Annotated in this window: 51 protein-coding genes and 4 tRNA genes (2 of these 55 only partly in view); 16 read left to right on the forward strand and 39 right to left on the reverse strand. The window is 39.9% G+C overall.

What is annotated here, in order from left to right; all coding sequences use genetic code 11:
• Both K2F45_RS03330 and K2F45_RS03335 read right to left on the reverse strand, forming a co-directional pair.
• Positions 1–39 carry the 5' end (the start) of a S1 family peptidase gene (locus K2F45_RS03330; protein WP_075990960.1) on the reverse strand. Its footprint begins 1,077 nt before the window's first position, so only the first 39 of its 1,116 coding nucleotides appear in the window; the start codon lies at positions 37–39; the stop codon falls past the left edge of the window.
• 15 nt (positions 40–54) lie between these two features.
• Positions 55–627: an RNA polymerase sigma factor gene (locus tag K2F45_RS03335; protein WP_075990961.1), complete on the reverse strand. Its 573-nt coding sequence runs from the start codon at positions 625–627 to the stop codon at positions 55–57.
• Positions 628–1,006: 379 nt separating this feature from the next.
• Between K2F45_RS03335 and K2F45_RS03340 the strand changes: the two genes are divergently transcribed.
• Positions 1,007–5,053 (forward strand): glycoside hydrolase family 2 TIM barrel-domain containing protein, encoded by a 4,047-nt coding sequence (locus K2F45_RS03340; protein ID WP_248933001.1) that lies wholly within the window; start codon positions 1,007–1,009, stop codon positions 5,051–5,053.
• Here the strand turns inward: K2F45_RS03340 and K2F45_RS03345 are convergent.
• On the reverse strand, positions 5,040–5,414 hold the full coding sequence (locus K2F45_RS03345) for a hypothetical protein (protein WP_248933002.1): 375 nt from the start codon (positions 5,412–5,414) through the stop codon (positions 5,040–5,042). The two genes, K2F45_RS03340 and K2F45_RS03345, sit on opposite strands and share 14 nt — an antisense overlap.
• A gap of 70 nt (positions 5,415–5,484) precedes the next feature.
• Here K2F45_RS03345 and K2F45_RS03350 point away from each other — a divergent pair, with 70 nt between their 5' ends.
• Positions 5,485–6,726 carry an MFS transporter gene (locus tag K2F45_RS03350; protein WP_075990962.1) on the forward strand — a complete coding sequence of 414 codons (1,242 nt, stop codon included), beginning with the start codon at positions 5,485–5,487 and terminating at the stop codon, positions 6,724–6,726.
• A gap of 62 nt (positions 6,727–6,788) precedes the next feature.
• Positions 6,789–7,010: a (4Fe-4S)-binding protein gene (locus K2F45_RS03355; protein ID WP_088160155.1), complete on the forward strand. Its 222-nt coding sequence runs from the start codon at positions 6,789–6,791 to the stop codon at positions 7,008–7,010.
• Between the two features lie 66 nt (positions 7,011–7,076).
• Here K2F45_RS03355 and K2F45_RS03360 read toward each other — a convergent pair.
• From K2F45_RS03360 to K2F45_RS03400, 9 genes are all read right to left on the reverse strand, one after another.
• Positions 7,077–7,150: transfer RNA gene (locus K2F45_RS03360), tRNA-Asp, on the reverse strand.
• Positions 7,151–7,175: 25 nt separating this feature from the next.
• Positions 7,176–7,249, reverse strand: a tRNA-Asp gene (locus tag K2F45_RS03365).
• Between the two features lie 31 nt (positions 7,250–7,280).
• A tRNA-Asp gene (locus K2F45_RS03370) sits at positions 7,281–7,357 on the reverse strand.
• 59 nt (positions 7,358–7,416) lie between these two features.
• A tRNA-Asp gene (locus K2F45_RS03375) sits at positions 7,417–7,490 on the reverse strand.
• A gap of 73 nt (positions 7,491–7,563) precedes the next feature.
• Positions 7,564–8,637: a peptide chain release factor 1 gene (gene prfA, locus K2F45_RS03380; RefSeq protein ID WP_046672315.1), complete on the reverse strand. Its 1,074-nt coding sequence runs from the start codon at positions 8,635–8,637 to the stop codon at positions 7,564–7,566.
• Positions 8,638–8,735: 98 nt separating this feature from the next.
• A complete protein-coding gene (locus K2F45_RS03385; protein WP_075990964.1) occupies positions 8,736–9,065 on the reverse strand; it encodes a DMT family transporter in 330 nt (109 codons plus the stop codon).
• Between the two features lie 66 nt (positions 9,066–9,131).
• Positions 9,132–9,722 carry a Crp/Fnr family transcriptional regulator gene (locus K2F45_RS03390; RefSeq protein WP_083663477.1) on the reverse strand — a complete coding sequence of 197 codons (591 nt, stop codon included), beginning with the start codon at positions 9,720–9,722 and terminating at the stop codon, positions 9,132–9,134.
• A complete protein-coding gene (locus tag K2F45_RS03395) occupies positions 9,704–10,459 on the reverse strand; it encodes a UDP-2,3-diacylglucosamine diphosphatase (RefSeq protein WP_248933003.1) in 756 nt (251 codons plus the stop codon). The genes K2F45_RS03390 and K2F45_RS03395 overlap by 19 nt, the downstream gene beginning before the upstream one ends.
• Positions 10,460–10,518: 59 nt before the next feature.
• Positions 10,519–12,687 (reverse strand): M1 family aminopeptidase, encoded by a 2,169-nt coding sequence (locus tag K2F45_RS03400; protein ID WP_248933005.1) that lies wholly within the window; start codon positions 12,685–12,687, stop codon positions 10,519–10,521.
• 238 nt (positions 12,688–12,925) lie between these two features.
• Between K2F45_RS03400 and K2F45_RS03405 the strand changes: the two genes are divergently transcribed.
• Positions 12,926–15,049, forward strand: coding sequence for a prolyl oligopeptidase family serine peptidase (locus K2F45_RS03405; protein WP_248933006.1), 2,124 nt, complete (start codon positions 12,926–12,928; stop codon positions 15,047–15,049).
• 130 nt (positions 15,050–15,179) lie between these two features.
• Here K2F45_RS03405 and K2F45_RS03410 read toward each other — a convergent pair whose 3' ends face one another.
• The 19 genes from K2F45_RS03410 to K2F45_RS03500 form a co-directional block, all read right to left on the reverse strand.
• On the reverse strand, positions 15,180–16,418 hold the full coding sequence (locus K2F45_RS03410; RefSeq protein WP_248933007.1) for a thioredoxin family protein: 1,239 nt from the start codon (positions 16,416–16,418) through the stop codon (positions 15,180–15,182).
• 53 nt (positions 16,419–16,471) lie between these two features.
• Positions 16,472–17,710, reverse strand: coding sequence for a thioredoxin family protein (locus K2F45_RS03415; RefSeq protein ID WP_248933008.1), 1,239 nt, complete (start codon positions 17,708–17,710; stop codon positions 16,472–16,474).
• Between the two features lie 111 nt (positions 17,711–17,821).
• The gene (locus tag K2F45_RS03420; protein ID WP_120333595.1) at positions 17,822–19,009 is read right to left on the reverse strand and encodes a C1 family peptidase; all 1,188 of its coding nucleotides are present in this window, start codon (positions 19,007–19,009) and stop codon (positions 17,822–17,824) included.
• A 269-nt stretch (positions 19,010–19,278) separates the two neighbouring features.
• A complete protein-coding gene (locus K2F45_RS03425) occupies positions 19,279–20,331 on the reverse strand; it encodes a TerC family protein (protein WP_075990971.1) in 1,053 nt (350 codons plus the stop codon).
• A gap of 1 nt (position 20,332) precedes the next feature.
• Positions 20,333–21,304 (reverse strand): polyprenyl synthetase family protein, encoded by a 972-nt coding sequence (locus tag K2F45_RS03430; RefSeq protein ID WP_075990972.1) that lies wholly within the window; start codon positions 21,302–21,304, stop codon positions 20,333–20,335.
• A 50-nt stretch (positions 21,305–21,354) separates the two neighbouring features.
• On the reverse strand, positions 21,355–21,918 hold the full coding sequence (locus tag K2F45_RS03435; RefSeq protein WP_046672325.1) for a DUF3109 family protein: 564 nt from the start codon (positions 21,916–21,918) through the stop codon (positions 21,355–21,357).
• 5 nt (positions 21,919–21,923) lie between these two features.
• Positions 21,924–22,709: a DUF3108 domain-containing protein gene (locus K2F45_RS03440; protein WP_070563318.1), complete on the reverse strand. Its 786-nt coding sequence runs from the start codon at positions 22,707–22,709 to the stop codon at positions 21,924–21,926.
• A gap of 118 nt (positions 22,710–22,827) precedes the next feature.
• Positions 22,828–23,349, reverse strand: coding sequence for a DUF2480 family protein (locus K2F45_RS03445; RefSeq protein WP_075990973.1), 522 nt, complete (start codon positions 23,347–23,349; stop codon positions 22,828–22,830).
• A gap of 61 nt (positions 23,350–23,410) precedes the next feature.
• On the reverse strand, positions 23,411–25,516 hold the full coding sequence (locus K2F45_RS03450; protein ID WP_075990974.1) for a peptidylprolyl isomerase: 2,106 nt from the start codon (positions 25,514–25,516) through the stop codon (positions 23,411–23,413).
• Positions 25,517–25,809: 293 nt separating this feature from the next.
• A complete protein-coding gene (gene lptC, locus K2F45_RS03455; protein ID WP_248933009.1) occupies positions 25,810–26,439 on the reverse strand; it encodes an LPS export ABC transporter periplasmic protein LptC in 630 nt (209 codons plus the stop codon).
• 8 nt (positions 26,440–26,447) lie between these two features.
• Positions 26,448–27,773, reverse strand: coding sequence for a BamG family beta-barrel-assembly machinery protein (gene bamG / locus K2F45_RS03460; RefSeq protein ID WP_248933010.1), 1,326 nt, complete (start codon positions 27,771–27,773; stop codon positions 26,448–26,450).
• Positions 27,774–27,948: 175 nt separating this feature from the next.
• Complete coding sequence (locus K2F45_RS03465; RefSeq protein WP_088160167.1) at positions 27,949–28,932, reverse strand: DUF6427 family protein; 984 nt, start codon at positions 28,930–28,932, stop codon at positions 27,949–27,951.
• Positions 28,933–28,952: 20 nt separating this feature from the next.
• Positions 28,953–29,162: a CcmD family protein gene (locus K2F45_RS03470; RefSeq protein WP_046672332.1), complete on the reverse strand. Its 210-nt coding sequence runs from the start codon at positions 29,160–29,162 to the stop codon at positions 28,953–28,955.
• Positions 29,163–29,309: 147 nt separating this feature from the next.
• Positions 29,310–29,972 (reverse strand): cytochrome c biogenesis protein, encoded by a 663-nt coding sequence (gene ccsA / locus K2F45_RS03475; RefSeq protein ID WP_046672333.1) that lies wholly within the window; start codon positions 29,970–29,972, stop codon positions 29,310–29,312.
• A gap of 37 nt (positions 29,973–30,009) precedes the next feature.
• Entirely contained in the window at positions 30,010–30,669 is a 660-nt protein-coding gene (locus K2F45_RS03480; protein ID WP_075990979.1) for a heme exporter protein CcmB, read from the reverse strand.
• A gap of 77 nt (positions 30,670–30,746) precedes the next feature.
• Positions 30,747–31,145 carry a hypothetical protein gene (locus K2F45_RS03485; protein WP_075990980.1) on the reverse strand — a complete coding sequence of 133 codons (399 nt, stop codon included), beginning with the start codon at positions 31,143–31,145 and terminating at the stop codon, positions 30,747–30,749.
• Positions 31,146–31,248: 103 nt separating this feature from the next.
• Positions 31,249–33,084: an ABC transporter ATP-binding protein gene (locus tag K2F45_RS03490; RefSeq protein ID WP_075990981.1), complete on the reverse strand. Its 1,836-nt coding sequence runs from the start codon at positions 33,082–33,084 to the stop codon at positions 31,249–31,251.
• A 160-nt stretch (positions 33,085–33,244) separates the two neighbouring features.
• On the reverse strand, positions 33,245–33,799 hold the full coding sequence (locus K2F45_RS03495; RefSeq protein ID WP_248933011.1) for a hypothetical protein: 555 nt from the start codon (positions 33,797–33,799) through the stop codon (positions 33,245–33,247).
• Between the two features lie 156 nt (positions 33,800–33,955).
• Positions 33,956–34,744, reverse strand: coding sequence for an SAM hydrolase/SAM-dependent halogenase family protein (locus tag K2F45_RS03500; protein ID WP_120333588.1), 789 nt, complete (start codon positions 34,742–34,744; stop codon positions 33,956–33,958).
• A 351-nt stretch (positions 34,745–35,095) separates the two neighbouring features.
• Between K2F45_RS03500 and K2F45_RS03505 the strand changes: the two genes are divergently transcribed.
• The 11 genes from K2F45_RS03505 (at position 35,096) to K2F45_RS03555 (ending at position 44,907) form a co-directional block, all read left to right on the forward strand.
• Positions 35,096–36,061, forward strand: coding sequence for a PhoH family protein (locus tag K2F45_RS03505; RefSeq protein ID WP_046672338.1), 966 nt, complete (start codon positions 35,096–35,098; stop codon positions 36,059–36,061).
• A 114-nt stretch (positions 36,062–36,175) separates the two neighbouring features.
• Entirely contained in the window at positions 36,176–37,126 is a 951-nt protein-coding gene (locus K2F45_RS03510; protein WP_075994626.1) for a phosphoribosylaminoimidazolesuccinocarboxamide synthase, read from the forward strand.
• A 33-nt stretch (positions 37,127–37,159) separates the two neighbouring features.
• Positions 37,160–37,540 carry an STAS domain-containing protein gene (locus K2F45_RS03515; RefSeq protein ID WP_075990983.1) on the forward strand — a complete coding sequence of 127 codons (381 nt, stop codon included), beginning with the start codon at positions 37,160–37,162 and terminating at the stop codon, positions 37,538–37,540.
• A 1-nt stretch (position 37,541) separates the two neighbouring features.
• The gene (locus tag K2F45_RS03520) at positions 37,542–38,453 is read left to right on the forward strand and encodes a ribonuclease Z (protein ID WP_075990984.1); all 912 of its coding nucleotides are present in this window, start codon (positions 37,542–37,544) and stop codon (positions 38,451–38,453) included.
• Between the two features lie 226 nt (positions 38,454–38,679).
• On the forward strand, positions 38,680–39,738 hold the full coding sequence (hisC, locus tag K2F45_RS03525) for a histidinol-phosphate transaminase (protein WP_248933012.1): 1,059 nt from the start codon (positions 38,680–38,682) through the stop codon (positions 39,736–39,738).
• A 4-nt stretch (positions 39,739–39,742) separates the two neighbouring features.
• Positions 39,743–40,882, forward strand: coding sequence for a bifunctional histidinol-phosphatase/imidazoleglycerol-phosphate dehydratase HisB (gene hisB / locus K2F45_RS03530; RefSeq protein ID WP_075990986.1), 1,140 nt, complete (start codon positions 39,743–39,745; stop codon positions 40,880–40,882).
• A 1-nt stretch (position 40,883) separates the two neighbouring features.
• On the forward strand, positions 40,884–41,483 hold the full coding sequence (gene hisH / locus K2F45_RS03535; protein WP_046672343.1) for an imidazole glycerol phosphate synthase subunit HisH: 600 nt from the start codon (positions 40,884–40,886) through the stop codon (positions 41,481–41,483).
• 12 nt (positions 41,484–41,495) lie between these two features.
• The gene (locus K2F45_RS03540) at positions 41,496–42,248 is read left to right on the forward strand and encodes a 1-(5-phosphoribosyl)-5-[(5-phosphoribosylamino)methylideneamino]imidazole-4-carboxamide isomerase (RefSeq protein ID WP_075990987.1); all 753 of its coding nucleotides are present in this window, start codon (positions 41,496–41,498) and stop codon (positions 42,246–42,248) included.
• Between the two features lies 1 nt (position 42,249).
• Positions 42,250–43,002, forward strand: a complete 753-nt coding sequence (gene hisF / locus K2F45_RS03545; RefSeq protein WP_075990988.1) for an imidazole glycerol phosphate synthase subunit HisF — start codon at positions 42,250–42,252, stop codon at positions 43,000–43,002.
• Positions 43,003–43,116: 114 nt separating this feature from the next.
• Positions 43,117–43,701, forward strand: coding sequence for a bifunctional phosphoribosyl-AMP cyclohydrolase/phosphoribosyl-ATP diphosphatase HisIE (hisIE, locus tag K2F45_RS03550; RefSeq protein WP_075990989.1), 585 nt, complete (start codon positions 43,117–43,119; stop codon positions 43,699–43,701).
• A gap of 300 nt (positions 43,702–44,001) precedes the next feature.
• A complete protein-coding gene (locus K2F45_RS03555) occupies positions 44,002–44,907 on the forward strand; it encodes a WD40 repeat domain-containing protein (protein ID WP_248933013.1) in 906 nt (301 codons plus the stop codon).
• Positions 44,908–44,932: 25 nt separating this feature from the next.
• Here the strand turns inward: K2F45_RS03555 and K2F45_RS03560 are convergent, their stop codons facing one another.
• From K2F45_RS03560 to dacB, 5 genes are all read right to left on the reverse strand, one after another.
• Positions 44,933–45,409 carry a GAF domain-containing protein gene (locus tag K2F45_RS03560; RefSeq protein ID WP_248933015.1) on the reverse strand — a complete coding sequence of 159 codons (477 nt, stop codon included), beginning with the start codon at positions 45,407–45,409 and terminating at the stop codon, positions 44,933–44,935.
• 180 nt (positions 45,410–45,589) lie between these two features.
• A complete protein-coding gene (locus K2F45_RS03565) occupies positions 45,590–47,446 on the reverse strand; it encodes a beta-N-acetylhexosaminidase (RefSeq protein WP_075990992.1) in 1,857 nt (618 codons plus the stop codon).
• A 746-nt stretch (positions 47,447–48,192) separates the two neighbouring features.
• Complete coding sequence (gene ruvA / locus K2F45_RS03570; RefSeq protein ID WP_075990993.1) at positions 48,193–48,774, reverse strand: Holliday junction branch migration protein RuvA; 582 nt, start codon at positions 48,772–48,774, stop codon at positions 48,193–48,195.
• Between the two features lie 32 nt (positions 48,775–48,806).
• Positions 48,807–51,089, reverse strand: a complete 2,283-nt coding sequence (locus tag K2F45_RS03575) for an NADP-dependent malic enzyme (RefSeq protein ID WP_075990994.1) — start codon at positions 51,087–51,089, stop codon at positions 48,807–48,809.
• Between the two features lie 93 nt (positions 51,090–51,182).
• Positions 51,183–52,607: a D-alanyl-D-alanine carboxypeptidase/D-alanyl-D-alanine endopeptidase gene (gene dacB / locus K2F45_RS03580; protein WP_120333575.1), complete on the reverse strand. Its 1,425-nt coding sequence runs from the start codon at positions 52,605–52,607 to the stop codon at positions 51,183–51,185.
• 238 nt (positions 52,608–52,845) lie between these two features.
• Between dacB and K2F45_RS03585 the strand changes: the two genes are divergently transcribed.
• Positions 52,846–54,621, forward strand: a complete 1,776-nt coding sequence (locus tag K2F45_RS03585; protein ID WP_075990995.1) for an aminopeptidase P family protein — start codon at positions 52,846–52,848, stop codon at positions 54,619–54,621.
• 107 nt (positions 54,622–54,728) lie between these two features.
• Here K2F45_RS03585 and K2F45_RS03590 read toward each other — a convergent pair whose 3' ends face one another.
• The 3 genes from K2F45_RS03590 to K2F45_RS03600 all read right to left on the reverse strand — a co-directional run.
• On the reverse strand, positions 54,729–55,136 hold the full coding sequence (locus K2F45_RS03590; RefSeq protein ID WP_075990996.1) for a response regulator: 408 nt from the start codon (positions 55,134–55,136) through the stop codon (positions 54,729–54,731).
• Positions 55,137–55,291: 155 nt separating this feature from the next.
• Positions 55,292–57,187 carry a PAS domain-containing sensor histidine kinase gene (locus K2F45_RS03595; protein WP_083663479.1) on the reverse strand — a complete coding sequence of 632 codons (1,896 nt, stop codon included), beginning with the start codon at positions 57,185–57,187 and terminating at the stop codon, positions 55,292–55,294.
• A 211-nt stretch (positions 57,188–57,398) separates the two neighbouring features.
• Positions 57,399–57,671: the final stretch of an alpha-L-fucosidase gene (locus tag K2F45_RS03600; protein ID WP_237241958.1), read on the reverse strand. It continues 1,521 nt past the right edge of the window; only the last 273 of its 1,794 coding nucleotides appear in the window; its start codon lies beyond the right edge, outside the window; the stop codon is at positions 57,399–57,401.

Below are 57,671 nucleotides of genomic sequence, written 5' to 3' on the forward strand. Positions count from 1 at the left end.
TGCTAATTCGAAAAATTCTTTTTGATTCATTGTTCCCATGGTGTTACACTAGTTTTAATCTGTTGAAAAAAATATTTTTTTCAGCCGTTGTAGGCATTTATACTTCTGAGTCTTGGCATTATCTGTATTGGTATAACCAAATTTTTCACAGATGTCCTGCATCGAATGGTTTAAGATGTAGAAATCATGTAAGATTGTCTTACAAGGTTCTCCCATTTTCTCTAAGGCAAGCTCCATTTGATCGAACTTTTTTTCAAGTTCTTGATGCTGTTGAAGATCTTCTTCCTCAAATAAGGAATCTTCATAACCTCGAATGTCACTATTGCCAAAACCAGCACGATTGAGTTGCTTAAGCCAAAGCCTTCTGCAAATCGAGTAAAGATATGTTTTTAGTTTGCTGCTGAGCTCAAAGTTCCCTTTGGAAACTTTATCGTAGAGCACAATGACAGCTTCTTGAAAAATATCTTTCGCTTCGTCCTCACTTCCATTGTTTTGCAAGATCATATGGCTTATAGACGGATAGTACCGCTTATAGATAGCATCTATCGCCAAGCTGTTGCCGTCTTTGATGCCTTCAATGATTTGCTCATCATTTTCTAGCAGGACTGATTTACTGAATTTACTCACCTATTAATACCTTAATGCTTAAATTGTAACCCTTTGAAAAATAAAATTCTTCGAAATATTTTCAAACGTAAACTTTTATTTGTTTAAAGCGAAATCTATCCCCAAAAATAAGGCTTATTCCTTGAAACCGAAAGCATTTGTTTTTTATTGAAATCTGCTGCTTTTGGGAGGACATCGTGATTTTTCGCCATCTCTATTTTTTATGTTTTTGCTTTATGTACAATTCTCGAAGGAAGCTCTTATGAAACGATTTTAACGTGCTATATGGCCTTTTTTTGTATCGAAAAAGTTTCGCAATCGAGTGCTTTAATAATCTGCTTGTTATTACTGCAAAATGAAGTTACATTTGGTTTCCTGGACTAAATTGCTTAATTACATTATGTTAAGAAACTCTGTTATTTTTTCAACGATTCTAGCCTCATTGCTGTCGCTGGACACTACTGTTGCGATAGGGCAAACGATTACGCCATCTATCGACGGTTTCCAGTATGGAGCTGCAATGGCTCCAAAAGGGAATGAATGGGAATCGCCTCAATTATTATCACTTAATAAGGAGTTGCCACATGCTTCGTTCTTCTCCTTTCAGAACGTAGAAAGTGCGAGAAAAGTACTTCCCGAGCACAGTAACTATTGGCTTTCGCTCAATGGATCCTGGAAGTTTAACTGGGTAAAGACTCCGGAAGAGCGACCAAAGGACTTTTATGATCCTAGTTATAATGTTGGAGCCTGGGAATCTGTTCCAGTCCCGATGAGCTGGAATATTTATGGTATACAGAAGGATGGAAGCCTAAAATATGGTGTACCTATTTATACCAACCAACGTGTGATCTTTCATCATCAAGTAAAGGTGGATGATTGGCGCGGTGGAGTCATGCGAACACCGGCCCAAGATTGGACAACTTATGTTTATCGTAATGAAGTGGGATCGTACCGACGCAACTTTACCGTACCTACTGATTGGGACGGTCGTGAGGTATTTATCAATTTTGATGGTGTAGACTCCTTTTTCTACCTGTGGATAAATGGCAAATATGTCGGATTTTCAAAAAATTCAAGGAACGTCGCATCTTTCAATATCTCACCTTACTTAAAAAAGGGTGCTGAAAATGTGTTGGCAGTTGAAGTTTACCGCAGTTCAGATGCTTCCTTTTTGGAAGATCAGGATATGTTTAGATTGCCCGGGATATTTCGGGATGTTTCCCTGACTTCAACGCCAAAAGTTCAGATTCGCGATCTAGCGGCTATTCCAGACTTGGACAGCAAGTACGAAAATGGTTCGTTGAAAATTACAAGTACTGTACGCAATCTAAGAAATAAGAAGGCTGAAGGGTATAAAGTTGTTTATTCACTTTATAAAAATAAGCTATACAGTGACGAGAATACCCTTGTTGACCAGACAGAAGCTTCATCGGCTGTGCCAACCCTGGATGGTCAGGTTTCCAATAGCATCGCAGCAACGTTGAACGTTAAAAATCCAGATAAATGGTCTGCCGAATTACCATATCGGTATACTTTGGTCGCTGAATTGAAGGATAAAAAGAACAAAACGATAGAGACTATTTCTACCTACGTTGGATTTAGAAAGGTTGAGATTAAAGACACCAAGGCTGATGATGATGAATTTGGCTTGGCCGGACGTTATTATTATGTCAATGGCAAGACGGTGAAACTGAAAGGTGTCAACCGTCATGAGACCAATCCTGAGCATGGTAAAGTAGTAACCAGAGAACAGATGGAAGCTGAGGTGAAATTGATGAAACGGGCGAATATCAACCATGTCCGGAATTCGCACTATCCAGAACCTGCTTATTGGTATTATTTATGCGATAAATATGGAATTTATCTCGAAGATGAAGCCAATATCGAAAGTCATGAGTATTATTATGGCAAAGAGTCTCTTTCTCATGTTCCTGAATGGAAAAATGCCCATGTAGCCCGTAATATCGAGATGGTGCATTCGACCATCAATCATCCGGCAGTGGTTATTTGGTCTCTAGGAAACGAAGCCGGTCCGGGTGATAATTTCGTGGCCGCCTATCAGGCTATTAAAAAAATTGATACATCACGACCTGTTCAATACGAGCGTAACAATACAATCGTTGATATGGGGTCCAACCAATATCCTTCGATAGACTGGGTAAGAGGAGCTGTAAAAGGTACCTACAAATTGAAATATCCATTTCATATTTCGGAATATTCACATTCCATGGGGAATGCTGTTGGTAACCTAATAGATTATTGGGAAGCCATCGAATCGACCAACTTTTTTATGGGCGGTGCCATCTGGGATTGGATTGATCAGGCCATGTATTATTATGATAAAAAGACCGGCGAACGCTTTCTTGCCTATGGTGGCGACTTTGGAGACAAACCCAATGATGGAACCTTTGTCAATAACGGGTTGATCTTTGCCGATATGAAACCTAAGCCACAGTATTATGAGGTAAAGAAAGTGTACCAAAATGCGGGCGTAAAAGCTGTTGATATTCAACAGGGGAAAATTGAGCTTTTCAATAAAAATTATTTTAAAGATCTATCCGATTATCAGGTTCAATGGTCGCTATATAAAAATGGGGTAGAGGTGAAAAATAGCAGGGGTACAATCAGTGCGACAGATCTGCCCGAGGCGCGCCAACGCAAGCAACTTGTATTGCCGATAAAATATGCGCAGTTGGATGCGGGATCGGAGTATTTTGTAAAAGTACAGTTTATTCTCAATACGGATCGACCTTGGGCAGCCAAAGGTTTTGTACAAATGGAGGAACAACTGTTTGTCAAAGCGGCCGAAAATAAACCGTTGATTTCATCTGTTGCACAAGGGGCGGCTCCGTTGCTTTCCAAAGAAGGTGATTTGCAGGTGGTCAAGGGAGATCAGTTTATCGTTAAGTTTGACAATAGAACTGGCTCGATATATAATCTAAACTATGCCGGTAAACAAGTTATCCGCGATGGTGAAGGTCCTAAATTGGATGCACTACGTGCTCCGGTGGACAATGACAACTGGGCTTACCAACAATGGTTTGAAAAAGGATTGCATAACCTGAAACATAAGGTTTTGTCTTCAAATAGCTATACCAAGAAGGATGGAACAGTTGTATTGGCGTTTACGATTGAATCGCAAGCACCTTATGGCGCATCACTGTTAGGTGGAACTTCTGGAACGTATACCCTTAAAGAACATACGGATAAGCCTTTTGGTAAGGATGATTTTAAATTTACAAGCAATCAGATCTGGACAATCTATAAGGACGGCTCTATTGAATTGTCGTCAAGTATTACATCCAATAATGCGAGTGTGGTCTTAGCTCGATTGGGCTATTCTTTGCAATTACCGACCGAGTTTGGCAATTATAGTTACTATGGACGTGGACCGATCAACAATTATGCTGACCGGAAGACTGCTCAATTTATTGAATTGCACAAAACTGCTGTAAAAGACCAGTTTGTGCCATGGCCTAATCCGCAAAATATGAGCAACAATGAAGAGGTGCGTTGGACAGCATTAACCAACAATAATGGTCAAGGAGCTATCTTTGTTGCAAAAAATCATTTGGCAACTTCCGCTTTGGAATATAGTGAGCTCGAACTGACATTTGCGCCACACCCTTATCAATTGCCAAAAAGTTCAGGTATACATCTACATCTAGATGCTGCGGTAACAGGATTGGGCGGTAATAGCTGTGGACAAGGGCCACCGTTGGAAAAAGACCGTGTGAAAGCAGTGCCAACGTCTATGGGCTTTATTATCCGACCGATTCAGAATAATGATATGATGGAGAAGGCTCAGGTAGCGGCTGCAGGCGATGCGCCAATTTCTTTAGCAAGAAGTTCTAACGGTGAAGTTTCTATTTTATCAGGTAATAAGAATGAACCTGTTGTATACAGTTTGAATAATGCGAAAGCAAGCGTCTACAATGCGCCTTTTGATTTACGTACTGGTGGTACCGTGACTGCTTGGTATCAGCATAATGAGAAATTAAAGGTAACACAGCAATACTCAAAAATCGAAACTATTCCAATGGAAGTTGTGTTTGCCTCAAGCCAAGAGACTGGCGAAGGGGATGCTAAGAACCTACTGGATGGAGATCCTTCCTCGATTTGGCATACGATGTATTCGGTTACCGTAGCACAGTACCCACATTGGGTTGATTTTGATGCTGGAAGTAGCAAAACAATTAAAGGCTTCACTTTTCTACCAAGACAGGATGGACCGAATGGTGATATCAAGGATTATAAGATTCAGGTGAGTAAAGATGGGAAGAACTGGGAAGATGTGATGTCCGGATCTTTTGAACGGAATAAAAAATTAAAAACTGTTCGATTCGAAAAGCCTGTGAAAGGACGTTATATCCGCTTTACTGGACTTAATTCCCAACGTGGTGACGATTATGCGTCGGGAGCTGAATTCGCTGTTATAGCTGAATAATTTGCTTTATATCGCATATTGAGCCAGCACCTGTCACAGGTGCTGGCTTTTTTGTTAGCGACCCTATGCTATGTTTAAATAGTGGTTGAAAAGGGTGATTGACCGTCTTACCCAAACTGGTAAGGTAAGGTAAGGTAAGGTAAGGTAAGGTAAGGTAAGGTAAGGTAAGGTAAGGTAAGGTAAGGTAAGGTAAGGTAAGGTAAGGTAAGGTAAGGTAAGGTAAGGTAAGGTAAGGTAAGGTAAGGTAAGGTAAGGTAAGGTAAGGTAAGGTAAGGTAAGGTAAGGTAAGGTAAGGTAAGGTAAGGTAAGGTAAGGTAAGGTAAGGTAAGGTAAGGTAGAATCTTGCGCGATAATTTTGCAAACTTATTACAAAGAATGTTCGCGCACTTCTGTATTTTTAGGCCAGTTTAAACTGTGGCAATCTGAACAGTATGGAAATAAATAAACTTGATAACGCGCCCTTTACGGCATATCAAAAACTTGTGGTGTTTTTATTGGCCATGACGCAATTTACGGTTGTGCTTGATTTTATGGTGATGTCACCGATGGGGGATATCCTGATGAAAGCCATAGATCTCAAACCGGCTCAATTTGGTATTGCGGTTTCGGCCTATGCCTTTAGTGCCGGTGCTTCGGGGCTGCTGACCGCGGGCTTTGCCGATCGTTTTGATCGGAAGAAACTGCTGTTATTTTTCTATTCTGGCTTTATTATCGGAACCTTCTGCTGCAGTTTTGCCAACGATTACTGGACGTTGGTTGCTGCACGAATCGTCACCGGGCTGTTTGGCGGCGTTATCGGCTCGATTTCTATGGCTATTATCACCGATATCTTTACGCTCCAACAGCGCGGACGTGTGATGGGCTTTGTGCAGATGGGCTTCGGTGCAAGTCAGGTCCTGGGGATTCCCATAGGATTATATATTGCAAATAATTGGGGTTGGCATAGTGCCTTCTTGTGGATTGCAGTGATGGCTTTGATTATTGTCGTTATTATAGCGGTCAAACTCATTCCTATTACGGCGCATATAGGTCTTCAGAAACATCAATCTGCGTTAAAGCACCTTTGGTTGACTTTTTCACAGCGAGAATACCGCGTCGGCTTTATGGCAACAGCTTTGCTATCCATTGGAGGTTATATGATGATGCCTTTTGGAAGTGCTTTTGCAGTCAATAATCTAAAGGTAAGCCACGAGCAGCTGCCGATGTTGTTTATGATTTCGGGTATTGCTTCATTGATTATTATGCCTATTGTAGGGAAATTGAGTGACCGTTACGATAAGTTTAAGATTTTTGCTTTCGCTTCCCTTTGGCTTATGATTGTCGTATTTATCTACACGAACCTAGGTGTTACGCCATTTTATATCGTTGTTATCTTAAACATTTTAATGATGGCCGGCATTTTAAGTCGGATGACGCCATCTTCGGCTTTGATCACTGCTGTTCCCGAGATGAAAGATCGGGGCGCATTTATGAGTATCAGTTCTTCGTTGCAACAGCTGGCAGGTGGTGTTGCTGCTTCATTAGCAGGTGTAATCATTGTCCAAGAAACAAAAGAAAGCCCCTTGGAACATTACCCGACATTGGGGATGATTGTTATTCTACTTTCCATTGTCGGTATTTTTATGATCTATCGGGTAAGTAGTATGATCAAAAAACGGCGCGCTGTTTCTTAAAACAAAATTGCCTTTATCGTTATTAGTTCTTAAAATATGAATTGTTAAAGAGAGATGGAATTATGGAAAAAATAGTTAGATATCCACATCCAAATGGAGAGATAACCGTCCTTTGGATACCGGAACGCTGTGTACATGCTGCAGTTTGTGTAAAGAGTCTGCCGAATGTGTATCATCCGAAAGATAAGCCCTGGGTTACGGCCCAAAATGCGAGTACGGCCGAATTGATTGAACAGATCAAGCACTGTCCTTCGGGAGCTCTTCAGTACGAATTAAAAAAATAATAGCTGTTGTATTGTTAAGGCAAAAAAAAAGCATCATTTATAATTAAATGATGCTTTTTTTGTTAGCGGTCTGGACGGGACTCGAACCCGCGACCCCATGCGTGACAGGCATGTATTCTAACCAGCTGAACTACCAGACCAACAATTGTGTTTTTAAAATTTTAGCGGTCTGGACGGGACTCGAACCCGCGACCCCATGCGTGACAGGCATGTATTCTAACCAGCTGAACTACCAGACCTAAAATCTTAAGGATTGTTTTTAATAATTTTTGGCGGTCTGGACGGGACTCGAACCCGCGACCCCATGCGTGACAGGCATGTATTCTAACCAGCTGAACTACCAGACCTAAAAATCTTAAAAACTTATTTTGTTAAAGAACGTATGAGATTTCTCTCTCTTTTGAAGCGGTCTGGACGGGACTCGAACCCGCGACCCCATGCGTGACAGGCATGTATTCTAACCAGCTGAACTACCAGACCTCAACCCTTCTCCTCAGAAGGTGTGCAAATATAGCGTTTGTTTACGTATCTGCAAAGATTTTTTGAAAAAAAACTAATCTACTTGGCCATCTTTCATCTTCTCTGCATTCTCAGCAAACTGCAATGCATCGATAATTCCTTGAATATCACCGTCCATAATTGCCGGTAAGTTGTACATCGTCATTCCAATACGGTGCTCCGTTACGCGACCTTGAGGGTAGTTATATGTGCGAATTTTTGCCGAACGGTCTCCTGTAGAAACCAAAGTTTTTCTTTTTGCAGCGATGTCGCCGTTCTTTTTGTTCAACTCGAGCTCATAAAGTTTGTTCCGCAACATCTCCATCGCTAACTCACGGTTGGCTAATTGGGAACGTTCTACCTGACAAACAACAACGATACCCGTCGGTTTATGCGTCAATTGTACCTTTGTTTCTACCTTGTTGACGTTCTGTCCACCAGCACCACCTGAACGGGATGTCTGTAATTCAATATCACCCGGATTGATCTCAACATCGACATCTTCAGCTTCTGGTAACACAGCTACTGAAGCTGCAGAGGTATGTACACGGCCTTGAGTTTCGGTATCCGGAACGCGTTGTACACGATGTACTCCTGATTCGTATTTCAATTGTCCGTAAACGTCTTCACCGATAACTTTTAAAATCACCTCCTTGTAACCGCCAGAGGTTCCTTCGGTAACGTCCATTACTTCGTTGCGCCAGCCTTTGGTTTCGAAATAACGTGTGTACATACGGTAAAGGTCACCCGCAAATAAGGCTGCTTCATCACCACCTGATCCACCACGAATTTCGATAATGGCATTTTTCGCATCTTCAGGATCCTTCGGAATAAGCATTAGGCGAATTTCTTCTTCTTTTTCTTCTTTTGCTACGTATAAAAGATCCAATTCCTCTTTGGCCATCTCACGAAGTTCTTGATCCTTCTCGTTCATGATGATGTCCTTATTGGTATCAATATTACTCACCATATTTTTGTAAATATGGTATTGGTCCACAATTTTGCCCAAATCTTTGTACTCTTTATTCAATTTGGCAAAACGTTTCATATCTTGCATGGTATCAGGGTTGCTCAATTCAGCTTCCACTTCTTCCCATCTTTCTTTTATCGCTTGTAATTTGTCTAACATATATCAAAAATGCTTCTTCTAGGAATGTATGACCTAGATTACTATTGAGTGTACAAAAGTAAGGAAATTTTGTTGCTTTTAAACAACCTAGCCTGCTATTAATGAGAGGAAACTGCTTTTAGTCCTACGATGGAAGCAATCAGCGTGAAAATAAAGAATATGCGCCAGAAATCTGCTGGCTCCTTAAAGAAGAAGATCCCCATTAAAACAGTACCTACCGCACCTATTCCGGTCCAAACAGCATAAGCGGTGCCCAAGGGAAGTGTCTGTGTGGCTTTGATCAATAAGCCCATACTTGCAAATAGGAATACAACAAAGGCACCATACCAGAACCATTGCCCATTCCCGGTTGCATCCTTGGCTTTACCCAAACACGTGGTGAAACCAATTTCACATAATCCGCCCAATATTAAAAATATCCAGTTCATATCGTTTTCTATTTTTTATTTTGGTACAAAGTTCCAGCTTTTGGCCGATAATAATTTTTACAAATGTTAAAAATTTGTGTGAATAGTTGCGCGAATCCGACTTAAGGTTACCTGACTGACGCCGAGATAGGAGGCGATGTAACCAAGTTTGATCCGCTGGATATATTGGGGGTATTTTTGAAGTAACTCGGCATAGCGCTCTTGGGCAGTATTAAAGAGCTTGGACATGGTTCGTTGTTCGGCCTTGATGAATTCAAGTTCAGCCATCTTTCTTCCCCAGTTTGCAATGGCAATATCACTTTCGTAGAGGTCAAAAAGTTGCTTTTGGTCTATCTGATAAACAACACTATCCTCCAAAAGGTCTATGTTTTCATAACCTGGGGTATCATGGACATAACTATTCATGGATATGAGTGTTCCACCAGGTGAAACAAAATCAAGGGTAATCTGGCGGTTGGCCGTCTCGTAGTAAACGCGGGCTAATCCTGAAGCCAAAAAATAGATGTCTTTTTGAATTTTGTCCTGTTCGATCAACAGGCTATTTCTTTTCGCCGTAATTTTCTTACTGACCCGCTCCAATTTTGCAGCACTTTCAGGCGTTAGAAAGTGATAACCATTCAGGCAATCGGATAAAGAAATTAGGATTTGCTCGCCCATTTTTCCAAACGTAAAGTTGCACCATCCCAAACTGCATAGGTATGGTAATTGATCCATTCCCCTAAATTTAGAATACGACTATTGGCGTTCAGCTCAACATCATAGGGAAGATGTCTATGGCCAAAGATATAGTAGTCGTGATGTTGGGTTGACTCCAGTTCCTTTGCATAACCGATCAACCATTCTTTGTCTTCGCCCAGAAACTTTTCGTCCTCATTATTCGAAAGTCTGCTATGTTTGGACCAACGTGTCGCGATTCCGATTCCGAGATTTGGGTGCAACCGTGCAAATAGCCATTGACAGAGACGGCTCCGAAATACTTTCTTGAGTATCTTGTATTTGTAATCTCCCGAACCTAAACCATCGCCGTGGTGAATGTAAAAATGTTTTCCGTTGAGTTGTAACTCCAGCTCATTGTCGATGATGCGTACATTTAATTCCTTTTTGAGGTAATCAAACATCCACATATCGTGGTTGCCTTTAAATAAAGTAATGGGAATGCCGAGATCTGCAATTTCGGCTAATTTACCCAAAAAGCGGATATAGCCTTTTGGGACAACAGTCGCATATTCAAACCAGAAATCAAAAATATCACCAACAAGATAGAGCTGTGCAGCATCTGTTTTGATCTGGTCCAGCCACTGTATAATTTGCAGCTCCCTTTCCCGTGAACGTTCCAAGGGGTAAGATCCAAGATGAAAGTCGGAGGCAAAATAAATTTTTGTTCTTGTTGACATGTGGCCAAAACTAAAAAAAATGGAGGCGAATACAAAATTCGCCTCCACAATATATTTTGCTATGATTTAGATAATTCGGTGATCAGCGCTTTTAGATATTCCGTAGCATCGGGATCAATGCGCTTCAAGGACTGCTGAAGTTGATCTGGATAAGCACTTTTTATTGCCATGATTGAACTTGCAATAACCATATAGGATTTGTCAGCTACAGCATTCAGAATTAGATTTTTGTATTTTTTATCTTTTGTCTGTGCAAGCTTTTGAATCGCAGAGGCACGTATAACAGAGGCTTCGGACTTCTCTGCAAGTGCCAAGATGGTTTTTTCGGCTGACTTGCGCATCGCGGGATTGCTTAGATCGAGACCTTGAATCGCTGTTGCGGCAAGATCCGCATCGGTATCCGCCAATGCTTTTGTTAAGATTTGCTGGCTGATGGTATTTGTCGGATTTTTTGAGGCATAGGCAATCGCACCGACGCGGTTGGCAAATGAAGGTGCATGCTCATATTGATATAGATAGTCGGCATCTGATTTATCGATTTGAATTTGACCCACGAGTGTTTTTTCGGGATCAATATCAATAAATTCAACAGCAGCAGGTAGCGGGATCATAAATTGGGCATTCCGCCTGTTGAGTTGAAATGTCTGTCTGATCTTCCCATTTTTGGTGTAGATATCGACGGCCAAGGGAAGCTGGAAAGTCTGTACCGTAGAATCTTGAATTTGGGCTACATTCAGTATGACACTGTTCTCTCCGTTTCTTGTTGTGATCTTCAAAATTGGATGTCCGCCTTGGTAATACCATTGATTGAAGTACGGAGCCCAGTCTTTGCCGGTCACTTCTTCCATTGCTAGACGGAGCTGTTGCGGCTCGCCGGTTTTAAAGGAATTGTCTGTCAAGTATTTTTTCAACGATTGATAGAACGCTTCATCACCCATTTGCTCTTTTAGGGCATAGAGAATCAATGAGCCTTTCGCATAGCTGATATTATCAAACATATCTTCTTTATCATGATAATAATAACGGGCTAAAGTCGGGCTTTTCCCATTTTTAGTCGATTTGAGATAGGACTGGAGTTTTTCAAATCTAGATTTATCTCCACGATCTTTACCGCCATCGTGCTCACGCCAGATAACTTCGCCGAAAGTGGCAAAAGATTCGTTCATGGTTAAATTGGACCAAGATTCTGCTGTGACCAAATCACCAAACCACTGGTGAAATAGTTCATGCGCAATCGTTCCTTCCTGATTATCGTCCAACAATTCGCGTTTCGTCTTTTGTACATGTTCGCCATGTAGTGTTGCACTTGTATTTTCCATGGCACCTGAGACATAATCGCGACAGACGATCTGTGCATATTTATTCCAAGGGTAAGGAACACCCAAAGTCTTGCTGTAGAAGTCCATCATCGCTGGTGTCTTACCGAAGATATCTTTGGCATAGGGCGCATATTTCGGTTCAAGGTAATAGTCAACGGGGATATTGTTGTATTTGTCCTGATAGATTTTAAAATCACCAACGGCCATCATAAATAGATATGGGGCATGTGGTAAATCCATTGTCCAGGTATCTGTACGGGTACCGTCATTATTTTTCTGTTGCTTGCTCAATACACCATTCGATAGGCTGACATAGTTGTCAAGAACGGTCATGGAGATTTCTGCTGTCGTCTTTTGGTTGGGGCGATCAATCGTCGGGAACCAGGCTGATGATGCTTCAGTCTCACCTTGTGTCCATATTTGACGAGGTTTGTTCGGCATGCGTTCATCAGGGTTGATAAAATATAGTCCCTTAGCATCGTTAATCGCTGCGCTGCCCTGAACTTTTAATAAGTTGGGTTTTGCTGTGTAATCGAGGTATACTGTATATTGTTCCTTGGCAACGTAATTACGGTCAAGCTTAATCAGTATCGAATGATCATCATAGGTATATTTTAAGGGAATCAATTGTGAACCATTGACCAAAGAAACCTGTTTGATATCCATGCCTTTTGCATCGAGGCGAAGAGAGTCCGTTGGGTAGAAATGAGGTTTTAATGTAACCCACTCTTTTCCATTGAGGAATTGATTGGTATAGTCAAAACGAACATCCAGCTTGGTGTGGACAAGATTGTTGATCTTCGTAGGAGTGGCTCGATATTGTTGATCTATGGGAAGTTGTTGTGCTTCGCTTATTCCAATTTGAAGAATGGAAATTGACAAAGAGAGATATATGACTTTTTTAAACATTGTTGTGATATTTTCAAGATTTAAATAAATCTAAAGAAATTTCGGTTGCTATGAAAATATACCGCAAAGAAATATGTGTATAATGTTGCTGGATAGGTTGTTGTGCGTTAAAAAATGCAGGTGTATCGTATATTTTAAGATAAGAGATCGATAAATTTATTTATATTCAACTCAAATTGAATTTTCAGGTGCTAAGTGAATAAAACTTAGGTTGGTTGAAACAAGTAGACGATTTTTTATGATAAACAAAAATTTTGGCCTTATTCTAATGATGATAGGTATGGCAGGTACGGCGACGACCGGTTATGGACAACAGTTAACATATCCGAAGACAAATAAAGGAACCGTCGTGGATGAATTTTGGGGTGAAAAGGTTGCAGATCCTTACCGCTGGTTGGAGGATGATCGTTCAGCCGAGACAAAAAACTGGGTACAGGCAGAGAATAAAGTGACTTTTGACTATTTAAATGCAATTCCATTCCGTACAAAATTAAAAGATCAATTAACCGAAATATGGAACTATGAAAAAATAGGGACTCCGTTTAAGGAAGGTGCATATACTTATTTTTTTAAGAATAACGGCTTACAGCAACATGCTGTGCTTTATCGTAAACTAGGGGAGACGGGAGGAGAAGAAGTTTTCTTGGATCCAAATACATTCTCGAAAGATGGATCAACTTCATTGGCCGATGTTTCGTTTTCAAAGGATGGCAGCTTAGTCGCCTATTCTATTTCTGAAGGAGGATCAGACTGGCGGAAAGTCATTGTACTGAATGCCAAGGATAAGTCGCCTGTAGGTGAAACGCTAGTGGATGTCAAATTCTCCGGTATTGCATGGAAAGGAAATGATGGTTTTTATTACTCGAGTTACGATAAACCAAAAGGATCTGAACTTTCTGAAAAAACAGACCAACATAAATTATACTACCATAAACTAAAAACAGCCCAATCTACAGATAAATTGATTTTTGGTGGCCCTGCAACACCGAGACGTTATGTAGGAGCTTCATTAACAGACGATCAACGTTACCTGATTATTTCCGCTGCAAATACGACAACAGGAAATGAACTTTATTATCAAGATCTCAATCAACCGAATGGCAAGATTGTCTGCCTACAAGATCATTTTGACGCAAATACAGGTGTCGTTGACAATATTGGGGATAGTTTCTTATTGGAGACGAACTACAAGGCTGCCAACAACCGTTTGGTAAAAGTTGATTTGAAGAATCCTTCCAAGGAGAACTGGAAAGATGTTATTCCAGAGACTGAAAATGTACTTTCGATCAGTACAGGTGGAGGCTATCTTTTTGCAAACTATTTGAAAGATGCCGTTTCGGTTGTGATTCAATACGATTATACGGGTAAAAAGATTCGGCAAATAGAATTGCCTGGTGTGGGTACGGCGAGTGGCTTTTCGGGTAAGAAAAAGGAAAAAGAAATCTATTTTGGTTTTTCAAATTACATTACACCTTCTTCAAGTTATAAGTTTGACGTAAATTCTGGGCAGTCTACACTTTATATCAAACCTAAGGTGAAATTTGATTCCGATCAGTATGAATCGAAACAGGTTTTCTACACATCCAAAGATGGTACTAAGGTTCCGATGATTATTACGTACAAAAAGGGGATTGTCTTAAATGGGAAAAACCCAACGATTGTGTATGGCTATGGCGGCTTTAATATCAGCTTGACACCTGCCTTTAGTACTTCCGTTGCGGTTTGGTTGGCAAATGGTGGTGTTTATGCTGTTCCGAATCTGCGCGGAGGCGGTGAATATGGTCAGAAATGGCATGATGGCGGTAGACAGTTCAATAAATTGAATGTATTTAACGATTTTATTGCCGCGGCACATTATCTTCAGGAGAATGGTTATACATCACCCGAGTATACTGCTTTATCGGGGGGCTCCAATGGTGGCTTGCTTGTTGGGGCAACAATGACAATAGATCCCAAAGTAGCCAAGGTCGCACTGCCTGAGGTTGGTGTTTTGGACATGTTGCGTTATCATACCTTCACAGCTGGTGCAGGTTGGTCCTATGATTATGGTACGGTCAGTGATAGCAAAGAAATGTTTGATTATCTGAAAGCATATTCTCCGGTGCATAATGTGAAATCTGGGGTTTGTTACCCTGCGACGATGGTCTTTACCGGAGATCATGATGATCGGGTGGTACCGGCGCACTCCTATAAGTTTGCTTCCGAACTGCAGGCAAAGCAAGCTTGTGATAACCCCGTATTGATTCGTATTGAGACAAAAGCTGGCCACGGTGCGGGACGGTCAACAGAAGTTCTGATCAATAGTACAGTTGATAAATATGCTTTCGCGCTCTGGAATATGGGTATTAAAGAGTTAAAGTAAGTAGACAGTTTTCCAATGCTCAATGCATTATCTGTTGGTTCAAAGCACTGTCTGTAGAGCAATAAATAAAAAAGCCGCGATCAAGTTATTGACCGCGGCTTTTTTATTCATCGACGATTAGAATATCTTCTTATTGCCAAGTCTTTTCACCTTTTTTCATTTTTTGTAAGGTCGCTACATATTCTTCTTTTTGGGTAGCATCTGTGATAAGTGAAATTGCTTTTTCTTGCGTTTTAATTGCTTTTTCTTTTTCTCCAAGGCGATACAATATGTTTGCAAAAGTGTCTAGATACATCGGCGCATCCTTTTCTTTCTCATTGGACAATTTACTCCATTCCGCTGCTGCTTTTAAACAGGCAGGATCATTGCAGTTTTCAAAAATAGACCAAGCCATGTTGTTCAATTCCGCTGCTGTGATGGTCGCCCCGTATTTTGCAATATATTTATTGAAGCTATCTCTTAAGCCCGGGTAATTTTTGGTATAACCGTAATAACGTGGTTGCATTTCGAGACTTGCTTTTTCTGTATTGACAGTTGGATATTTTTGCGCCAATTCTTTTTCTATGCTTGTGAAATCAACCGTTTCCTTTGCACGGATTTTGGTATTTACGGCGTTACTAACCAACAGCTGGGACAAGAAGTCATTTGCTTTTACTTTTTCACTAACGGCGTCAAATTTAGCAGGGTTATCTTTGATTAAATTAAAAGCCTTAGAATCGACAACATTCGCCGCCGAAAGTAATAAACTGATATTCTCCTTTGTAAAGATTTGATCTGTAGTCAAGGACGCTAATACGACTCCTTCCGCTTTTGCCTGTGTCTCTTGATCATAAGCTTCTTTGGCTGCCATAGCCATACTTTTGGCAATGTTTACATTAGTTGGGTCGGCATTAAATTTTGCTAATAGCGTTTCATATTGTGTATTTGGATCAAGTGATTTTTGTGCTTTCGCTATAAAATCGTCCGCTTCACCGCCACCAACGATACGATGCACAAGGGTACCTTTTGAATCAAAGATCAGAAAAGTTGGGTATGCCCTAACTTTATAATCTTTGGCAAAACGGTCAGCCTCTTCGTACCATGATTTTACATCTTCATTATCATTCTTGGTTTTATCCATCTGAATTTTTGCATTGATAAACTTTGCATTGAAGAAATCACCTACTTTAGCTTGTGGGAAGATAGTACTCGACATATATTTACAAGGGCCACACCAGGTTGTAAAACAGTCTACAAAAATGAATTTGTTTTCTTTAGCCGCTTTTTCTTTAATCTGACTCCAGTTGAGCCCATGCTCAAATTTGACTCCCTCGCTTTGCGCAAACAGTAGGGTCGGAATTAGAAATAGCATTAAAATCAATTTTTTCATAATGTTGGTATTTTAGATTTTTAATTTAATCGTTCGCATTGGTCGGGATAAGGTTAGTTCTCCCAAGTTTTTATTCCTTTCATCATTTTGTCCAGTGTTTCTTGATAGATAGGACGATCGTCCTCACTGGCCATTTCAATAGCTTTGTTTTGCCACTTTATGGCTTTTTCTTTTTCTCCTTTCTTATAGAGTAGGTTTGCATAGGTATCCAAGAATGCACTGCTTGGATCTTCAATGATGGATTTCTTGCTCCAGCTTAACGCGGATTCAATACATGCAGCATCGCTACTATTGTTAAAAATAGTCCAGGCAAAGGTATTTAATTGGTGTGGAGTAAAATCTTCTGACGAAAGGTAATCATTGATCGTATTCTTCATGGCGACATAATTCTTCACCTGAAGGTAGTAGTGTGCTTTTATCTTCTTGAACATCGGAACGAAATCGACGTCTGGATATTTTGCAGCAAGTTCATTTTGATAACTATCCCAGTTGGGTTCATGTTTGGCATCTATTTTAATCTGAAATAATTCGTTGACGACAACATTTGCCAGGGTGCGGTTGGCAATACCCGGTGACTCTAATAGAATATCAATTTTCTCTTTATTGTTGCGAATAAGATTGAAAGCTTTTGAATTGGTGAATTTGGCAGCCGCCAATAAAATATGGACATTTTCTTTTTTGAATAGTTCATCCGTGCCCAATGAATTTGCTAGGGTATTTTCTGCCTTTCGTGCTGTATTTTCATCGTAAGCGATATTTGCTGCTTTCAGCATCTGCTTGGCTGTGTAAATATCTTGAGGTCTTTTCTCGAATTTTTTTAACAGCGTGTAATACTGTGTTTCGGGATAAAGGCCATCCATCACATGACCGACAAATTCGGGAGCGTCACTTGCACCGACAATCCGGTGTACCGCTTGCCCATTGGGATTAAAGATAAGAAATGTGGGAAAGGATTGAATATTGTATTCATTGGAAATAGCACGCGCATCGGCATACCATTTTTTGACATTGGCATTGTCGGACTCTGTGGAATCCATTTGTACCCTAACACTAATGAAGTTCTGATTAATTGGCTGCCCCACCTGCTCTAAGGGAAAGATCTCATTGCTCATATATTGGCATGGGCCACACCAGGTTGCAAATAGCTCTACGAAGATAAACTTGTTCTCAGCTTGTGCCCGCTCCTTTATTTGTTTCCAACTCAACCCTTCTACAAATTTCACCCCCTTGGTCTGGGCCTGAGCCAAATTCCCGAATAAAATTGTAAGGCATAATGCGATTATACTTCTCATACTCACTCAACAAAAGATTCATAATTATGTTTAAGTTATTAAATTAATCTGAAAACAAAAACACCTCTGAAGTATTAATTTCAGAGGTGTTTTCGTGGACTGATAAATCGCTTATTTGATATTTATCTTCGATTTTAAATCTTTTGTTAGACCGTCTTTATGTAACATCAAAGAAGTTGTTTTATAACGTACAAATTCTTTTGACGCATATAAATAACCATGATAGTCATTTGTTGTGCCCCAAGAGTTTTTAACGATGTAATACTCTTTTCCGTTTTGATCTTTTACAAGACCTACGATATGCATGCCGTGGTCATCTGTAGTTTGCCAGTTGTCGAAAGCTTTTTGTCTTTCTTCCGCTGTTACTTTTAACTCTGGTTTAGGACCAACGAACATCGTTGACTTTTCCTGATCTGTCATTTCCTCGAAAGGTTTTTCTGGCACATAAGCTACACCGTTTTTCCAAGAAAAACCTTTTTCTGATACGTCAGTTGCCCAAGCTACAGTATAGCCCTTTTGTAACGCATTGTCAATGATGTCCGTTAAATCGTTCATCTTAACATTATAGAAACGGTCGAATGACCAGTTGTCAGGAATCAACAATACGAATTGGCTATAGTATGGATGGTCAGTTACCGAAGCAATACCAACGTAATCATCCGGATTGATACCGATTACCTGATCTGCAAAAGTGCGTGGTGTATAAGATTTACCGTTGTAATCAAATTTCTCAGGTACTTCTCCAAGATAAGAATCCATCGCTGCGGTATATGCTTTCTCCCAGTTTGGCGTTAATGTTTTGCCTTTTACTACTGCTCCTAACATCGCATCCAACATATTTGTCATTTCACCAAAGTTGTTACGTGTAGTGCCGTAGTGAAGACCTGTGTAAGCAGATTGCGGCATTGTACCGTATTTACGGAATGAGTTCAAAACATCATGGAATTGACCACCTTCACCCAATGATAATCCACCATGAAGGCGTACATAAGTACGAGCTTTGTCTAAGTACGTATTGCGCGCAGTATAAATTTGGGAGATCTCAACTGGTTTTTTACCCATACGGATCATCTCTGACTCCAGGAAAGAATTACCTGAATAAGACCAACAAGTACCTGATGAACCTTGGTTTTTGATGGATGTATTACCTAGATTGATAACTTCAGTAAATGTAAATCCAGATTTGCTATTGTCATTTTGATTTGCTTTTAGTGCATTGATCAAATTGTCCTGTGCTTGTACTTGGAACGAAGCTGCGAAAAGTGAAGCAGCTAGTACAATCGTTTTATTCCAATTCATTGTTAGTATTTTGTTAATTTAGTGTGGTGCTAAATTAAATAAATTAAATTTAGTAAGGTAAATTCCTATGTAAAATAATTGTTCTTAAAAATCTACTATTTTTTTGCTAATCTTTTGTTGGAGAATAGGATATATAAGAAATGTTAACATCAAATAGAAATGGTCAGAAATTTCTTTCTGACCATGGTGTTTTGTATCGTTTATAATTTAGCGCTGATTACCGGTGTTTTTTGTCGAACGATGACCACCGGTAGCTTTTCAATAATCGCTTAATCGGCCGGTGAAGGCTTTTTTGGAAAAAGCAGTGAAGCAATAATACTCAATGCAAGTATGCTGACAATAACAATCAATGAATGTGTTGTTGTAAAACCTACTTCGGCCAACCAGTGATGCAGCAGCATCTTTAGACCAATGAAGACCAGCAAAAATGCTAAACCTACTTTGAGGTATTGGAATTTGTGGATAATATTGACCAAAAGGAAAAACATAGACCGCAATCCAAGTATGGCAAAAATATTGGAGAAAAATACAACATAGGCATCTTTGGTAACCGAGAAAATTGCAGGGATAGAATCCACAGCAAAAATCAAATCCGTAAATTCTATGACCAGTAATACAAGAAATAGTGGCGTCATATATTTCACTCCGTTCTCTACATGGAAGAAGTGCCCGCCATCTAATTTTGGTGTTACCTTAAAGTATCGGGAAGCGAATTTAACAACTGGGTGGTTCTGTGGATCTACTTCTTCTTCCTGGTTACGGTTGATAAACATTTTTACCCCTGTAAAGACCAGAAAAGCACCAAAAACATATAGAATCCAGCCGAATTTAGCAATCAGGGTAGCGCCAAGGAAAATAAATAAAAAACGCATAATGATTGCGCCCAAAATCCCCCATACCAAAACTTTATGGTAATAGCGCTCCGGAATACCAAAAGAAGTGAATAATAATACCATCACAAAGATATTATCTACGGATAAGGCATATTCCACAACATAACCGGTGAGATATTCCAGGCCAAGATTTTTGTTGTAGAGCTCGAGACTCGCCGCTAAATCACCCGGAATGATTTTAATATCGTGGTGGTGTTTGGTAATGATTTCCTGAAGGTGGTCTAAGTCATGGATGTTGTGTAGTTCAAATCCATAGTGACGAAGAAGCCAATAGAAACCCAATGAGAATAAGACCCAGATGGCGCTCATGATGCTAGCCATCTTTAGGCTAACAGGTTTGTCGCCTTTGGAGAATAAGCCTAGATCTATTGCTAGCATAAGTGCAATAAAGATGAGGAATCCGCCAAAAAACATTAATTCGTGACTCATTTTATTTTTTTCTTTCTGTTGTATATTTTACCAGCTGCTCCAACCCCGCTTTGTATTCACTGTCGGGAAAGTCTTCCAAAATCCGGAAAGCGTCTTGTTGGTATTCCAGCATCTTATTTGTAGCGTATTCGAGCCCTCCGCTCTGGCGGACAAAGGCAATGACTTCGGCCACTTTGTGTGCATCCTCATTATGGTTTTTAATCAAATTAATGATCCTACGCTTTTCACTTGAAGTTACTTGATTCAAGGCATAGATTAGCGGTAAGGTCATTTTCTTCTCTTTGATGTCATTGCCGAGCGGTTTGCCGACATCATCTAACCCAAAGTCGAACAAATCGTCCTTAATTTGAAATGCAATTCCGATTTTTTCACCAAATTGATGGAGCTTATCTATTGTTTCCTGATCTGCATTGGAAGAAGCCGATCCACAGGCACAGCAAGACGCAATCAGCGACGCTGTTTTCTTCCGTATGACCTCAAAATAAATAGATTCTTCAATATCCAGTTTACGGGCCTTTTCGATTTGAAGCAATTCACCTTCGCTCATCTGATCCACAGCTTCCGATACAATTTTTAACAAGTGATAATCCTGATGTTTTACAGAAAGGAGCAGGCCTCTAGACAGGAGAAAATCACCCACCAAAACAGCTATTTTATTTTTCCATAATGCATTGATGGAGAAAAAACCTCTGCGTTCATAGGAATTGTCCACCACATCATCATGTACGAGTGAGGCGGTATGCAACAATTCTACGAGAGCAGCTCCTCGGTAAGTGGACTCATTAATTCCGTTGCATATACCAGCAGAAAAGAACACAAACATAGGCCGCATTTGTTTGCCTTTACGTTTGATCAGGTATTGTGTAATACGATCCAACAAGGGGACGGAGCTTTTCATTGAAGCTTTGAATTTTTTTTCAAAAGCCTCAAGTTCGTGGGCAATAGGGCGTTGGATCTCTCTTAATTTTGACATGAATTGGGGTGAAATACCAAAATAGTTAAAGCTTAAAGATAGTGATTTTGTTACAACTCTTCGACTGCTTTCTCAAGATTTTTGTACCATTCTTCACCATAGGTGCGGATGAGAGGATCCTTTAAAAATTTAAATACAGGTACCTGTAATTCTTTGCCAAATGAGCATGCATCTTTACAGATATGCCAACGGTCATAGTGAAGTACGTCGAATTCGGGATAATGTGTTGTCCTGATAGGATAGAGGTGACACGACACGGGTTTGCGCCAATGGACTTCGCCAAGTTCGTACGCCTTTTCGATAGCGCATTTTGTAATGCCATTTTCCCAGGTCACATAGGCACATTCTTTATTCCCATCGACACAGGTGGTCGTTAGATCGCCATCAACATCGACAACATACTTCCCTTGCTCTTCAATCGCTTCAATACCTTTCTCGGTCATATAGGGTTTTACTTTGGGATAAATCTCCTCTAATATAGCCTTTTCACTCTCCAATAAAGGGGCGCCTGAATCGCCTTCAATACAACAGATTCCTTTACATTTTGATAAATTACACACAAAGTCATTGTTGATTAGATCTTCGTGCACCAGTACATTTCCTACTTCAATCATTCTAATTATTTTGAGTAGCTTGCTTTTTGTCCCAATTTGTATTTTAATCCACTGGCTTCGAGTAATTCTAATGTTACCGAGCCGATGAGAATATCTACATTGGCTTTGACCGGAATACGGTTGCCATCATTGGTTACCCACAGATAAAGCTTGCTATTTTTTTTAAAGATACGTCCCGGTTTAATCTCAGGACTGAATTTGAGACATTCTAAAGTGCCTAATTCTGTTTTTATTTTTTCTATTCCAATATATTGTATGCCTAAGGTGGCAATCTCATCATTCAAAAAATAAGTCAGCTTAAAAGATTCTCCTGGTTTAACAGTCGACAGATCTAGATTACGGGCAAAATAATAGGAAGAAAGCAAGTCGAAAGTCTGATCTACCTTCGAGTTGAAAGTCCCTTTATTACCTACAACACTATTTGTCTCCTGGTTGAAGCGTACCTTATCATTCCGTCTATATCCTCCTTCACGAATGTTCTCTGTATAATAATACGGTAAAAATGTTTTGCTGTTGATATACGAATTGTATTCATTTCTTACGGTATATATCGCAAAGGCGCCAGCTGTTTTGCCGGCAGCATATAGATGAAAGGAAGGGTTTCCAGCTCCGTCCTTGGTATCCTCAACGGTTAATGTCCCTGTTGCGGCTGAAATAAAGCCATAACGGAGTTTATATTTTAATTTCTCACCACCTTTAAATGCCGATTCTTTTAAATGCGGTAAATCTTGAGCGAAAGCAGTACTTACGATAACGGATAAGTAAAGGAGCAAAGTCGATATAAGTTTCATGTACGTAAGTTTACGAAATTTGTTTGAAAAAGAAATGTTAATTTCATTCAAATAAATTTAACTTTTGGAGTTAATGAGACGTTCATGGACGATGACTTATACTTAATTCTGAGCTGATTTATTTAGGCTGTGTCCGCTTAAATACGGGGACCGTAGAACAGGGTTCACCGTACATAATACTTTTTGCAACCTTACTTAGTTTTACTGTAAACTGTACAAATGTAGACTCTGGAATAAAAGTATCGCCACAACCTTTCACAACGACACGTTGATCCCGAAATTGTTCCATGTCGATCTGTTCAATTGCCGCAGCATACTGAATGCGTAATAACTCTTCTGAATCCCCAAAAATAACTGTCGTTGCATAGGGCTCCAATTTGTTGGCCAATAACATATAAGCCCAAGTCGGAACAATGGCATCGGCAGTACACGTAATGGCGACATGTTTACCCGCGTATTGCGACCAGTCGTGTGTCTTAATGAACTCGCGGAAGTCCTTTTCTTTAAGAATCAAGCCATGGAAGAGATTATCCTTAATATCATATACTACATTGTCTGCCTTAGGATGGTAGTTGGCCAAGTCAACTGTGACTAACCCACTTTGCGCAACTTTGTTGACAATATTTGTTTGAATATCCATATTTACATCAAAAAAAAGCCGGACGATAATTCGTCCGGCTACAAATTTACTTAAAAATCTTTTAAAAGAATTTCACTCTATTGTCAATGATTTCAGCTTTGTCTTGTAATGCGCGGAAAATAGATCCCCAAGCGCGTTGTGCTTTTGCTGCAAGCATTTGTTTCTTTTGTCCGTTGATATCCGAAATAGCGGCAGGATTGGTAAAACCATTTACTTGTACAACATATACACCTGTATTACCTTCAATAGCTTTGGAAGGTTTGTTTGGCTGTAGTCCAAAAACAGTACCAACTACTTTGTTTTCTAATGCAACACCAGGGATAACTGGATTTGCGAAGACAACATTTTCAACGTGAATAGCTGCTTTACCAACTTTTTGTGCAACTTGATCAATAGAAGATGTACCTGCTAAAGCCTTGTCAAATTTATCTTTCAAGATTTTAGCTTTAACCATATTTCTTACTGCAGGTTCAATATCTTTCTTAACAGCATCCAAGGAAAGGGTTCCTTTAGGCTGTATGTCGACCAGGCTTGCTAAGATATAAGAGGTTTCAGTCTCAAATACTTTGTCTGAAATCTCACCTTTTTTCGCTTCGAAAGCCCATTTGATTAAATCACGCGGAGCTTCGGCACCATCTAGTACATTGTCCATCGCTGTTACGCGTGAGGCTGTTTTTGCTTCTAGACCAAGTTTTTTCGCTTCCTGAGCAAAGTTCTGTGCTGTAGCTGCAGATAAGAATGCTGTCGCTTTGCTATGCGCATTGTTCAACGTTTCTTTCCCACTGTTGATCACTTTGTCAATGATGGCAACTTTAGCATATTTTGAACTACCTGATTGTTTCTCAATTTTAATGACATGGACACCATATTGTGATTTTACAACTTTGATATCGCCTGTTTTACTTTCGAAGATGGCTGTCTCAAGATCTGGTGCCATACGGCCTCTTGTTAAAGTACCCAGCTCTCCACCATTCGTTTTGCTCTCTGGATCTTTGCTGAACTGAACGGCCAATGCTGCGAAATTGTCTCCTTTTTGAATCAAACCTTTGATAGAATCTGCTTTCGCCAATGCTTTATCCATTCCACCTTCGGCAGCAGGATCCAATAGGATGTGTGATGCTTTCACAGAGTCAGGGCTTACGATCGTCGAAACAACTTTTGCGATTTCAAATGCATTGTTGTTTAAGAAAGGTCCAACTGTTGTTCCGGCAGCGACATTGAATACAACTGAATCCAATGAAGGACTCAATTGTCCTTTTTTCACATAAGTAAACGGAAATTTGTTGTCTGAATTGATCGAAGCAAATAACGAGTCATCTTTAGCAACGATTAAATCTTGTTTCAATTTGTTGATCGTCTCTTTTACGGCCAATGAATCTTTCGCAAGAGGTTTTGCATCCACCATTACGTATTGAATCGCACGTGTTTCCTCTTGTGTTTTGAACATGTTTTTATGTTCATTATAATATTCTTGGTAATCTGCATCAGTCAATTTAGCATCAGCATCTTTAACAGAAGCGTAATCTAAAAGAATGTATTTGAAGTCTGCAAGTTTATTACGCTCTTGGTATTCTTCGTTTGCTTCCAAAGAAGTAACATATACGCTATTGGAAAGCAATTCGCCATATTTGCTGCTTAAACGCTCATCTCTAACGCCTTTCAGTAGTTCTTCCCATTGTTCAGCCACTTGTTGGTTACCTGATGTGTTCATTTGGGTGATAAAAGCACGCAGTTGACTCGGGTCAAATTGTCCTGTTTGTGGGTTGGTGAAGGCTTGAACGATTTGAGGCGAAGGGTTGTTACCTTGCACTAAATCATTTAATTCGTCTTTACCGACAGTCAAACCAATTTTTTCAATTTCCTTTTTCAAGATCTCTCTTGACAAAAATTGATTCCATACTTGTTGAACAGCGTAGGTCCGCATTTGAGGGGTGACTGCACCGCCCATTTGTTGTTTGAACATTTCCTCTGTTTGTTCAACTTGCTTACTGAACGCAGGATATTCAATTTCAGTTCCGTTGACTTCCCCTACACGATTTTGATGTCTCGCCCAAAAAGGAGCTCCCCCTCGAACGACATCGCCTAGTAAAAATGCTAAAATTGCGATAGCCATAGCCGCGGTCAAGATGACACCAGCTTTGTTACGCAAAAAGCCCATTAATCCCATAGTCTGCTTATTGTGTTTATATTGTGTAAATACTTGTATTTCGTTAATTTATGCATAGCATAGCAAAATGCGGTGCAAGATACAATTTTTATAAAAAAAAACGGAATATTTTCCTGAATGTAGCAAAACAAATTTGAAAACTATTTGTATAAAATGTAGTTTTTTGTTCTCTTCTAGTTCAAATGATTCGTTTTGAATAACTTAATCGTGTAAATAAACAGTCTGGAGCCATTGTATCAGTTCCATAGCTGCATTTAAACCAAACCGGAATCTGGTTTATGGCCCACGATGAGCTATTTACCTAGCGAAGGGAAGAGGTTGTTGTTGGTAATGACCGTATACCCAGTTGCATTGGCTATATTGACATGTTTAAAATCTTTGTCCGAAGTAAATGATGAACCTTGTAAGTTACCGCGATTATCTCGAAAGAATGCCGTAATGGGAACATGATTATAAAAGGTCATCTTGCTGTTGCTATCGGCTTTACTTTCGTCATAGATAATCTCTTCTGTTTTGATGACAGAACCGTCGGCCATCGTTACCACCACATTTTTTGTAAAGGTGGTCGTCTTTTCTTTTTCCCTTCGGATGGCATGGTCGGAAGTGATTCGCTGGGTTTCCTTTAAATTGTCGTCATAAAAGATGATTTTTATGCTTTTTGGAAATTCGTATACTTCGGTGCTATCGTGTTTGATACGCATTTCGGGCGCTGTGAGATTCGCTTTTACCCGTGCGGAATCGCTATAGATAATATCGACATGACGTGAAATGTCGACCGCCTCTTCCTTTTTCATGTTGGCAAGGCGATCCACCTCTTTGAGGTCCGGTTCGCAAGAGGTCAATGAGAGCGCCCCTAGTAAAGATAATATTACTAGGGGCGATATATTTTGGAATATGGATGAAGCAAACGTCTTGCGTACCATCGTATTAATTAATCTAAAGGAGGTTTTCTAAACCAGCGGTCATTTAGGGTAAAGCCAATATTAAAGTTAATATAACGCTCACGTAGGAGGTTATTGCTGATTTTGCCCATTTGGCCAAATTCTGCAGAGAAATTTATTTTAGAGAAGGCCCCTGAAAATTGATTTCTTGCTAATGGCAAACCTACGCCTACAGTAACCGCCATATCGTTGATATTCTGGTCGCTTAAGAAATATTGTGTTTTATTATACCTGAAACCAACTCTATAGTCTACTTGGTTCAAATATTTGAGCGAAGTAACATCTGGTGTAATCTGACCGCCAATGGCTACGCCATAATTCTTTCGTAGTTCGTTTTCACCCGCTCTTGTCTGAAATCTTGACCAATCGGCATATTTAAAATCGGCCCCTACCAACCAGCGGTTATTACGTGCAAGAGTAATACCTACATTGTGTTTCAACGGAAGCGTCAAATGCCTGCTGCTACGGCCAGAAACATAGGTACTATCCAAAGGAATGTTTTGATTGTCTGGATCCGTTGAAGGTGTAATTCTTGTATTAAAAATTGTTGTTCTTTCTTTGATGTCATTATTTAGCGATCCTGAATAACCAACGATCAACGAATATTCTCTATTTAAAGGTTGTTCGTACTGTAATCCATAATCAAAGATAATTCCTTGGATTTCGCGCTTATTTTGTTGTTGCGTATTTAATGCTCCGGATGTAGGCAAAAACTCTACACGGCTATAATCATTTAAGGTTCCAAATAGATAAGACATATTGGCACCAATACTCAGACCTTTTACAATGCGTACACCCCAACCCGCATAGGCTTTAGTTAAACCACCTTCGCCCGTGAATACTTTCGTATAGGGATCAGAATTGACTGTTCCACTTGAAGATGTCCGATAGCCTATATCTGAGTAGGGAAGGATACCCAAGCTGATACCGCCAAATCGTTTCATTGGGAAAGTCATCGTGATGTGGCTAAAGGCAAAGTCAGCAGTATTATCGGATCTGGTCGTCGAATTTAACTGCGTGTAATTCCCGTATAAACCAGCATCAAATGTTGTAAACTGTGTTGCAGAATAAGATGCAGGGTTGCTTGGGTTGGTATTGTATACACCATTGATTCTCCGGATAGCGGTATTGACACCTCCCATGCCTCTATATTGTGGCAATAAATCTTCACGCATCTGACCAAGTCCAAATTGAGAATAAGGTGATGCGGATGTCGTTTTTTGTGCAAATGCGGTAGTAGAACTAGCTAAAATTCCACCTGCTAACAACAGTTGGAGTGATTTATTTCTTAGAGAGCTTGTAAAGCGTTTCTGCATGGTCAATCTATAAAATTGAGAAACTAATGTTTATTTAGTTTTAGTGAAATTTTCGAGTTATCTGACTCTTATATTAAATGTTCTTTGCTTTTAATCGCATACAAAACTATTCAATTTTTGCGAGCTTGTTAAGCCGATTTTGTTAAAAAAGGTTAAACACTTATTGTACAGTAGTTTAGAAAAACTGAAAGTAGATTATGGTAAGTGTTATGATGGCGTATACGACTTCAAAAAACCATTTCTTTTTGGCATAGGTGAAATAATAAGCCATATAAATAGCGATAGAAGGGGCACAAAGTAAAAAATGGGCCTCCGTTAGTTTTTTATTCCAATAAAACGAGACGATCGCTAGGCATAACATAAAAAACAACAGTTGAAATGACTTGCGAATATGCACGACACTTTTGAAAAAATTGTCTTTCAATACCAAAAGGAAGAGTATTAACGTAAAGATTACCGGGACGAGTACCAGATAATCGACTAATTGAATGCGAATAGCAGTAGGGAATTTGTAGGTAAACGGCAGCCAAATGGTATAAAACTGCTGCATTTTACCCATCCATAGATAGATAACCGCTAAGATGAAATAAACTGTTGCCAGGCCAAGTAAAGGGGTGATCCACTCACGCCAATTGAAGGGCCTAAAAATGAGTAGGCCTATCCACAATAGGAAGAACATACTCAGAAACGGGAAGTAGATCAGACTTCCTATACCTACAATCATACCGAGATCAAACATTTCGGCTTTAACATCTGTCTGCCGATAGAGGGAGAGCAACTTGCTTAACATCCATATCGAAATAAAATTACAGATCAGGGTCGGGGACAGTACCAAAAATGGTAAAAACAAGCTGGCCAGTGACATATACATCAAAGCCACCAAAAAACTGGGTTTGCCCAGCAGGTTAAAATGGCTTGTGATGCGATTGAGTATCGTTGCTTGAAAAATCGTCAAGATCAGTGTGATAAAAACATTGGTCGAAGGAGAGAGGTTGATTAAGTTATTTTCTCCTAAAAGATTCCCCAAGGCAGGTTCAAAGATTACAGAATCAAGTTTGTCCGGAAGGTGAAGAAATATGCCTAAACATAAAACAAAACCCACGAGGGATAGAAATAAAATATTGATGGGTGAATAATTTCTAAACTGACTTATAATCATTGTATGCGATCAATAAAATGCTATTTATTCTTTTTTTCCAATTTGCTGATACGGCGATCGAGCAAGAAAAGGAAGAAAGCCAAACCTAAAAAAATGACCAACATGACCAATACAACAACGTAGATTTTACCTTCGCTACGCAATCCAGTCGCCATCTCGACATCATCTTGTGCAAATGTGCTCAAAGTCGATAAGAGTAGTAAGGCGATTGACAATGTTATTTTTTTCATTTGTTTAAAATATTATTCGTGTCGTTTTCATTGTTATACATGATTCGATACACGCTATTTGATTTATGTAATATCCTGTTTTTTATTGATTGGGCTTTACCCGATTTCTCTATGATAGAAATAGAGGATTGTATTAGCCGTTCAATTCTATGCGTTCAAATCTTTCTTTTCGAGCAAACGTACTCTATAGCGGAGTGAACAGATCCAAGCTGCAATCATTGGCCAGCCAATCATTGCTGCATAAAATGTAGGACGTAGCTCGCTGCTCATTTTTAAATCGCCAAAGGCAGCGTTTCCACCACTTCCGGGGTGAAGAGAGTCTGTCATCTTTGGTAGAATATAAAGTAGCACGATGATAATTGGAAATGCAAAGATATTGTACACCGCAGATATTTTTGCTCTTTTTTGCTCTTCTTCCAGCGCATTACGGAGTACCAGATAGGCCAGATACATCAGTGTTGCTATTGCAGAGCCATTAAGCTTCGGATCGTTTGGCCAGGGTTCTCCCCAGGTGATGTTTGCCCAAAGCATGCCTGTCGCAAGTCCAAGAAAACAAAATGTTATTCCGGTATTGACAGCTTCAATGGCCATTAAATCATACTCCTGTTTGCCCGTATTGAGGTATTTAATACTGTAAATAACGGAAACCAGGTACATAACGAACATGGCAGACCACATTGGGACATGAAAATAGACATTTCGTATGCTTTCGTGAAGGATGAATAGGCGGGGAACAGGTCCTAAAAGACCATTGATAATGACTGCACAGATAATCATTACCGCTAATATTTTCCACCATTTTTTTCTCATGGATAAATTGAATTTAGTTTGTTCTCAATTCTGACACTTAATCTCGCCAAAGGTACGGAAATAACAACAAAGAAATAGTGATGGTGATTACATTAATTGCAAGTAATACGATTATTTCTTTGCTGCTGGAAGCCCTTTCCAGGCCTTCTATTGCATTGCGGGACAGCTTGATTAATACGATTAACAGCGGGATAATGGCGGGGAAACTCAAGATGGCCATTAGGGTGCTATTGTTGCCTGCTTTGGAGCTGATCCCCGAGATCATGGTAAAAACAGTAGCAAAACTTATGCTGCCCAAGATGACCGAAATGAAGTAAAGGGTTGGATCACCGACAGGGTTCCTGAATATTGTCGAATAGACAAAATAGGCAATGACCGCCAGCAGAGTCATCATCATCATATTGTAAATGACTTTCGCTAAAATGATTGCTCTAGGGTCGATCAGTGAATAATAGTAAAGTTGCCGGTTTGGGTTTTCTTGGACGAAGCTTTTGTTGATTGCATTGATCGAAGCGAAGAGCATAATGATCCAGAATAATGCATTCCAAGTAGCCGTATCAACTGATTTGAACGCTTGATAGCAAACGAAAACAGTTGATACGACATATAGTAGAATTCCGTTAATAGCATATTTTGAACGCCATTCCAGAATGATGTCTTTAAGAATTAAAGTTTTTACCTGTTGCAGCAAAGTCATATGCAGCAAAGATACAAATGTATTTTGACCACGAGAGTGACCAAAACCATCAATTCTTAAAAAAGCTGTTTTTTTACTTATGCGTTAGAAATTTTGGACTTTGCAGCATCAGTTGTATTGTCGATTTTGCTTGCCAAATTTTGAGCGGCATTATTGGCGTGGTCCAAAGCTTCTCTGCCGGCTTCTTTTGCTTTGTTTTTCAGTGCATCTGCATCATCTGAAGCTCTGCTGAACGCTGCTTGTGCCTTTGATTTCAAATGGTCTAGTTCAGCCGAAGCTCTGTTGGCTAGTTTTTGTGCCTTTTTAGCTTCTTTTTTTGAAAGATCTTTCAATGACTTAGTTAAGCTTTTAATGCCATCATTTGCACGATCTAATTGTTTTTTTCCATCATCAGTTCCTAAAAGATACCATGCAGCAGCTCCCGCAGCTAATCCTACCAAAGCAAATGCCACTAATCCATTTTTGCTATTTTTCATAATTCTTCTATTTTGTTATATATTCAAATGATAATCAAGTATGATACCAAATGAACAATCACAGGGTGAATTTGTTTAAAAAGAATCAATAATTAACAAAATTTTACATATCAATTTTCTGCTGCTTTGACTGCAGATTATACAGATGCTGATAGAGACCGCTTTCTTTTTGGAGCAGTTCAAAGTGAGTACCGCTTTCAGATACGATTCCATTTTCGACAACGATAATTTTATCGGCATCAACAATGGTCGATAGTCGGTGTGCAATAATGATCGAGGTGCGTCCACGCATTAATTCTTCCAATGCATCCTGTACCTGTCTTTCTGACTCTGAGTCTAAGGAAGAGGTGGCTTCGTCCAGAATAAGAATTGCAGGGTCTTTTAACAGTGCACGGGCAATGGCAATGCGCTGGCGCTGACCACCGGAGAGTTTAACGCCACGTTCACCAACAATGGTGTCATAGCCTTCAGGGAAATTTAAAATAAATTGATGCGCGTTGGCACGTCTCGCAGCTGCTATAATTTCATCTTCTGTAGCCTCGAGCTTACCATAAGCTATATTTTCACGAATTGTCCCGCCAAATAACAAAACATCCTGTGGTACGATAGCGACCTGGTTGCGGATATCACAAAGCTCAAAATCGGATGCCGGCCTGTCGTCGTAACTTACTTCCCCTTTTTTTGCTGTGTAGAATTGTAGAATCAATGAAGCTATTGTTGATTTTCCGGTTCCACTTGGGCCAACTATGGCGATTTTATCACCCGCATTGGCTGTAAAGTTGATGTCTTTCAGGATTTCAATATCGGGACGGCTTGGATAGGCAAAGGAAACATGATTGAAGCTTAGTTTACCAGTCATGGTTTTGTGGACTTCCTTGCAAGTAGGTTTCACATTGAGATTTTCTTGTGGCTCATCCAAAATTTCCAAAATACGTTCACTCGCTCCCAAAGAGCGTTGGATATTGGCATATAGCTCAGGAAAACTGCCCATAGAACCTGCTACAAACATCGAATATAGAATATAGGTCGTTAGGTCGCCTACTGTCATTTCATGGATAGAAACTAATGCTGCTCCATACCAGATAACTGCGATCACTGCACCGAAAATACAGAAGATAATAAAAGAGGCAAAAGCACCTCGGAAGGTAGCTCCTTTGACCGCTAATTTCACGACTGAATCCATCTGATTACTGTAACGGTTGAATTCGAAATATTCATTCACAAAGGCTTTTACGTTGCTTATCCCTAACAATGTTTCCTGAACAATACTATTTGACTCGGCCATTTTATCCTGTGCCTGTCTGGACAATTCGCGGATGAATTTTCCGAAAATAATAGCAGCCACAACAATGATCGGTAAAATACAAAGGTTCATGAGCGCGAGTTTGGGGGATACCCAAACCAAAAGAAATACACCAAAACAAAGACTAATCAACTGTCTTAAGATTTCAGCCAATGTTGTTGTTAACGTATCCTGAATCTGTGAAAGGTCTGCAGACAAGCGGCTGTTTAATTCGCCAACACGGCGATTGGCGAAAAATTCGATTGGTAATGAAATGAGTTTGAGGTAGGTGTCCTTGCGTAATGCGGATAGTGTACGTTCAGCAATCTCAACAAAGATTCGTATACGAAAAAAAGAGACGACTGATAGAAAAGACAGAATAATAAAGGCAATTCCACCAATATAATAGACGTGTGGTGCAAGCCATGGATAAGTTTGCTTGCCTTGCGCAGCATCAATCATAGCACCAAGCAAAGCCGGAAAGGCGAGCATGGCCAAACTGGATAATACCAAGAAAAACATGCCGACCCCAAATTTAAGCCGATAAGGTTTTAAATAGGTCATCAATTTAGATGCTCTCAATAGGAGCTCCTTATTCAATTTTGGTTTTGGTAGATCTTCTTCTTGTTTATTACCGCTGTTGAATCCTCTTGCCATATCCGCTACTTCAAATTTTGTTGCGAGGACAAATGTAAAGAGATTAAAAATATATTGCTATCATACTTTAGTCAATTTTTGAATAGAATCGTACTTTTTCTGATTTAAACAGCTGTTTTAAGTAGCTTTTCGTTGTGCAAATGCTTATTGCTGTGATGCTTTATCCTAAATTTTGTTGTTTCGGAGCTGTTTGTTGCGCTTTAAATTTATAGAGTATATATCCTAATACGGCGATAACAAGTAAAGCGATATAGAGGAGGATGTTGCTTAGCGGTAGATTTCCGGATGTTTTCTCTCCCTGTGCCCGCAGCTTTTCGTTTTCTTTTTGAAGTTTACTTATGGTACCTATATAGGCTGATACTTGCTTGTCGTAATCTGTTGCCAATTGTTGGTATTTATCTTTTTCAAAATCTTTGATTTTCAATAGTTTTTGGGTTTCCAGGAAAATGTTGTTATCTGTGATGACGATATCTTTAAGGATATCGATGCTCTTTTGCATGTCACCTTTTGATTTGAAAAGACCAAAAAGTCCTGTTTTTTGTGTGAGGCTCGTGTCATAAGCCCCGAATTTCTGTTGACGGGCATCGAGTAGGTCATTTACACGGCTTCGTTGTACCTCAAAAGAGCTGAAGTCTGGGTTGTTTTGCGACTTGGCCTGTCCAAAGAAGCAAAAAAGAACGGTGATTGGAAGAAGGAATCTTAAAAATTTCATCATGTATTTGGACGATCTATTTATCAAATGTTTAGTTTAAACTAACGTTCATGGTAAAATTTTATTTTGCCATAAAGCTACATCTACAAGTTTAGCCCTACGATCAGTTTGACCAAGGAAAAAAAATGGAGCGAAAGCACTACAGATGAATTTATGAAATTAATCTTTAAATTCTATACGAATTACATTGGAATCATCATCATGAAGTCCGAGTAGCTGGCTTGCATTGCCTTTATTGATGGCGATTTCAAGGTAGTTGGAAATACCAAATAAACAAAGTTTCTCGCCTTCTCCTACTTCGTTGTAATGCCAGGAAAGGTTGGTAATGGTTTCATTGCGTTTGAAATAAAGGACAAAATGACGTCCTTTTTGAACTTTATTGAATAGATCTTTCGAGATGTTGGTAATGGCATTGCCGAAAGCATCCACATAAATGACGTTGCCTCGGATCATGTCTTTATCAAAGATAGGCTGCAAAGTTACTTTTTCGATGAGCTGTTGCATTGAAGTTCCGATTTCTTTCAGTTTGCCTCCCTTGGCAATATGACAGGCGGATTTAGAAAGGATATCTGCGAGCGGAAAGTGAAGATACCGAAGGTCTTGCATTAAGTTGAGCTCATAGAGTTCCTGAGGTTCATTGCCATTCAGCAATAGACTGAAAATACCATTGTCGGCACCGACGAAATAATGATCGTTGTATTTCATGCCGATATATTTCGACTCTTCATGAAACAGGGTGTTAATTCCGATAATGTGTACGGTTCCTTTAGGAAAATAATGATAAGCGTTACCTAATACAAAGGCCGCCCGAGGGATATTGAATGCTGGAATTTCGTGGGTAATATCAACAATATTGGCATCGGACAGCTGCGATAAAAGACTACCTTTTAACGCGGCTTGATAAAAATCTTTGTGTCCTAAGTCTGTTGTTAATGTAATTACTGCCATTATAATCTAAATCCTAGATCGAATTGCTGTCGAATTCCCTTAAATATACCCTTAAATTTATCTAAATAGTGGACAAAATTACTATTTATCAGATGATTTATAAAGCTAATTGGATAACTTATTTTGAATCTGTCTTTTTTCGATTGATATACACAAACATAGCGAAGATTTTATGTATAATGAAATCTTTGTGCCCCTTTGTGGGCTGTCTCCATACGCTTCTAAATCATCGTCGTTTGTACGCTGTATCTTCTTGGTTGTTTCGTTAGAATACGTTAATTTTGAATAGTATTATACAGGAACGATAGTGTGTAATGGCTACAATCTAATTAATTCTAAATAGGATAAAATTTGAACGAATTACTAATTGCATTAGATGGTCTGAATTTGCCCATATTATGGGGAGCAGACAATGAGCACTTCGATTATTTGAAGAAGCAATTCCCAAAACTGCGGATTGTAGCTCGCGGAAGTGAAATGAAGGTGTTGGGAGACGCGAAGGAATTAGATCTGTTTGAGCAATCGTTTAAGGAAGTCATGGCTCATCTGGAGAAATTTAACAACATTACTTTATTGGATTTTGAAAATCTCCTTGGAGCAAGTGCAGGTTCTGCTGTTCAACAAGAAAAAGAACTTGCGGCCAAACATGCAGCCTTTGGATCCGAACCGATCGTGTATGGACCTAATGGTCTTATTGTACGTGCACGTACGGCTAACCAGCGGAAGATGGTGGATAGTATTTCGAAAAATGACATCTTATTTGCTATCGGACCGGCGGGTACAGGAAAGACCTATACGGCGGTTGCATTAGCTGTTCGAGCACTTCGAAATAAAGAAATCAAAAGGATCATTCTAACAAGACCAGCCGTAGAGGCCGGCGAAAATCTCGGTTTTTTACCTGGCGACTTAAAGGAGAAGGTAGACCCCTATTTGAGACCGCTCTACGATGCATTGGACGATATGATTCCAGCAGAGAAGCTAAAAGGTTATCTGGAAAATCGGACCATTGAGGTCGCTCCTTTAGCATTTATGCGTGGGCGAACACTTGACAACTGCTTTGTGATTCTGGACGAAGCTCAGAATGCAACGGATATGCAGCTGAAGATGTTTTTGACACGTATGGGGCCGACGGCAAAATTTATCGTTACAGGTGATATGACACAGGTAGATTTACCGAAAAAAAATCAATCTGGATTGTCTACTTCGATTCGTTTATTGGAGAATATCGAAGGAATAGACATTATCCACCTCAGCGGTGGAGATGTGGTTCGGCATAAATTGGTTCGCCGCATCCTCGAAGCGTATGGTGATATTTAATATTAAAAGACAAATCGAGCCGAGCGAGCTCTTAAATAAATGCGCTGCATTTATGAATGCCATTAAACGCAGTCATAAATGAACAATTACTTACATTTGAATTTTACTTTGAACATGAATGCTATAAAAGAAACAAATTTCAATTTCGAAAATCAGACTGCTTTTTACCGAGGAAAAGTACGTGACGTGTATACGATTGCCGATACTTATTTGGCGATGGTTGCCTCAGATCGTATTTCGGCATTTGATGTGGTACTTCCACGTCCTATACCCTATAAAGGGCAGGTGTTGAATCAAATTGCAGCCAAATTTTTAAAGGCTACGGCTGATATTATTCCAAATTGGGTCGTATCTGTTCCGGATCCAAGTGTTACTATCGGTCAAATGTGTGAGCCGTTTAAAGTAGAAATGGTTATTCGGGGTTACTTGTCGGGACACGCTTGGCGTGAATATGCTGCAGGCAAACGTGAAGTATGTGGTGAGGCATTGCCAGAAGGACTGAAAGAAAATGACAAATTGCCTGAGCCAATTATTACACCGACAACAAAGGCTGCTGTTGGACATGATGAAGATATCTCACGTGCCGATATCTTGAAAAAGGGTATCGTAAGCGAGGAAGATTATATTCAATTGGAGCAATATACCAAAGCATTGTTCCAAAGAGGTACTGAAATTGCTGCGCAAAGAGGGCTAATTTTGGTGGATACAAAATATGAGTTTGGAAAAAAAGATGGAAAAATTGTGTTGATCGATGAGATTCATACACCAGATTCTTCCCGTTATTTTTATGCAGAAGGCTATCAGGAACGCCAGGAAAAAGGTGAGTCACAAAAGCAATTGTCGAAGGAGTTTGTTCGCAAATGGTTAATTGAAAACGGCTTCCAAGGGAAAGACGGTCAGGTCGTTCCGGAGATGACCGATGAGATAGTAGCTTCCATTTCTGAACGTTATATTGAGCTATACGAACATATCGTCGGAGAGAAGTTTGTGTACCCAGATCAGGAAAACGTACTGGAACGGGTGGAAAGAAATGTGGCAAACGCCTTGAAAACGCTAAATTATTAGTACATTGTATCCTCAAACAAAGGAGATAGACTAATGAAGTATACCATTGATAAGCACGATCGCTATATTGTCATAGAACCTCATGTCGATGTGATTGACGCGGATAACGCCGCTAAACTCAAAGGGGAGTTTTTGTTGCGGAATACGATTGGACAACGGAATATTGTTTTGGATATGATCCACGTTAAGCAAACGGACGAGGTAGGTATTCGTTTAGGCGTGCTTGCCCATCGTTTATGTCAGTCTGTTGGTGGCATATTTATTTTGGTTAATCTTTGTCCAACGTTAATGGATATGGTTCGTGTATCGCATTTGGATAAATCGCTGAAAATAGCACCATCATTAAAGGTTGCGGAGGATTTAATCTTTGCGCACGAATTGGAATCTGAGTATCGGGGGACTATTGAGGATTAATATGAAGTTTGAAGTTCTGATATTGGGAAATAGCTCGGCAACGCCGATGTTTGATCGTCATCCGACTAGCCAAGTGCTGAACTTTAATGAGCAATTGTTTTTGATCGACTGTGGAGAAGGCACACAAATGCAACTCAGCCGATACGGCATCAAAAGCAATCGCATAGGACATATATTTATTAGCCATTTGCATGGGGATCATTATTTGGGCTTGGTGGGGCTGCTTTCATCGATGCACCTTGTCGGCCGAAAAAGTGATCTCCATTTGTATGGCCCGCCTGCGTTAAAGGAAATTTTAGACGTGCAGTTTTTGCATTCCGAGACTATCTTACGCTATAATCTTATTTTTCATCCGATTTCACCAGAACAGCCTGGCGTTATTTTTGAAAACAGAACATTAAAAGTAAGTGCTTTTCCATTAAAGCATCGTATTGCCTGTACCGGCTTTCGTTTTGATGAGGGACCCCGCGCGCGAACATTGTTGGGCGATGTCGTGCAGGAATTAAATATACCTACCGCCTATTTTCCGATGATCAAAAAAGGATTTGATTACGTCGATGAAACCGGTACAGTATATCGTGCAGACGACCTGAGCCTTCCTGCTCCCTTATCGCGCAGTTATGTGTATTGTTCGGATACCGTACGGACGCCAGACTATCTGCCTTATGTGCAAAAGGCTAATCTGATGTATCATGAGTCTACATTCTTACACGATATGGTTGATCGCGCAAAAGAGACGTTTCACACAACAGCGCTGGAAGCTGGAGAAATCGCCCAGGAAACGCATGCAAAGAAGTTGCTATTAGGTCATTATTCAGCTCGGTACAGAGATTTAAATCCCCTATTGGAAGAAGCGAGAACTGTATTCCCAAATACGGAACTCTCTGTGGAAGGTAGATGGTTTTCCGTCTAGTTTTTTTTAAATTTTCTTTTATATCCCAAGGAGGAATGGGTTTAGATCAATGAAATCGATTAAATGGGAGTAATCAGTGGGGTAAAACGAATTGATACAAGCAAACTACCAGGTAGAACAAGCTGATCAAAGCAACTGAACATCCAATAGTCGCCTATGAATAATTGCTTATTATATTGCATATGATGAACAATTTATCTAAGTTTACGGCTCTAATTTTTTTATAATGGATAATCCATTCAACTTAAACAACCTACTACGGGAAAATATTAAGAAGCTCGTACCTTATTCATCCGCAAGAGATGAATTTAAAGGGGAGGCATCCATATTGATTGATGCCAATGAAAATCCTTTTGGATCCCCCTTAAACCATGATTACAACCGATATCCAGACCCTCTCCAACATCAAGTTAAAGCAAAACTTTCTAAAATAAAAGGTGTACCATCAGAGCATATCTTTTTGGGAAATGGAAGTGATGAAGCTATTGATATTTTATACCGTGCATTTTGTACCCCTGGTGTTGACAATGTCATATTAGTTCCGCCAACTTACGGGATGTATGAAGTTTCTGCGAACATCAATGATGTTGCTTTCAAAAAGGTAAACCTTACTGCTGATTACCAGCTGGATTTGGATGGTATTGCCAATGCAATAGACGCACATACTAAACTGATTTTTATCTGTTCACCAAATAATCCGACGGGAAATTCTATCCGTCGTCAGGATATTGAAACGATCTTGAATAATTTTCAGGGGCTTGTTGTTGTGGATGAGGCTTATATTAATTTTTCTGCTGTCAAGTCATTTACGCAAGAACTGGCTGAATACCCTAATCTAGTGGTATTGCAGACTTTGTCTAAAGCTTGGGGGCTTGCGGCGCTACGCCTGGGCATGGCTTTTGCCAGTAAAGAGATTATAGCTGTTTACAATAAAATAAAACCACCATACAACATTAACCAGGCTACACAAGATATTGTATTGGAAGCCTTAGATCAGGTTGATCAAGTCAATGGCTGGATCAAGGAGACGGTGGCGGAGCGCGAGAAACTCGTGCGTGAATTGCTTGAACTGGACTATGTGCAGCATATTACACCTTCTGATGCCAACTTTATTTTGGTCAAGATGGAGCAGCCACGTGAAGTTTACGATTATCTAGTTCAATATGGAATTATCGTTAGAGATAGATCCAAAGTCGAATTATGTGAAGGCTGCCTACGGATCACTGTTGGAACGCCTGCAGAAAATCAAATATTGTTAGAAAAACTTAATCAAATCAATAAATAATACTATGCCTGATAACTTAAAACGTGTACTGTTTATAGACCGCGATGGAACATTAATTTTGGAACCTGAAGACGAACAAATCGATTCTTTTGCCAAATTAAAATTCTATCCTGGTGCTTTGCAGTATCTTCCACGTATCGCAAAGGAGCTGGATTTCGAATTGATCTTGGTTTCCAACCAAGATGGTTTAGGAACGTCTTCCCATCCGGAGGAGAATTTCTGGCCAGTCCATCATTTTGTGATTGATACGTTTGCAGGAGAAGGAGTAGTGTTTGCCGAGGAACATATTGATAAAACTTTTCCACACGAGAATGCGGAAACCCGAAAACCGGGAGTTGGTATGCTTGGAGCTTATTTTGATACGTCGAAATACGATTTGAGCCAATCGTTCGTCATCGGCGATCGTGTGAATGATGTTAAATTAGCACAAAACCTCGGCGCAAAGGCAATTTGGCTGCGTGCTAACGATCAATTAGGTGCTTTGGAAAACCTTGCGATAGATTCAACTGTTATAGCTTTAGAGACAACAGATTGGAAGACGGTGTATGAATTCCTTAAATTGGGTACGCGCACTGCCGAACATCATCGTAAAACCAATGAAACGGATATTTTTATTCAGTTGAATTTGGATGGTTCGGGTAAGTCTGATATCGAAACGGGATTGCCGTTTTTCGACCATATGTTGGATCAATTGGCTAGACATGGAGCACTTGATTTGACCATTAAGGCGAAAGGTGATCTTCATATCGACGAACATCATACCATCGAAGATACGGGTATCGCACTTGGTGAGGTCTTTTTGAAGGCTTTAGGGGACAAACGTGGAATTGAGCGCTATTCCTATACTTTGCCAATGGATGATTGTTTGGCTCAGGTTGCATTGGATTTTGGTGGTCGCAACTGGATTGTGTGGGATGCGGAATTTAAACGGGAGAAGATCGGCGATATGCCTACGGAAATGTTTTTCCACTTCTTTAAGTCGTTTTCAGATGCTTCACGATCGAATTTAAACATTAAAGCTGAAGGTGACAATGAGCACCATAAGATCGAAGCGATCTTCAAAGCTTTTGCTAAATCTATCAAGAAGGCGGTAAGACGCGATGCCGACCATATGCAATTGCCAAGTACAAAAGGAGTATTGTAAGATGATAGGAATTATTAATTACGGTGCGGGGAATATTTTCTCTTTGACAGCGGCACTGGATCGTGTTGGGCTTACCTATGGTATGGTCAATACCGCAGATGAGATCGATCAATACGATCGTATCATCATTCCTGGAGTGGGGCATGCTGGCGCAGCAATGGACAAACTACAGGAATCAGGATTGGTGCCTTATATCAAAAAGCTAAAAAAGCCTGTATTGGGGATTTGTGTTGGTATGCAATTACTGACGGCTTTTTCAGAAGAAGGAAATGCCGAAATGTTAAAGCTTTTTCCTTTGAAGACGTTGCATTTTGATGCCGAAAAGTCGGGTAAAGTACCACATATGGGCTGGAATAGTGTTTCCGTGCCAGCAAATAGTCCTTTATTTGCACATATTGAAGATCAAACTTATTTTTATTTTGTCCACTCGTACTTTATCGAATTCGATGCGACATATACCGCGGCAAAATGTGTCTATGGACAGCCTTTTTCGGCTGCAATTTCTAAAGACAACTTCTTTGGCGTACAATTCCATCCAGAGAAATCTGGAAAAGCAGGAGAGCAGCTGTTGCTCAATTTTTCAACTATTCAAATTGATTAAAAATATTCGACTATGTATATCATTCCAGCAATAGACGTCTTGGACAAAAAAGTTGTCCGTTTGAGAGAGGGTAACTACAATGACGTTACAACGTATGCGATTAGTTTAGAAGAGCAAATCGAAACCTACCGCGCAAATGGTACGGAACTCGTCCATATCATTGATTTAAATGGTGCAAAAGGAGACTTCAGCAATCAGGCCTATTTATTTGATATCATTCAGAAGACGGATATGAAGATTCAATATGGCGGTGGTGTTAGAAGCATAGAGAAGGTTAAAGAATTGGTAGATGCGGGTGTTTATCGCGTTATTGTCGGAACACAGGCAATTACAAATCCTTCATTTTTGGAGGAACTGGCGACATTGAATGAAGGTAAAGTAAAATATGCAGACCACATTGTCATAGCGATAGACGTATTGGATGAAGTCATCAAATACTCCGGGTGGCTGGAAAGCTCTCCAATCAAATTGATCGAATATATTGATAAATGCTTGGTTTTAGGATTCTTTAGGTTCTTATGTACCGATATTAGTAAAGATGGTAAATTGGGCGGTGCAGGTGTTGAATTGTACCAAAAGTTGTTGAACCATTCTCCAATTATCAAGTTAATTGCTTCTGGCGGGATCAGTTCAATGGACGATATTCAGAAACTTCAGGAGCTGGGCAGTGTAGAATCTGTTGTCGTTGGTAAAGCAATCTATGAAAATAGAATCTCGATCGATGAAATCAAAGATTGGAATTTAAAATCGTTAATCAGATTTTAAAATGCTGGCAAAACGTATAATTCCCTGTTTGGATGTCAAAGATGGGCGGACTGTAAAAGGAGTCAATTTTGTGGATCTGCGCGATGCGGGTGATCCCGTTGAATTGGCCTATGAGTATTCTCAACAAGGGGCGGATGAACTCGTTTTCCTGGATATTACAGCGACACATGAGGAGCGTAAAACGACAATTGATTTAGTCAAAGCGGTCGCACGTCAGGTGAATATTCCTTTTACAATTGGCGGTGGTATCAATGAAATCAAAGATGCTGACATTCTGTTGAATGCAGGTGCAGATAAAATTTCCATCAATTCCGCGGCGGTACGTAACCCCGATCTTATCAATCAGATGGCGGCAGCTTTTGGTGCACAATTTGTTGTGGTTGCTGTCGATACCCGGTCCATCGACGGACAGCATTTTGTCCATCTGAGTGGTGGACGCATTAGGACGGAATTGAACACAGCGGATTGGATACTTGAAGCGCAGGAACGTGGAGCGGGAGAGATCCTGCTGACGTCAATGGATCATGACGGAACAAAAAATGGCTTTGACAATGGTTTTTTAAAAACAATAAACGACCAGATTCATATTCCACTGATTGCTTCTGGCGGAGCTGGTAATCAACAGCATTTTGTGGATGTTTTTCAGCAAGCTAACGTAGATGCTGCCCTGGCGGCATCGGTCTTCCATTATGGTGAAATATTGATTCCCGATCTTAAAGCTACTTTGCGTCAAAATGGAATTGTCGTAAGATAGGAAACAAGATCGATCAAGGAGAAGTAAGCCATAAACTTGCTGAATGCAATCCTGAGAAGTTAAAAGAGAGCTCATGGCTCTTCGAAAATAATTAAAAATTGAAATACTAAAATCATGTTAGATTTTGCAAAAAGTGACGGCCTCGTTCCAGTGATTGTGCAGGACTTCCAAACGTTGGAAGTGTTGATGTTAGGCTATATGAACGAGAAAGCTTGGGAGAAAACACAAGCAGAGAAACGTGTTACGTTTTTCTCCCGAAGCAAAAATCGCCTTTGGACAAAAGGAGAGGAGAGTGGAAACTTTTTGAATGTAAAAAGCATCCATGTTGATTGTGATAAGGATACTGTTTTGATCAAAGCAGAACCAATGGGGCCGACCTGTCATACAGGAAGCAGAAGCTGTTTCAGTACAGACTTCAACCAAAATTTTCTGTTGGAGCTAGAACGTATTGTCAACCATCGCTATGAACATCCTTCTGACGAATCTTATGTCAATCGTCTGCGTTCTCGCGGTATCAATAAGATTGCGCAAAAAGTTGGCGAGGAAGCCGTAGAAACAGTAATTGCAGCATTGACAGAAACAGATACTGATTTTATCAATGAAACTTCAGACTTACTGTTTCATTTGATCGTATTGTTGCGTGAGAAAGGATTTTCATTGGAAACAATTGCGAAAAACCTCGAGAGCAGACATCAATAGGTAGTTGAAGGGACATCTTACTTCATGCTCCTAGCTCACTTAAAATCGGAAGATGGCAACACCGTTGAACAAAATCCGAAACGGGGAGAAGGCTTTAAGCTAAGATGACAAAATAGTCTAAGAAGTGCAGTATATTTGTGGATATACTGCACTTCTTGTTTCTACCGGCTAACAATACGTATTGCTGTATTGATTTTTACTGGACTCACAGTTCGATCAGTGGAGAATTTAGTCCTACAGCATAAAAACTGGGCGTAAAATATGCGATCCGGCTGGAGAAGGAGTTTAAGCGAAATTACTATGAATATTACATTAAAATCGACATTACCAGGACATCAAAACCCTATTTTTTGTGTAGAGAAGGGTTATTATACGCACACATTTTTTACAGCTGGTAACGATAAGGGCGTTGTCGAATGGGATATTGAGCAGAATGCATTTAAGCGTATTCTCTGCGCAGTAAGTTCATCGGTATACGCTTTACGGTTGATAACGGGTACGCCGATTCTGGCCATAGCCTTGCGCGAGGGCAAGCTACTTTTTGTACATGTAGAAGAGCAGAAGCTTTTAGCAAGCATACAACTGAGCACCCAAGCTATTTTTGCATTGGCTTATATGTCCTGGAAAAATGAGCTTTTGGCGGTAGGTGAAGAGGGGACATTGTATGTCATTGATTTGGCAACTTATAAAAATATTTACGAAAAGCGTATATCCCCAACAACAATTCGAACAATTGCAATTGATGAAGGACTTGGACGAATAGCATTGGGCGATAAAGATGGACAGGTTTATATGTTGGATAGTGCTGACTTTCATATTATTACTGAATCAAAATTGCATAGTATGCCCGCAACGTCGCTGGCATTTATCCATAATAAATTGCTAAGTGGTGGAAGGGATGCGCAATTGGTGATTTCAGATCCAAATCAATTGACAATTCATTTTTCCTTTGTACCTCATCTTTTTACCGTATACGGAATATATCCCCATCCTGAAGCGCCAATTTTTGCAACTGTCAGTCGCGATAAATCGTTGAAATTTTGGTCCACAGCCGATTTTGCACTATTGAAAAATATGAGCCGCGAGAAGATGCAAGATGGTCATCATTTATCTGTAAATGCAGGAGCATGGTCCGAAAATGGACAATATTTCTTTAGTGTCGGCGATGACAAATTAGTGAAGGTCTGGGAATTTGAAAATAAATAAATGATCAAAAAATAGCGTAGCTTATCTATTCGCTGTCTAAAAGCTGTAATACCTGCGTAAGGTATTTCTCATCGACTTCATCAAAACTATTTAATTCACTGCTGTCAACGTCCAGCACACCGATAATCTGTCCCTGTTTTAAAACGGGTAGCACTATTTCGGACCGCGAGAGCGAACTACAGGCAATGTGTCCCGGAAATTGCTCCACATCAGGAACAATCAATGTTTTTTCCTGTGCCCAAGCCCCCCCACATACGCCACGGCCTTTCTTGATACGCGTGCATGCAACGGGCCCCTGAAAAGGGCCTAATACGAGCTCGTCTCCATCAACAAGATAGAAACCAACCCAGAAAAAATTGAATTGTTCTTTCAGTGCAGCAGCGATGTTAGCCAAATTGGCAATTTGATTAGGCTCGCCTTGTAAAAGTCCTCCAATCTGAGGAAGTAAATTTTGATATTGTTCTTCTTTGCTACCTTTAGCTATTTGTAAATCCTCTGCCATAAAAATCTATGTAAAAAAAATAATCATGCATTTGCTATCAGGATTACAATTGCCAAGCATGTTTTGCCTGTCCGGAAAGCTTCACGGCATATTGAGTCCCAACCTGCATGAAATGAAAAAGCGCTAATACGCTGTTCAAAGTTAACAGAATATTAGCGCTTTCTTATCAGGCAAATGTTATTATTTCTTGGTGTTGATAATATTCACCCGAATGTAGTTGCTTCTTTTGCCGGAAGGCGTTACAACAACGGCTTTGAAAACACGTTCCTTACTATTTGGAACTGTAATTTTTACTGGACCTGTATATTCTAAATCCAATTCTGAAGGATCGTAGTTGTCCAATGTGTAATAAATTTTGGCCCCTTCAACAGATGGTTTCAAGCCTCTGATCGTATATTCCGAAGCATATACGGTGGTATCTGTTATACCATATACTTCCGGTACACGATAGAATGTATTGGTTTGGTCAAGTTTAGCCAGCTGATTTGCTGCACGCTGTTCTGCGAAATTTTTCCAGTTCTTTTTCTCTGGCTGAGTCCAGGCAATTTCAGAAAGCGCTAAAACGCGCGGTAACACTGTAAATTCGACTTTATTGGACGATCCAATGTACTCTGTCCAAATATTTGCCTGTACACCTAAAACGTGTTTCTTGTTGTTCTCAGCAATTTTGCTAGGCATTGGGTCTGACGAATATACTTTGCTCAATGTGGAAAGTCCGCCGATACTTAAAGGTTCTCTGTTTTGATCAGGACCTTGTTTGTGATCAAAATATAGACCATAGCTGTTTGCCGTAATGATCACATCGTGACCTTGATTGGCTGCATCAATTGCGCCTTGATCGCCTCTCCAGCTCATGACAGTCGCATTAGGCGCTAAACCGCCCTCTAAGATCTCATCCCATCCAATGATACGTTTACCTTTACTATTGATGTATTTTTCCATACGTTGGATAAAATAGCTCTGTAACTCATGTTCATCTTTGAGGTTGTTGTCCTTGATTCTTTTTTGACAAAATGGACATGTTTTCCATTTTGTTTTTGGACACTCATCACCACCGATGTGGATATATTCGCTGGGGAATAGGGGAATGACTTCATCAATTACATCTTCCAATAATTTGAATGTCTCTTCTTTTCCGGCACAGAAAACATCGTCAAACACTCCCCAAGTCTGAGCAGCTGTGTAAGGTCCTGGCTTATCACCACAGCCCAATTCTGGGTAAGCCGAAAGTGCTGCTAATGCATGTCCTGGCATCTCGATTTCGGGTATAACCGTTACATATTTAGCTTTTGCATAGGCAACCACTTCTTTGATTTGGTCCTGGGTATAGAAACCACCATAAGGTGTATTGTCATAATCGCCATCTGTCTTGTAGTTACCCAGCAGTGTTTGCTTGCGGTAACCGCCAACTTGAGTCAATTTTGGATGTGATTTGATTTCTATACGCCAGCCTTGGTCGTCTGTCAAATGCCAATGAAACGTATTCAATTTGTAAGATGCCAGAATATCAATGTATTTTTTTACAAATTCTACAGGAAAGAAGTGACGGCCAACATCGAGATGTAATCCACGATAGGCAAAACGAGGTTCATCCTGGATTGAAGCTTGTTGAATTTCTATGCTGGCATTTTTATCTACAGGTAGCAGTTGGATCAACGATTGCATACCATAAAATAGACCGGCACCTTTTCCGCTAATAGTTGCGCGGTCCGAACTTATGTTAAGTTCATACGCTTCAGCATTAGTGGATTTTGCGTTTTTGGAGGAGAAATAGATCGTATTGCTGCTCGCTGATTTCACTACTGATAAATTGAGATTGTAGTTGCTTTTTAGGAAATCCTGAAACAGCGTAGCGACTTTTTTGTCCTCTTCGCTATCAAAGGCGATTTTGGTGTTAGCGTTGATTTTAAACGTACCATTTTTAATTTGAACCTGTTGTGGTAATGGCACAATGTTCAAGGTAGCATCTTTCTTTTCTTGCGCAAATACTGCTGCTCCTACACTTAGAGCCAGCGCAAGTGAAAATAGTTTCTTCATGCGTGAGATTATAACTGAAATAAGAAGTCCTAAAAATAGCTGAATAAATACGTTTTAGCAAAGAGGAAATGTAACAAATAGGGTATGAAAACACTGTTGAAAGGGTTTTTGGGCACTTAGAAGTAGTTTGGATAATAGCGTGTTTGGGGTAGGTCAATCGTTTGTTTAGTCTGTTAAAGGGGATATTTTACTTCGGGGAATAGTATCCAAATTTAGGTGAAAAAATTTATGCCTTTTAACTGTATCTATCCGTGTTCTACTGAGCAGCTGTTCAGTGACGGGCACAACGGAATCTGCTTTTTTGGTAACAGCCCCTCAAACGCCATTTTGAAGATGGCTATAATTGGTTGATTTCAAGTTCAAAATAAACATAATATTTAATCAATTTTTAGACAGTGCTTACTCAGTGCTTATTCAGTCTTCACTGACTGATCACTGAGCAAGCACTGAACAATCACTGAACAAGCACTGAATAAATAGTGTCAAAAGACCAAATTTGATCCCTATTTGATGTCCGTTTGCTGTATCTAAAAACCAAAGCGAAAAGAAGGAAAGGGCCCGCCTTTTTAAAGAATAAATCGCTGTTGTGATGCTTCCTAATTTGTCCTCGATTTATTGCAAAACTGAGGTTCGGGAAATGACAAAGGAACCCGAAGGTTCCTTTATATCTTTTACGATACAGCATTAGCAGTACGTATCCGTTATCTAATGATTAATATCGGATACGTACTGCTCATGTTTATGCATTAAAGTCGTTTCAATGCTAATTTGATCATATCCTCTACGGAAAGATTGCTTTCGGTCTTTAAAATGGTATTTAAGACCTTCTCTGCCGCGGCTTTGTTGAATCCGAGCATGACCAGCGCTGATAAAGCTTCTTCTGGCACAGATTGGGATTGGATAGGTGATGCCAAGGCTTCGAAACCCTGTTTTTTTAATTTATCCTGAAGTTCCAGTATAAGACGTTGTGCTGTTTTAGGGCCGATTCCTTTAATCTTTTGAATTAGGGCAACCTGGCCATTGACGATGGCAGACTGGATCTCATCGGGTGTGTTTGACGATAGGATCATGCGGCCTGTATTGGGGCCAATACCAGAAACAGAGATCAAATTTTCGAATAATTTTTTCTCGCCTTCTGTCGCAAAGCCATAAAGCGTGTGTGAGTCTTCCCGAACTTGAAGTGATATAAATAGTTTGCAATTTTCCTGATCCTTGATTTGGGAGAAGGTATAGAGAGAGATGTGGACATAATAACCAATCCCACTCACATCGATAACAACATGAGTGGGGGCTTTATATGCTAATTTTCCATTGAAATATTCGTACATAGTATACGAATATAGGAAGATTTTAAGCTTTTCTATAAATTTTTAAGATGTGCTTGTACATCTACTACGGCAATGGTAACCATATTGACGATTTCGCGCACAGAGCTGTCCAATTGCAATACGTGAATTGGTTTGTTCATACCCAAAAGGATTGGACCTACAGCCTCAGCTTCACCAACTTCTTGCAATAATTTATAAGCGATATTTCCGGACTCCAAATTGGGAAATACGAGTGTATTCGCAGATTTTCCATTTAAGCAGCTGAAAGGGAAGTTTGCTGTCAACATTTCGCTGTTTAAGGCGAAGTTTGCTTGTAAATCACCATCAGCAATAATCTCTGGATGTTGATCGTGTAGGATCTGCGCTGCCGCTCTTACTTTTGTTGGCGTTTTTCCTTCACTTGAACCAAAATTAGAGTAAGATAGTAACGCAATACGTGGCTGAATGTTCATGCGTTTCACAGCTTTATCCAATAACAGGGTAATGTCTGCTAGTTCTTGTGCTGTAGGGTCTTCATTTACGGTTGTATCACCCATGAAGATTGGTCCTTTTTTTGTTAACATCATATACATACCTGCGACACGGCTGCCTGGTTTAGCACCGATTACATGTAATGCCGGACGGATTGTATTTGCATAATTTTTGGTCATACCGGAAATTAGGGTATCAGCTTCGCCAAATTCCACTAAAGAGGCGCCAAAATAGTTGCGGTCGTACATCAACTTACGGGCATCGTATTTCGATATACCACGGCGTTGTCTTTTGATGTAAAGATGCTCAATAAATTTCTTCGAACGCTCCGTTTCGTTGTCAACTTCAGCAACTGGGTCGATAATTTCAAGACCATCCAATTCAAAAGCATATTCTTTGATTAAACGTTCGATTTTATCTCTTCTACCTAAAAGAATTGGAATCGCAATGCCCTCTTCTTTAACAATCTGTGCCGCACGCAACGTTTTGTAATTGTCTGCTTCTGCAAAAACAACACGTTTAGGATCTCTTTTTGCAGCCATAGTCAAATTGCGCATAATCGCATCATCTTTACCAAGACGTTTACGTAGGGCATCGCTGTATTGATCCCAATCTTCGATTACGGTCTTTGCTACACCTGATGCGATGGCAGCTTTTGCAACAGCCATGGAAACTTCAGTGATCAAACGCGGATCGGTAGGTTTTGGAATGATATATTCTTCCGAGAATTTTAAATTGCTCGTGTTATAGGCTTGATTTACTTCTTCTGGAACAGGTTGTTTCGCCAAATCTGCAATTGCACGCACTGCGGCAATTTTCATTTCCTCGTTAATTGCTGTTGCACGTACATCCAAAGCACCACGGAAGATATATGGGAAACCCAATACATTGTTTACTTGGTTGGGATAATCTGAACGACCCGTACCCATGATAATATCGTTACGTGTTGCCATTGCCAAATCGTAAGCAATCTCAGGATTTGGATTTGCCATCGCCAATACAATTGGGTTTGGAGCCATCGATAACAACATCTCTGCCGACATGACGTCTGCTGCCGATAGACCGATAAATACATCCGAATCTTTTACAGCATCTGCCAGGGTGTGAATATCGCGATCTGTTGCATATTGTGCTTTCATACTGTCTAGATTTTCTCTATCAGTACGGATTACACCTTTGCTATCCAGCATCACAATATTTTCTTTGCTAGCACCTACTGAAATATACATTGCAGTACACGACATTGCAGCCGCTCCAGCACCATTGACGACGATTTTTACTTTTGAAATATCTTTACCGATAATTTCACAGGCGTTGATCAATGCTGCACCTGAGATGATTGCTGTACCATGTTGGTCATCGTGCATCACCGGGATGTTCATTTCTTCTTTTAGACGGCGTTCGATTTCAAAACATTCCGGTGCTTTGATATCTTCCAGGTTGATCCCTCCAAAAGTAGGCTCCAATGCTTTGACAATGTTGACAAACTCATCAACATTTTTGGTGTCCACTTCGATGTCAAATACATCAATGTCGGCAAAAATTTTGAATAATAAACCCTTACCTTCCATGACTGGTTTACCAGCTTGGGCGCCGATATCGCCTAAGCCCAATACTGCTGTACCATTACTGATAACAGCAACAAGGTTTCCTTTTGCGGTATATTTATAAGCATCTTCTTTGTTCTCAGCAATAGCCAAACATGGCTCCGCTACACCTGGAGAATATGCTAATGATAAGTCTCTTTGCGAATTTGTTGGTTTGGTCGGAACAACAGCTATTTTACCAGGTCTACCCATTGCGTGGTAGTTTAACGCTGCCTGTTTACGATTAGTGTTACTCATTACGATTTTATTAATTTAAGGCTACAAATCTATCATTCTTTTTGATAATTGGAAATATTTGCCAATATCTTATTATAATTAGACAATAATATGTTACTTCAGGACATCCAACAGTTTAAACATTTGCTGACGCATGCTGGAGGCCGACCCAGCATAGTTGTTAACCAGTAACGTGTAGGTAAATGACTGTCCTGTTTTATTGGTATGTACACCTGTATAACCAAGTACGCCGCCGATTGTTCCACTTTTCATCTTCATATTGTTATAGGTGGGAAGACTTTCATAGAAAGCAGGGTACCAACTTTGTTTTTGTGCATACTGCATAATCTTATTCATCGCGGCTGTGGTCACTCGATTTTGAGGTGATAGTCCCGAACCATCCATACTATTGAGTTCACTGGATTTTATGCCTAATTTGGCGTTCCAATATTTTTGGATATAATAGGCGCCATCGTCGGTACCTGTTTTACCCGCTGTCGTATAAGCGATCGCTTTCAATAGGGCTTCTCCATAGAGATTGATGCTCTTTTGGTTAAACCAGTAGACAATTTTATCTAAGGTTGGGGATAGGTGGATATCCAGGGTTTGTTTTTTTGAAACATCAACTGAATCCATCTTTGTTCCAGTAGCAGGCCGTTCGCTGGCAACAATACCGTTGTTGTTTAGGACTTCGTTTAATTGATAAGCGAGATCATAAGCTGGATCGGGAGAGGAGAGCTCAATTGTTTTCTTGAGATCCTGCCCATACGAACCACGCACAAATATCTTGGTTGAATAGGGGGCAGCATAGGCGTATACGTTGTCGCCGCTTCCCGATTTACCAGTGGTTGTTTCATTGATAATTTCCAGGTAGGGAACTTGGGCTGTATAACTAAGGATCTCCGCTTTGGCGCCAATTTTATTACTTGGGGTAAAATTTATGCCAAAAGCGTTCTCACACCAATTGAGCGAAGAAATCCCCGCGCCGTAGTAGTTACCCATGTCAGTCCAGATCCAGCCACCCGGAAGCTGGTTCCCATTATAAAGCCGATCATCGGCGATAATAGCGCCATTAATACTTTTGATACCGGCATTTTGGATCGCTGTAAGCCACTTGTTCAGTATCGTTGTTGCCTGAGTCTCCGGATAGCGAGCGCTGCCAAGGGTAGGGTCTCCCGTACCTGTCACAATAATACTTCCGTTTAACACACCGTTCTCGTCGATTTCACCTGTATAATACAGGGTTGTTTTGAACTGAAAATTCTTACCCAGGAAGTCCAATGCCGTGGCCGAAGTGATTACCTTCATGGTGGACGCGGTTGCTAGTCCGATATTTTCATTTGCTGCGAATACAGTCTGACCTGTTTTTCCATCGAAAACTATCAGTGAGCTCAAACCATTCCTGAGGCTTTCCTGATTTTGAAACTGCGTAAAAGCATCCTGAATTTTACTGCGAAGATCCTGCGCAAATAATGGAGTGGTAACGGTCGTTAACGCGTAAGTAGAAAAAGCAATGGTACTTAGCAGAAATTGGTTCATATATACTATTTTTTTTATCGTCCTAGGGTATATCCCAGTTTATCTTCAATGAGTTTGCAAACACGGTTATCTATATTCGTGCAGGCAATCATGGATATTCCATTGGATTTATCATGATGACTTGAACGCAGCCTATTTTAAGGGAAAAGCGTTCGCTGTACTTCGTTTGTTTTATTTGGCTTAAAGTTAGGCATTCGACCCTAAAAAATCCTAACTTGCATAAAATTGTATAGACGACATGAAGCATATCGAAAAATTAGCTGCCATTCGTGAGGCGATGAAGGTTCAGGGAATCGATGGATATATCATTCCATCTTCAGATCCTCATATTAGTGAATATCTACCGGAACGTTATAAATGCATTGCCTGGGCCTCGGGTTTTACCGGGTCGGCAGGTACGTTGGCAATCACACAAGATTTTGCCGGCCTTTGGACCGATTCTCGCTATTTTGTCCAAGCAGCGGAGCAATTGGCAGGAACAGGTTTTGAATTAGTGAAATTGAAAGTGCAGGGCGCAGCGGAGTATGCAGATTGGTTGGGCGAGCAGTTGGGTGCTGGTGCTAAGGTTGCTTTTGATGGCAATCTCGCTTCTTTATTGGTGGCTCAATCTGTTCAGCATACTTTGGAGCCTTTGGAGATTAAAGTAGATGGTCATGTTGACCTGTTGTCATCATTATGGGAAGGACGACCAGAGCTTCCTAAGGCACAGGCCTACCTGCTGGACGAAAATATTACGGGACAGTCAACGGTTTCTAAAATTGAAGCTGTCCGCGCGGAGATGAAAAAGAATAGAACGGAGGCTCATCTGATCTCATCTTTGGATGACCTGGCCTGGTTATTAAACATCCGTGGTCAAGATGTACCTTGTAACCCTGTTGTTTTGGGATTTGTATTGATTACAGCAGAAAATGCAACGCTTTATATTGAACCTTCGAAGCTGACAGCTCAGGCAACGGAAGAACTTAAAGGCTACGGAGTGGATATTGCAGCTTATGAGGATCTCTTTGAGACAGTTCCGACATTGGAGGTTGCATCTATTCTTATCGATCCAAAACGTACCTGTTTTGCTGTTTTCGACAGCGTACCTAAAGAGGTTAAAATTGTTGAGAAAATAAACCCTTCGACGAGTTTAAAAGCAATTAAGAATAAGGTTGAAGTTGAAAATAACCGCCATACGTTTGTAAAAGACGGTATAGCGTTGACTCGTTTCTTCAAATGGTTGGAAGAGAATGTCTCCTCTGGTGAGCTTTCTGAATTATCTATTGCTGACAAATTACGTGGATTTCGTGAAAGTCAAGATGGCTTTGTTGATGTCTCTTTCACGACAATTGCGGGATATTTGGATCACGGTGCCCTGCCGCATTATTCGGCTAATGAAAAATCGAATTATACACTAGAGCCTAAAGGTTTACTATTGGTCGATTCTGGGGGGCAATATACTACAGGGACAACGGATATTACCAGAGTGGTAACGCTTGGAGGTCTTACGCAGGAGGAAAAAGAGGATTATACCCTTGTGCTCAAGGGAACAATAGAAGGCTCTCAGGCTATCTTCCCTACTGGAACGCGCGGCTATCAGATCGATGCAATTACGCGTCGTCCATTGTGGGAAACATTACGCAATTATGGGCATGGTACGGGACATGGTGTCGGTTTCTTCTTGAATGTACACGAAGGTCCACAAGTGTTCAATGCAGCAGCAATAGATGTTGCTGTTGAACCAGGTATGATCACTTCAATAGAGCCTGGATTGTATCGCGTCGGCAAACATGGTATTCGCATTGAGAACCTTGTGTTGACCCGTAGAGCAGGATCTTCCGAATTTGGAGACTTCTTGGACTTTGAGACACTAACAATATGTTATATCGCAACCGATTTAATCGAAAAATCCTTATTGGATAAGAAACATATTTCCTGGCTAAATAACTATAATCAGTGGGTATTTGATCAATTATCGACTCATCTTACGGTTGAGGAAAAGAATTGGTTGGCAGACAAGTGTCAGGCGATTTAATCGCTCAAAAAGAATAACGACAGTGGCTGTCCGCTGTCCACAACAATAAGTTGTCAAAATAAAAGGCCCCTCCAATAATTAAGTAATAAAGTTTGGGGGGCTTTTTTTTAATCGATTTTTTTCAAAATCTCATAAATAGATTCTTTTCCAAAAGGTTTCAGAATGAAACCGCTTATAAAAGGGTAATTTGCCAGTTGCTCCTGATCGTTTTTGCTCGTAGAGGAGCTGACAATAAAAATCTTGGTTCGTTTGATGAAGTCTGTCCTATTTTCAAGTACATCCATTAACTCCCAACCAGTCATAAATGGCATATTGATATCCACAAAGAGTATGGGTGGCATCAACGACTGGCAGATGTCATTGTTATCCAAAAAATCCAATGCATCCAGTGCATTTTTGAAGGAATGAAAGTCAATCTCATAGTCGGTAAATCCCTGTAGCATATGGCCGAAAATAGTGCGTAAAATGGCATTATCATCAATGAGAATGATCGTTCTTTTAGTTTCAGGATTCATGGTCTTTTTGATTAATAATTGTTTTCATCGTGTCAATAAACCTCATCTTTGTCGTTGATTGACATCGCAGTTTTTCTTTTACTCTTTTACTTGTGAGATCACGCTGTCCAGGATCTTAGCAGTTATTTTCTACGAACAGGATTGAACGCTATTTTTTATAGTTGTATCAGCGGATCTTTATATGCTTTTTCTAAAAATTTGACATAAAAGGTGCTACCCGAATCGATTTTACTTTGTACATCGATCTTTCCGCCCAATGATTCGATCTGGTATCTAATGAGAAATAATCCGACACCTTTAGTCTCAAATCCACGGTGAAAAACCTTTTTGAACATAAATAGCTCAGATTTGTATTTTGGTATGTTAATACCCAGCCCGTTGTCTTTAACCGTTAATAACGTTCCTTCTTGTTCCAGATGCGTATGTATTTCGATCCTAGGGGCTCTATCTTTTGCCGTAAATCGGAGTGCATTACTCAGGAGATTGCTTAAGATACTTTCCAGGTAAATCTTTGGATAATAAATATCTTTTACATTGAATTCGATGGAAATAGTCGCATTTTTTTGCTGTATTTCTTCCATAAATTGCTGTTGCACTTTTTTGAATACGTCTAGAAAACTACATTGCTCGTAAATCAGTGAATTGTTTGATTTGATATCAAGTATTCCCCCCAAATCATGTAATGTTTCGTTCAGGTTGTCACTGCTAATATGCAGAAGGTTCATAAAATCAGCCTTTATTTTTTCATCATCCGTTACCTTGATTTCGTCAATAAGCATCTGTATATTGCTGAGCGGGCCCTTTAGATCATGAGCGAGGATGTTAGCAAATTCTTCCAGTTGTCGTATTTTGGTTTCAAGATCTATTTTGACTAGATCCGATTCAATCTTTTGCCTTTTTAGGATTTCGATATTCTTTTTTGATTCTGAAATATCCTGCACCTGGACGATCAGAAATTGTGCGGTATTGGCATTATCAAAAACTGCCGCAACCGTTACAGAACACCAAACAAAATGCCCTAATTTATGTAAATAGCGTTTTTGAAGCGTAAATGCTTCAATTTCGCCCCTGACAAGTTTTTCTCTAAGTTCAACATCTTTATCTATATCGTCTGGGTGTGTTCGATCAGTAAACTTGGTTGTCGACATTTCTTCATGAGAATAACCAAGAATTTTGGTTAACATGTTATTGGATTCTATGCAGTAACCTTCGAGACTTGTTAACGAGATTCCCAGACCAGATAAATAAAATGCTTGATTAAACTTGTGTTCATTGAATTTACTCTTTTCATTGGACTCGACTTGTTTTGTAATGTCGGAAATAACCAGGGCTACCCGGTTCAGCGCCCTATGTATAGGTTTAATCTGTAAACGGTACCATTTGTCTTTGTGCTCTTTTAAATTGGATTGAAAATCCATCTTAAGTTCGCGGTCCAATTTTAATGAACTTTGTATTAATTGAAGAGCGGGCACTGCAAGATCAGGTGGGAAAAGTTCCGTGAGACTCTTATTTAGAAATTCTTCTGGCGTATAGAACAATAGATCCGGATTGTTGGTCCAGTAGTTTTTAAAAACCCCAGTATCGGTTACTTCGAATACAAGATCATTCAATGAGGCAACAAGCAATTGAAGTTGGTGTTGCTTATCTTCTAGGACACGATTTTTATTGACCAATTTTGTTACATCAATAAATGAGATTAAAAGACCTTTTTTATTGTCTTCTATAATAAGATTAACATTGAATTGATACCATCTAAACTCTTGATCCTTTTTTCGTCCTAGGATAATTTCATTTTGGTTTTGGTTTTTGGAAAGAGCACTAAAAAATGGCGTTTCTGTAGGCGATAGTTCCGAAAGATCATCTGCTGAGTAAAATGTAATTAAATCATGTAGTTTGTTGGTGGTTGCCGTACTTTCGAGGTCTAAAAGCTCTTGTGCGCGTTTGTTAAACAGTAGAATGGTGCCATCATCGGTGGTCGTGATTAATCCCTCCAACCTTGTATTTACAGTTTGGTCAGAAAGCACAGATAAAGAGTACCGTTGCAGATGCATTATCTAACAATGTTTAGGGTTAATTTTCTCATTTATAAGCATAAGTGGCCTATCAGCCCCTATTTGCAAAATTGGTAACTTTTACCCCAAAATAATAAATAAATATTAAAATATGTAACTTTTTGTATAAATTGCTAGCAAGCAGATTGTTATGTAGGCATAGTAATCTGCCTGCTGGTGTTTTACATGTTCTGTACCGAGGAACTTATGTTTAATTCTTCATTTTTTCGAGCCAAATCCAGTTAAACCAAAGTGGCTGTAGTTCTTTACTTTTAAAGGTTACGATATATTTTCCGGGCTTATCGAATTTAAATTTGCCGATGCGGTTTTCGACAAATTCTGCTGTGTAGTTGTTTTCATTGGGCTCGACCACCATTTTGTTTGTAGGAGCAAAACTTCCTTGCAACCGCTGATTGGCAGTACTGACTTCAAAAACACTGTTTTGTTTATTGGGATTATGTGCTGAAAAATCGAGTGAGTAGAC

The organism is Sphingobacterium siyangense, from assembly GCF_023277505.1.
GTDB classification, from domain to species: Bacteria; Bacteroidota; Bacteroidia; order Sphingobacteriales; family Sphingobacteriaceae; genus Sphingobacterium; species Sphingobacterium siyangense.

Coding starts and splice junctions, on each gene's coding strand:
- K2F45_RS03340 (WP_248933001.1), top strand. CDS start 1,007: ATGTTAAGAAACTCTGTTATTTTTTCAACGATTCTAGCCTCATTGCTG.
- K2F45_RS03350 (WP_075990962.1), top strand. CDS start 5,485: ATGGAAATAAATAAACTTGATAACGCGCCCTTTACGGCATATCAAAAA.
- K2F45_RS03355 (WP_088160155.1), top strand. CDS start 6,789: ATGGAAAAAATAGTTAGATATCCACATCCAAATGGAGAGATAACCGTC.
- prfA (WP_046672315.1), bottom strand. CDS start 8,637: ATGTTAGACAAATTACAAGCGATAAAAGAAAGATGGGAAGAAGTGGAA.
- K2F45_RS03385 (WP_075990964.1), bottom strand. CDS start 9,065: ATGAACTGGATATTTTTAATATTGGGCGGATTATGTGAAATTGGTTTC.
- K2F45_RS03390 (WP_083663477.1), bottom strand. CDS start 9,722: ATGGGCGAGCAAATCCTAATTTCTTTATCCGATTGCCTGAATGGTTAT.
- K2F45_RS03395 (WP_248933003.1), bottom strand. CDS start 10,459: ATGTCAACAAGAACAAAAATTTATTTTGCCTCCGACTTTCATCTTGGA.
- K2F45_RS03400 (WP_248933005.1), bottom strand. CDS start 12,687: ATGTTTAAAAAAGTCATATATCTCTCTTTGTCAATTTCCATTCTTCAA.
- K2F45_RS03405 (WP_248933006.1), top strand. CDS start 12,926: ATGATAAACAAAAATTTTGGCCTTATTCTAATGATGATAGGTATGGCA.
- K2F45_RS03410 (WP_248933007.1), bottom strand. CDS start 16,418: ATGAAAAAATTGATTTTAATGCTATTTCTAATTCCGACCCTACTGTTT.
- K2F45_RS03415 (WP_248933008.1), bottom strand. CDS start 17,710: ATGAGAAGTATAATCGCATTATGCCTTACAATTTTATTCGGGAATTTG.
- K2F45_RS03420 (WP_120333595.1), bottom strand. CDS start 19,009: ATGAATTGGAATAAAACGATTGTACTAGCTGCTTCACTTTTCGCAGCT.
- K2F45_RS03425 (WP_075990971.1), bottom strand. CDS start 20,331: ATGAGTCACGAATTAATGTTTTTTGGCGGATTCCTCATCTTTATTGCA.
- K2F45_RS03430 (WP_075990972.1), bottom strand. CDS start 21,304: ATGTCAAAATTAAGAGAGATCCAACGCCCTATTGCCCACGAACTTGAG.
- K2F45_RS03435 (WP_046672325.1), bottom strand. CDS start 21,918: ATGATTGAAGTAGGAAATGTACTGGTGCACGAAGATCTAATCAACAAT.
- K2F45_RS03440 (WP_070563318.1), bottom strand. CDS start 22,709: ATGAAACTTATATCGACTTTGCTCCTTTACTTATCCGTTATCGTAAGT.
- K2F45_RS03445 (WP_075990973.1), bottom strand. CDS start 23,349: ATGGATATTCAAACAAATATTGTCAACAAAGTTGCGCAAAGTGGGTTA.
- K2F45_RS03450 (WP_075990974.1), bottom strand. CDS start 25,516: ATGGGATTAATGGGCTTTTTGCGTAACAAAGCTGGTGTCATCTTGACC.
- lptC (WP_248933009.1), bottom strand. CDS start 26,439: ATGGTACGCAAGACGTTTGCTTCATCCATATTCCAAAATATATCGCCC.
- bamG (WP_248933010.1), bottom strand. CDS start 27,773: ATGCAGAAACGCTTTACAAGCTCTCTAAGAAATAAATCACTCCAACTG.
- K2F45_RS03465 (WP_088160167.1), bottom strand. CDS start 28,932: ATGATTATAAGTCAGTTTAGAAATTATTCACCCATCAATATTTTATTT.
- K2F45_RS03470 (WP_046672332.1), bottom strand. CDS start 29,162: ATGAAAAAAATAACATTGTCAATCGCCTTACTACTCTTATCGACTTTG.
- ccsA (WP_046672333.1), bottom strand. CDS start 29,972: ATGAGAAAAAAATGGTGGAAAATATTAGCGGTAATGATTATCTGTGCA.
- K2F45_RS03480 (WP_075990979.1), bottom strand. CDS start 30,669: ATGACTTTGCTGCAACAGGTAAAAACTTTAATTCTTAAAGACATCATT.
- K2F45_RS03485 (WP_075990980.1), bottom strand. CDS start 31,145: ATGAAAAATAGCAAAAATGGATTAGTGGCATTTGCTTTGGTAGGATTA.
- K2F45_RS03490 (WP_075990981.1), bottom strand. CDS start 33,084: ATGGCAAGAGGATTCAACAGCGGTAATAAACAAGAAGAAGATCTACCA.
- K2F45_RS03495 (WP_248933011.1), bottom strand. CDS start 33,799: ATGATGAAATTTTTAAGATTCCTTCTTCCAATCACCGTTCTTTTTTGC.
- K2F45_RS03500 (WP_120333588.1), bottom strand. CDS start 34,744: ATGGCAGTAATTACATTAACAACAGACTTAGGACACAAAGATTTTTAT.
- K2F45_RS03510 (WP_075994626.1), top strand. CDS start 36,176: ATGAATGCTATAAAAGAAACAAATTTCAATTTCGAAAATCAGACTGCT.
- K2F45_RS03515 (WP_075990983.1), top strand. CDS start 37,160: ATGAAGTATACCATTGATAAGCACGATCGCTATATTGTCATAGAACCT.
- K2F45_RS03520 (WP_075990984.1), top strand. CDS start 37,542: ATGAAGTTTGAAGTTCTGATATTGGGAAATAGCTCGGCAACGCCGATG.
- hisC (WP_248933012.1), top strand. CDS start 38,680: ATGGATAATCCATTCAACTTAAACAACCTACTACGGGAAAATATTAAG.
- hisB (WP_075990986.1), top strand. CDS start 39,743: ATGCCTGATAACTTAAAACGTGTACTGTTTATAGACCGCGATGGAACA.
- hisH (WP_046672343.1), top strand. CDS start 40,884: ATGATAGGAATTATTAATTACGGTGCGGGGAATATTTTCTCTTTGACA.
- K2F45_RS03540 (WP_075990987.1), top strand. CDS start 41,496: ATGTATATCATTCCAGCAATAGACGTCTTGGACAAAAAAGTTGTCCGT.
- hisF (WP_075990988.1), top strand. CDS start 42,250: ATGCTGGCAAAACGTATAATTCCCTGTTTGGATGTCAAAGATGGGCGG.
- hisIE (WP_075990989.1), top strand. CDS start 43,117: ATGTTAGATTTTGCAAAAAGTGACGGCCTCGTTCCAGTGATTGTGCAG.
- K2F45_RS03555 (WP_248933013.1), top strand. CDS start 44,002: ATGAATATTACATTAAAATCGACATTACCAGGACATCAAAACCCTATT.
- K2F45_RS03560 (WP_248933015.1), bottom strand. CDS start 45,409: ATGGCAGAGGATTTACAAATAGCTAAAGGTAGCAAAGAAGAACAATAT.
- K2F45_RS03565 (WP_075990992.1), bottom strand. CDS start 47,446: ATGAAGAAACTATTTTCACTTGCGCTGGCTCTAAGTGTAGGAGCAGCA.
- ruvA (WP_075990993.1), bottom strand. CDS start 48,774: ATGTACGAATATTTCAATGGAAAATTAGCATATAAAGCCCCCACTCAT.
- K2F45_RS03575 (WP_075990994.1), bottom strand. CDS start 51,089: ATGAGTAACACTAATCGTAAACAGGCAGCGTTAAACTACCACGCAATG.
- dacB (WP_120333575.1), bottom strand. CDS start 52,607: ATGAACCAATTTCTGCTAAGTACCATTGCTTTTTCTACTTACGCGTTA.
- K2F45_RS03585 (WP_075990995.1), top strand. CDS start 52,846: ATGAAGCATATCGAAAAATTAGCTGCCATTCGTGAGGCGATGAAGGTT.
- K2F45_RS03590 (WP_075990996.1), bottom strand. CDS start 55,136: ATGAATCCTGAAACTAAAAGAACGATCATTCTCATTGATGATAATGCC.
- K2F45_RS03595 (WP_083663479.1), bottom strand. CDS start 57,187: ATGCATCTGCAACGGTACTCTTTATCTGTGCTTTCTGACCAAACTGTA.